We start from the raw sequence: 55695 nt of genomic DNA on the forward strand, positions 1-55695 counted from the left end.
CCAAGCCCAAGCCCAAGCCCAAGCCCAAGCCCCTCACCCCAACTCCAACCAAATAGGCGCATGATCCGAAGGCTTCTCCATCCCCCGCAACTCATAATCGACCCCAGCCGCCTTGAGCCGCGACACCAACCCCTGCGACGCCATGATCAAGTCGATGCGCAGCCCCCGCTTGGGCTCATCCTCGAACCCCCGGCTGCGATAGTCGAACCAACTGAACCGGTCATCCACCTCAGGATGCAAATGCCTGAAGCTGTCGATCAATCCCCAGCCCTTGAGCCGCTCCATCCATTCACGCTCCTCAGGCAGGAAACTGCATTTGCCCGTGCGCAGCCAGCGCTTGGCGTTGTCAGGCCCGATACCGATATCGCAGTCTTGGGGCGAAATGTTCATGTCGCCCATCACCAACAAGGGTTGCTCGCTGCTGAACTGGCTTTCGAGCAATGCCTGCAAGTCACCATAGAATCGTTGCTTGGCCGGAAACTTGGTGGGGTGATCTCGGCTTTCTCCCTGCGGGAAATAACCGTTCATGACAGTGATGGGGGTGCCCTGTGCATCGGCAAAGGTGCCCCAGATGAAACGCCGTTGCGCATCCTCCTCGTCGCTGGCAAAGCCTTTGAACAACGACAGAGGCTCCCGACGCGAGAGCAGGGCGACGCCGTAGTGGCCTTTCTGGCCGTGATAGTGCACGTGATAGCCCAGGGCCTGTACCTCGGCCAACGGGAACTGATCGTCGCTGACTTTGGTTTCCTGCAGGCCGATTACATCCGGCTGGTGCTTGTCGATCAGCGCCGCCAGTTGATGGGGGCGCGCGCGTAAACCATTGATGTTGAACGAGACGATCTTCATTGAAAGATAATCCTGATAAAAGCAGGGATGCTAGCTGACATCGGCGACCACCACCAGCATGGCACCCTATGGCCCTGGCTGCTAACGTGCCAAGGCAGCTGAAACGATACACTCAAGGCGTTTCCCGGCCCGTCCAAGTCCGTTCCAGGAGGATCACCTGCAATGCCCGACGTCACTGCTGCCTCGGCCCGTGTCTGTCTGCTCGATGATGGATACCACCGCGAGGTGCGCTCGCTCCTTTATCACGCTTATCGTCACGATCCCACGCTCGCCTATGTCTTCGAGGCCCAGCGCCCAGGGTATGAGCGGCGTCTTCGAATGATGCTGCGTGAATGGGTGCGACAGCACTTCTATCTTCAACTGCCAGCCATCGGCTTGCTGGTGGACGATCGTTTGGTCGGTCTGGCGCTGATCGCACCTTCGCTGCGGCGTCTGGGGGTGACTGACAGTTGGGCCTGGCGTCTGCGCATGATCCTCGGCACGGGCATACGCTGCACCCGGCGCTACCTGGATTACCAAGCGGCGCTGTCCAGTGCCTTGCCGCCGGGCAGGGTGCATGTGCTGTCGCTGGTGGGCGTGCATCCTCGGTACCAGAGGCAACGTTATGGTGAACAATTGTTACAAGCTGTTCATGACTGGTGCAGCGAAGACCCGCAGAGCCAAGGCGTGGTGCTCAATACTGGAAATGCTCATTTTCTGGCGTTCTACCAGCGTGTGGGCTATCAGGAGGTGGGTGAAATCGCGGTAGGGCCGATCCGTGAGCGCGTTTTCATGCGTCCCAACCCGATGTCCGTGGAGACTGCGATTGGGTAAGACGTTCGACAAGCGGCACCCTGAACGGGTCGCCTCTGGTAGCATTCGCCCCATGACGTATTCAGGAAGACTAACCTGGGGCCTGATTTTTTGGGCCGCCAGTACCGCAGCATGGGCCCAGAGCGAATTGAAGGTGCAGGTAAAACCGGCCAACAAAGCGCTCAAGAGCAATATCGAAAACTACATTGGCAGCCTCGGCAACCGTGACGAGGAAGCCTTGCTACGCTTCAGTCGTGGTGCTCAGGAGCAGGCGCGCAAGGCCGCTCAGGCTTTGGGCTACTACCAGGCGCAGATCGACACCGAGGTCAAGCCACCGAGCGACAAGGACCATCCCCCGCAACTGATCATCAGCATCGAGCCCGGCGAGCCTGTGCACTTGCGCAACGTCACCGTGCGTATCGAAGGCCCGGCCAGCGAGCTCAGGGCATTTCGCATTCCCGACAGCAAGGCGTTGCGCCCAGGCGAACCACTCAATCACGGGGTCTACGAAGACGCCAAGCGTCTGATTCAGAACCAGGCATCGCGTTATGGTTTCTTCAGCGGCCACTTCACCCGCCAGCGCCTGTCGGTCGACCCCCAGGCGGGCGTGGCCGATATCGAACTCATCTACCAAAGTGGTCCCCGCTACCGCATGGGGGCTGTCACGTTCGGCGGCGATACGCCCCTGGACAACGACCTGCTGCAGCGCATGGTCTCCTTCAAACCCGGCACACCCTATGATTCCGAGCTGATCGCCGAGCTCAACAACGACCTCCAATCGAGTGGCTATTTCGAAGGCGTACGCGTCGACGCGGCGCCGACCGCGGCGGTCAATGAGGAAATCCCGGTGGATGTCCACCTGCAAACCCGCAAGCCTCGTACCATGGGGCTGGGCCTGGGGTTCTCGACCGACGTCGGGCCACGCGGCAAGGCCAACTGGACCCGTCATTGGGTCAATGCCCAAGGGCACAGCTATGGCTGGGAAACCGAGCTGTCCGCGCCGCGGCAAAACGTCGGTCTGTGGTACGACGTGCCTCTAGACCCACCGCTGACGGACAAGCTGCGCTTTGCCGGCGGTTACCAAAACGAGGAAATCGCCGGAACCGACACCCTGAGTAAACTGCTGACCGTGGGCCCGGAGTGGCACAGCAAGCTGCCCAGCGGTTGGCAGCGGGTCGTCTCGCTCAAGTACCAGCGCGAAGAGTACCGCTTGGGTGATGATTCGGGGTTGAGCAACCTGTTGATGCCCGGGGTCAGTTTCTCCTACCTGCGTAGCGACAACCGCATCGATCCGCACAACGGCTACCGGCTGCAGTTCGACCTGCAAGGGGCAAAAGAAGGGCTGGTGTCCGACACCAACCTGCTGCACGGGAATGTGCTGCTCAAGGGCCTGACCACCCTCGGCCAGCGCCACCGCCTGCTTGGCCGTGTGCAGTTCGGCGGTAGCGCTACCAATGGCTACAAACAGAACATCCCGCCTTCGTTGCGCTTTTTCGCAGGCGGCGACCAGAGCGTGCGCGGCTACGACTACCAGAGCTTGTCTCCGAAAAACAGCGACGGCGACCGAATCGGCGGCCGCTACTTGGTGGCAGGCAGCGCCGAGTACCAATACTCAGTCGCTGAAAAGTGGCGTGTGGCGACGTTCATCGACCAAGGCAATTCATTCAATACGCTGGAACTGCCCAGCCTCAAGACAGGCGTCGGCATCGGCGTGCGCTGGGTTTCGCCGGTCGGGCCGTTGCGCCTGGACCTGGCCCGAGCGCTGGATGAGGACGGTGGTTTGCGCTTGCATTTCTCCATGGGGCCTGAGCTGTGACTCGTGTGTTCAAACCCATCCTTCTGACATTGCTGGCGTTGCTGCTGCTCATTGCCTTGGCCCTAGGCCTGCTGTTGGGCTCGGAGATGGGCAGCCGCTGGGCACTGGGGCGTGCGCCGGGTCTTGAGGTCACCGATTTCGAGGGGCGCCTGGGCAGCAACTGGCAGGCCAGCCGACTGGTCTGGGTCGATGGCGACAACCGGATCGAAGTGCAGGCGCCACGGTTGACGTGGTCGCCAGCCTGCCTGTTGCGCGCCACACTGTGCGTGGACCGCCTGCAGGCCGAGCGTATCGACATGGCGTTTGCGCCTGCAGAGGCAGCGGAAGACAGCGGGCCATTGCAACTGCCCGCCTTGCGTCTGCCGATCGCCATCGAGCTGGGTGAGGTCAAAGTCGGGCAATTGCGCCTGGATGGCAACGACCTGCTGGGTGACCTGCAACTGGCTGCGCACTGGACTGTCGGCGGCCTGCGCATCGACACCTTGCAACTGCAACGGGACGATTTGCACCTGAACCTGCAGGGCGATCTTCAGCCTGAAGGCGCTTGGCCGTTGCAAGTGGCTGGCACCGTACAGTTACCCGCCGTGGACGGTAAGCCCTGGCAGCTGGCGCTGACGGCCAAGGGTGAATTGCAGAAGACCTTGACGCTCGAAGCCATCAGCAGTGGCTACCTCGATGCCCGCCTGAGCGGCGAGTTGCAGGCATTGGCTGAACACCTACCGGCTACCCTGAGCCTTCGCGCCGATGGCTTCAAGCCTTCGGCATCATTGCCCGACACCCTTCAACTAAACCAACTGCGTCTCGACGCCTCGGGCGATCTGCTCAAGGGCTATCGCCTGGCAGGTTCCGCCAGCCTGCCTGCCGAACAAGGCCCCGTTGGCTTGGCACTGGGCGGGCAGGTGGATGCCAAGGGGGCTCGCCTGGATGCTCTGGACCTCAACGCCAGCGAGACCCAACGGGTCAAGCTGCAGGCCAGCGCCGACTGGCAAAAAGGGCTTGAGGCCGACGCCCGTATCGACTGGCAGGATTTTCCTTGGCTGCGCCTCTATCCCTTGGAGGAGCCACCTCAGGTCACCCTCAAACGCTTCAATGCCCAGGTGCAATACCGAGACGGCAATTACAAAGGTGACTTCAAGGGTGACCTCGACGGCCCCGCCGGGGCGTTCAACGTGGCCAGCCCCTTCGAGGGCGACCTGAGCCAGGTGCGCTTGCCACAGTTTGCCTTGACGGCCGGGCAGGGCAAGGCTGCTGGTAGTGTTGCCGTTCGTTTCGCCGACACACTGGCCTGGGATGTGGATGTGCAACTGTCAGCGCTGGACCCTGCGTTCTGGCTGGCGGAGATGCCAGGCTCCCTGGGCGGGCCCCTGCGCAGCAAAGGCGAGCTAAAGAACGAGCGCCTGCAGGTGCAGGCTCAGCTTGATCTCAAGGGGCGCTTGCGGGGTCAACCTGCCGTGCTCAAGGTGGAGGCCGACGGCGCGGACGAGCGCTGGACACTCGCAAGTCTTGCCGTGCAGTTGGGCGATAACCGCATCAATGGCAGTGGCAGCCTGCAACAGCGCTTGGCCGGTCGCATCGATCTCGATCTGCCACGCCTGGGCCAGCTCTGGCCGCACCTTCAAGGGCGGGTGAATGGCCGCCTGGATGTCGCCGGTACGTTACAAGCGCCGCAAGGGACCTTGACCCTCCAAGGGCAACAACTTGGCCAGGCGCAGAATCGGATCCAACGCCTGGACCTCGACGCCAAGCTAGACAGCGCGCAACGCGCCCTGGTTAGCTTGAAAGCTGGCAATATCCGCCTGGACGAAACGGCCTTGGGCAATCTGGACATCAACGGCAAAGGGGATATCCGCCAGCAAGCAGTCACCCTCGCGCTCGACGGGCCGCAGCTCAAGCTGAATCTGGCATTGGACGGTCAACTGGCCAAGGGTGACTGGCGCGGCCGTCTGGCAGAGGGGCGTATCCAGGCCGGTGGCCAGGATTGGCGCTTGCAGGCTCCGGCAAAACTGCAGCGCCTGGCCAGCGGTCAGCTTGATCTGGGCGCCCATTGCTGGCGCGCCGGGCAGGCGAGCCTGTGTGGCGAGGACCAGCGGTTGATGCCCGAGCCGCGGCTGCGCTATCACCTCAAGCAATTCCCGCTGGACAGCCTGGCCCAGTGGTTGCCGAAGGATTTCGCCTGGCAGGGCCTGCTCAATGCAGACATCAACCTGGACATTCCAGACGCCGGGCCCAAGGGCAACATCCGCGTCGATGCCAGTGGCGGCACCCTGCGGGTACGCGACCAGGACCGCTGGATCGACTTCCCGTACCAGGTGCTGCGTCTGGACAGTACCCTTGCTCCCCGTCGGGTCGACACCCGCCTGGATTTTCGCGGCGAGCGCCTGGGTGAGCTGAGCCTGAGCACCCGAATCGACCCGCTGGGCAAGCACAAGCCGCTGTCAGGGGATTTCCGCCTGACGGGCCTGGACTTGTCCGTAGCGCGTCCCTTCGTGCCGATGGTCGAGCGCCTCACCGGTCAGCTCAATGGCAGCGGTCGTTTGTCCGGCACGCTGTTGAGTCCACAGGTCAATGGCAACCTGGCGCTCAGTGGCGGCGAAGTCAGTGGTGCGCAGTTGCCGGTCAGCCTCAAGAACCTTTCGCTGCAGGCGCTGATCGCCGGTGAGCAGGTACAGCTGAACGGCAATTGGCAAAGCGGCGAGGCCGGCCGTGGCCAATTGGAGGGCAACCTGACCTGGGGCCAGGCCCTAGCCATGGATTTGCGTTTGAGGGGCCAACAATTGCCCGTCAACGTCGAGCCCTATGCGGCTCTTGAAGTTGCGCCAGACCTGACCATCCGGCTGGTCGATGACAAGCTGGCGATCGCTGGCAAGGTGAAGGTGCCCAAGGGCAAGATCACTGTGCGCGAATTGCCGCCATCGACCGTCAAGGTTTCGGATGACACGGTGATCGTCGGCGATCAGACCGAAGAAGGTGCGCCGCCCATGGCGATCGCCATGGACGTCGATGTGGACGTGGGGCAGGACAAACTGTCGTTCAAAGGCTTTGGTCTGACAGCCAACCTGCTCGGGCATGTGCACATCGGCAACAACATGGATACTCGCGGTGAACTCAGTCTGGCCGACGGTCGCTACCGCAAATATGGCCAGAACTTGATCATCCGTCGGGCGCGGCTGCTGTTCGCCGGTCCGATCGACCAGCCGTACCTGGATATCGAAGCGATCCGTCGGGTCGACGATGTCATCGCTGGCATTCGCCTCAGTGGCAATGCCGAGCAGCCGACCACCAAGGTGTTTTCCGAGCCCGCCATGAGCCAGGAACAGGCACTGTCCTACCTGGTACTGGGCCGGCCTCTGACTGCCACGGGCGAGGACAACAACATGCTGGCCCAGGCGGCCCTCGGGCTTGGCCTGCTGGGCGGGGAGGAATTGACAGGTGGCCTGGCCTCGAGTCTCGGCATCGAGGACTTCCAACTAGGGTCCGAAGGCTCGGGCAACAGCACCAGCGTGGTGGCCAGCGGTAACATCACCGAGCGGCTGAGCTTGCGCTACGGCGTCGGGGTGTTCGAGCCGGCCAATACCATCGCGTTGCGCTACAAACTGAGCAGAAAGGTTTTCCTGGAGGCGGCCAGCGGCTTGGCCAGTTCCTTGGATATCTTCTACAAGCGCGATTTTTGAACCCTTCACAGCTTTCAGCAAACGTGTCGAGTGCCTCATCCCTCAAGGGGTGGGGCGCTTGCTGTTGAGAGGCGCTCAAACAGCTGGGCCTCGTGCTGCTTTGGCATTTAGGCCAGCAGATCTCAGCTCGCGTGATCTTCCTGTCGGCGAATATTGCCGATCTGGCGCAAGCTCAAGCCGTACTTGTCCGCCAACAGACTGCGCGAAAGACCGTCAGCACTTTCCTGTTTGATTTGCAGGTTGCGCAGTTGGCGAATGAAGTGATCCGGCTTCGGGATTTCCAGGGCGACACCGGCAAAACGCTTGATCAGGCTTTGCAAGGCCTCGGGAGGCAATAGATCGGCAAGCTTGGTACGTTCCAGGTGCTTGGGGATGTATTTGGGGCGACCGCCATAAGCGCAAGTCAGTCGGTAGGCGTTTTCTATGCCGATGCATTCGATCAGCGATTGCAGGGAGTGAGGCAGTTGGGAAATATCGATGCGATTGAGGTCTGGCAGTTCCATTGGTGATTCCTCGGAGAAATAAGCAGGCGCAGGGCATGGTGGTCCATGTCGAAAGGCGGGCGGGCTTTGCCTCAATGGGCGAAGTCGTCGTCGGCCTGAGCTTGATTCTCCGGCAGCCACGAGTGGGGTCGCTAGGCGCCAAGCGGATCGGCGGGTGTAGCCTTCTGGCATGAGGTTGTGCAGGCAGCGAGGGTCGAACACGTAGGATGTGGCGTCAACAAAGCCCTGAAGGCCTTGATGACTCGTATTTGCAGTTTGCATTGCGCATCGGAGGGTGACCCTACCTTCACCCCATGACGCGAGTGCCGGGGAAGGGCTAGATGCAAAAGCGCCGCCTATGGGGGGGACGTTGTATCATGGCCTCGGCTCGTCGCGAGCCATATGTCCCTGATGTCGCAAGGAACCTTCGATGACACATGTGCAACGCTTGAAATACTCGATCCTGATCATCCTGGTGGTGCTGGGCATCATGCTGGGCCTGTCCTACCTGCAAAAGCAGGGGACCATTACCGAGCAGACCTTCCAGTACATCGCCATCGCCATTGCCGTAGTCGTGGTGGTGATCAACGCAATCCTGCGTCGCAAGGTCGGGCCCAAGCCTTGAAGCAGGCGGGCCGGCCAAGTGCGGCCGGCCATGGGGTCATCGGGCGGTGGCTTGCTCCAGCACGGCCCGAGCCTCGGGGTTGAGGCTGTAGCACTTGTCGTTGCCCAGGCTGATCACGCCTTCGGCGCACAGCCGCTTGAGCACCTCGCGCACGCTGAGAAACGACAGTGGGATGTCCAGCTGTTCCAACTGCGCATGGACGCCGCGCACCCCGATGCTGCGCCCGTCGCGATCGGCGGCGTGCAGGGCATCGATGACTTTGAGGCGGATCAGGCTGGTACGCAGGCCAAAGGTTCGCAGCAATTCGCGGATCTGCTCGTTACCGGCACGCACCTCGGCGCCAGCGACCGCTCGGACCGTGGCCAGGCGAGGGCCGCTCTGCAACGCAGGTTGTGGGTCGTACATGTGAATGCTCCTTTTCGTGGGCTGTCCCGAAAACATGAGTGCCTCACTTAATAGGACGAATGAGATGGGCAAAACTGCAGCCCTTGGCGAAAAAAAATCGCTGCTTTGTGTTGAAGACGTCGCGCTGGGTTGTCTTGCGTAAAATTTTCACCGGGCTGTTCGTCTGATCGGGATGACCCTTCCAATCCCAGGAGTGCCCGTGTCCATACTCCCGCGTCACCTGACCCACCTTGGGCTGGCAGCCGTTCTGCTCAGCTCAGGCCTTGCCGCGCAAGCCCTTGAAGCCACTGGCGAGGCATCGGCGCAGATCCGCCGGACCTCTTTTGGCGTCCCGCATATCCTGGCCAAGGACGAACGAAGCCTGGGGTATGGCATCGGTTATGCCTATGCCCAAGACAACCTTTGCTTGCTGGCCAACGAAGTGCTGACTGTCAATGGTGAGCGCGCGCGCTACTTCGGTGCCCGGGGCAAGACGATCGAGCAGCGTGAGAACCTCGACAGCGATACGTTCTTCGCCTGGCTCAATACCGACTCGGTGGTCAACGCCTTCCTCCAGGCCCAGCCAGACCCGGTGCGTCAGCGGCTGGAGGGGTATGCCGCGGGTTACAACCGCGCCCTTGCCGAGCGCAGGGGCCAGGGGCTGCCGATTGAATGCGGCAATGGCGACTGGGTGCGGCCGATCACCAGCCTGGACCTGGCCAAGCTCACCCGCCGGCTGTTGGCAGAGGGGGGCATCGGTCAATTCGTCGAGGCGCTGGTGGCGGCCTCACCGCCGCAAGCGGCCGAGCGAGGGGAGGGGCGGGACTTCAGCGCCGCCTTGGCGCGCCAGGCGCAGTTCGCCTCGGCCCGAGGCAGCAATGCGGTAGCGGTCGGCGCCGAGCGTTCATCCACCGGCGGCGGTCTGTTGCTGGCCAATCCACACTTCCCATGGGAGGGAGGCATGCGTTTTTATCAGATGCAGCTGACCATCCCGGGGCAGTTGGATGTCATGGGCGCCGCGTTGCCGGGATTGCCATTGATCAATATCGGCTTCAACCGCCACCTGGCCTGGACCCATACCGTCGATACGTCCAAGCACTTCACCTTGTACCGCCTGCAACTCGACCCGAAGGACCCCACTCGCTATCTGCTCGATGGCAAGTCCGTGCCACTGACCCGCCAGACCTTGAGCGTGACGGTCAAGGGTGAGGATGGCCAGCTGCAGCGAGTCCAGCGACATGTCTATACCTCGAGCTTCGGCCCGGTGGTGCAGTGGCCTGGCCGGCTGGACTGGGACCGGCAACACGCCTACAGCCTGCGCGATGCGAACCTGGAGAACACCCGGGTGTTGCAGCAGTGGGATGCGATCAACCGTGCCGACAGCCTGGACCGCCTCAAACAGGCGGTGGGGCAGATCCAAGGCGTTCCATGGGTCAACACCCTGGCTGTCGATGCCGAGGGGCGAGCTGCGTATCTGAATCAGTCGGTGGTGCCTTATGTGGACCAGGCGCTGCTGGCGCGCTGCGGAGATCCGGCGGCAATCGAGCCACTGGTGGTGCTGGATGGCTCGCGCAGCGTGTGCCAATGGAAAACCGATGCGCAAGCGGCTCAACCCGGCATCTTCCCGGCGCGGCTACTGCCAAGTCTGGAGCGCCGCGACTTCGTGCAGAACTCCAACGACCCGGCCTGGCTGGCCAACCCTGCGCAACCCTTGACTGGTTACTCACCGTTGGTCAGCCGCGAAGGTCAGCCGTTGGGCCTGCGCAGCCGCTTTGCCCTGCAGCGCCTGCAAGGGGCCGGCAAACTCGGGATGGCCGAGCTGCAACGCATGGTGCTGGATGATGAGGTGTATGCCGCTAATCTCGTGCTCCCGGACCTGCTGGCCTGGTGCCAGGCGGCGCCATCCGATGTGCAAGCGGTGTGCGCAAGTCTGGGCGCCTGGAATGGCAAGGCCGACCTGGACAGCGGCGTGGGCCTTCTGCACTTTGCCAACATCGTCGAGGCGATGGCAGAGCATCCTGAAAGCTGGCGTGTAGCCTTCGATCCGGTCGATCCGCAGCATACGCCGCGCGGCTTGGCGGTGGAGCAGGCGTCGGTGAGCAAGCGTGTACATGAAGCAGCGCTGGCTTCGTTGGCACGGTTGGATGAGGCGGGTGTGAGTCTCGATCGCCAATGGGGACAGATTCAGCAGTCCGCCGATGGCACACCTGTGCCGGGTGGGCCTCAGGAGCTTGGGGTGTACAACGCGATGCACAGTGTCCCTGCGGGAGCGGGCAAACAGCAGGTCGTCAGTGGCACCAGCTATCTGCAGCTGGTCAGCTTCACCCGGCAGGGGCCACAGGCGTTTGGGTTGCTGGCGTTTTCGCAGTCAAGCGAGGCCGCATCGCCCTATGCCAGTGACCAGACCCGTGCGTTCTCTGCAAAGCAACTGGCACCGATCCCGTTCACCGAGGCGCAGATCAAGGCTGATCCGCAGTATCGGCAGTATGTGATCCGCGAGGGGGACAAGGCGGTGGTGGCCGGCGCAGGTCATTGAGCCAAGAAGGGGCGCTTGGCGCCCCATCGCGACGGCCCCGAATCAAGGAAAGTCGAACGGGGCCAGCTGGAAGCCTTGATCATCGACCTGCAAGGCCCAGCCACGGCGGTCCCAGTCACCCAGCACGATGCGTCGAGCCGGCTGCCCTTCGACCACCAGCTTGTGAAGCGCTGGTCGGTGGGTATGGCCGTGTACCAGGGTGCGCACGCCATGGGCTGCCATCACCTTGGGAACTTCCTCGGGTGTGACGTCGACGATCTCGGTGGACTTCATGCGTGTCTGCGACCGGCTTTCGCTGCGCAGCTTACGCGCCAACTTCTGTCGGGTGGACAGCGGCAGGTGACGCAGGATCCACAGGCTCAGCGGGTTGCGCAGGTAGCGACGCAGCTTCATGTAGGCCAGGTCGCGGGTGCACAGGGTGTCGCCATGCATCAACAGCACCGGCTCGCCACCGAGTTGCACCACGCTGGGGTCAGCCAGCAGGGTACAGCCTGCCGCTTCGCAAAAGGCTTGGCCGATGAGGAAGTCGCGGTTGCCGTGCATCAGGTAGATCGCCGTGCCGCTGTCGCTTAGCCGACGCAGGGCCTGGCAGATCGACTGCTGGAAAGGCGTCATGGCATCGTCGCCGATCCAGGCTTCGAAGAAGTCGCCGAGGATGTATAGCGCCTTGGCATGCCGGGCACGGCCGTCGAGCAGATCAAGAAACGCCCGGGTTATGTCCGGGCGTTCTTCTTGCAGGTGCAGATCGGAGATCAGCAGAATCACTCAATGATCTCGGCTTTCTCGATGATCACGTCGTCCTTCGGCACGTCCTGATGGCCGGCCTTGGAACCGGTGGAGACGCCTTTGATCGCGTCGACCACGTCACGGCCTTCGATCACTTCGCCGAACACGGCGTAGCCCCAGCCCTGGACGTTCTTGCCGCTGTGATTGAGGAAATCGTTGTCGGCGACGTTGATGAAGAATTGCGCCGAGGCGGAGTGCGGTTCCATGGTGCGGGCCATGGCGATGCTGTACTTGGCGTTCTTCAGGCCGTTGTCGGCTTCGTTCTGGATCGGGGAACGGGTTGGCTTTTGCTTCATGCCCGCTTCGAAACCACCACCCTGGATCATGAAGTTGTTGATCACGCGGTGGAACACGGTGCCGTTGTAGTGACCGTCCTTGACGTACTGAACGAAGTTTTCGACGGTTTTCGGTGCCTTTTCGCCGTCCAGTTGCAGGACGATGTCGCCGTGGTTGGTGCTCAGTTTGACTTTGGACATGCTGAATTCGCTCTTTGAAAGGCATTCGGAAAATGGGCTGCGCAGGGCGCGTACTGTCACCTGACGCAGGATCGGGCGACCGCGACACAAGGCGCGCGTCGGCCATTTTGCATGGCTTGCGACAAATCGCGCCAGTTTGTCGGTGCCCGGCTGTCAGCAGCTTGACTGCTTCGGCTATGATAGGCCCTTTGATTCAATCGGCCTACCCAGGCCGGATACCAGCATTCAAGGATCCTATGAGCAAGCCCACTGCCGAAAACGCGCCCAACGCCGCTGCCAAAGGCGCCCCCGCCGTCCCTGCAAACTTCCTGCGGCCGATCGTCCAGGCCGATCTGGACTCGGGCAAGCACAGCAGCATCGTCACCCGTTTCCCGCCGGAGCCCAATGGTTACCTGCACATCGGCCACGCCAAGTCGATTTGCGTGAACTTCGGGCTGGCCCAGGAGTTCGGGGGCGTCTGCCACCTGCGTTTCGACGACACCAACCCGGCCAAGGAAGACCAGGAGTACATCGACTCCATTCAGCGTGACGTCAAATGGCTGGGCTTCGAGTGGGCAGGCCCGGTGCGCTACGCTTCGGACTACTTCGATCAATTGCACGACTGGGCCGTGGAGCTGATCAAATCGGGCGATGCCTATGTCTGCGACCTCACCCCTGAGCAAGCCAAGGAATACCGCGGCAGCCTGACCGAGCCAGGCCGCAACAGCCCGTTCCGCGACCGCAGCGTCGAGGAAAACCTCGACTTGTTCGCGCGCATGAAGGCCGGCGAGTTCAAGGATGGCGAGCGTGTGCTGCGCGCCAAGATCGACATGGCGTCGCCTAACATGAACCTGCGCGACCCGATCCTCTACCGCATCCGTCATGCCCACCATCACCAGACCGGCGACAAGTGGTGCATCTACCCCAACTACGACTTCACCCACGGTCAATCGGACGCCATCGAGGGCATCACCCATTCGATCTGCACCCTGGAGTTCGAAAGCCACCGTCCGTTGTACGACTGGTTCCTCGACAAACTGCCGGTGCCAGCGCGCCCGCGCCAGTACGAGTTCAGCCGTCTGAACCTCAACTACACCATCACTTCCAAGCGCAAGCTCAAGCAACTGGTTGACGAAAAGCACGTCGATGCCTGGGACGACCCGCGCATGTCGACCCTGTCGGGCTTCCGCCGCCGCGGCTACACGCCGGCCTCGATCCGCAACTTCTGCGAGATGATCGGCACCAACCGCTCCGACGGTGTGGTCGACATGTCCATGCTCGAGTTCAGCATCCGTGACGACCTCGACCGCACCGCGCCGCGCGCCATGTGCGTCCTGCGTCCGCTGAAGGTCGTCATCACCAATTACCCGGAAGGCAAGGTCGAGCAACTCGAACTGCCGCGCCATCCGAAAGAAGACATGGGCGTGCGCGTATTGCCGTTCTCCCGTGAGTTGTACATCGACCGTGACGACTTCATGGAAGAGCCGCCCAAAGGTTACAAGCGCCTGGAGCCTGCTGGTGAGGTGCGTCTGCGCGGCAGCTACGTGATCCGTGCCGACGAGGCCATCAAGGATGCCGACGGCAATATCGTCGAACTGCGCTGCTCGTATGATCCGGACACCCTGGGCAAGAACCCCGAGGGCCGCAAGGTCAAGGGCGTGATCCACTGGGTTCCGGCCGAAGGCAGCGTGGAGTGCGAGGTGCGCCTGTACGACCGCCTGTTCCGTTCGCCGAACCCGGAGAAGACCGAGGAGGGCGGCAGCTTCCTGGACAACATCAACCCGGATTCGCTGCAGGTGCTGACCGGCTGCCGCGCCGAGCCGTCGCTGGCCCAGGCCGCGCCTGAGGACCGCTTCCAGTTCGAGCGCGAAGGCTACTTCTGCGCCGACCTCAAGGACAGCCAGCCGGGCCGTCCGGTGTTCAACCGCACCGTCACCCTGCGTGACTCCTGGGGCAGCTAAGGAATCGCCGTGCTTACCATCTACAACACCCTGAGCAAGACCAAGGAAGCCTTCAAGCCCCTGGACGGCAACAAGGTGCGCATGTACGTGTGCGGCATGACCGTGTACGACTATTGCCACCTGGGCCACGGCCGCAGCATGGTCGCTTTCGACCTGATCACCCGTTGGCTGCGCAAGAGCGGCTACGAGCTGACCTACGTGCGCAACATCACCGACATCGACGACAAGATCATCAACCGCGCCAATGACAACGGCGAGCGCTTCGATGAGCTGACCGCGCGCATGATCGATGCCATGCACGAAGACGAGCGCCGTCTGAACATCCTGCCGCCGGATCAGGAGCCGCGCGCCACCGACCATATCCCCGGCATGCACGCGATGATCCAGACCCTGATCGACAAGGGCTATGCCTACGCACCGGGCAATGGCGACGTGTACTACCGGGTCGGCAAGTTCGTCGGCTACGGCAAGCTGTCGCGGCGCAAGATCGAAGACTTGCGCATCGGCGCGCGGATCGAAGTGGGCGAAGCCAAGCAGGACCCGCTGGACTTCGTCCTGTGGAAAGCCGCCAAGCCGGGCGAGCCGAGCTGGGAGTCGCCGTGGGGGCCGGGTCGTCCGGGCTGGCACATCGAGTGCTCGGTCATGTCCACTTGCTGCCTGGGCGAGAGCTTCGACATCCACGGTGGCGGCAGCGACCTGGAGTTCCCGCACCACGAGAACGAGATCGCCCAGAGCGAGGCGGCCACTGGCAAGCCTTACGCCAATGCCTGGATGCACTGCGGCATGATCCGTATCAACGGCGAGAAGATGTCCAAGTCGTTGAACAACTTCTTCACCATCCGTGATGTGCTCGACAAGTATCACCCTGAGGTGGTGCGCTACCTGCTGGTGGCCAGCCACTATCGCAGCGCCATCAACTACTCCGAGGACAGCCTGCGTGAGTCCAAGGGTGCCTTGGAGCGCTTCTACCACGCGCTGCGTGGTCTGCCGCGTGTCGAGGCCAAGGGAGGCGAGGAGTTCGTCGAGCGTTTCAGCGTGGCGATGAACGACGATTTCGGTACGCCGGAGGCCTGCGCCGTGCTGTTCGACCTGGTGCGCGAGATCAACCGCCTGCGTGACAGCGACCCTGAGGCCGCTGCCGGTCTTGCGGGCCGTCTGCGTGAGCTGGGTGATGTGCTGGGTGTACTGCAACTGGACGCCGATGACTTCCTGCGCGCCGGGGCTGAGGGCAAGGTCGACGCCGCTGAAGTGGAAGCGCTGATCCAGGCGCGCTTGCAGGCGCGTGCGGACAAGAACTGGGCCGAGTCCGACCGTATCCGTGACCAGCTGACCGCCATGGGCGTGGTCCTGGAAGACGGCAAGGGCGGTACCACCTGGCGCCTGGCTGACTGATCGATGCGTTGATTGGGGCTGCTTTTTGCAGCTTTTCGCGGGTCAACCCGCGAAGGGCCGCAAGGCGGCCCCAGTCATTACTTGGCTGGCCCCGCCAACGGGCAATGCAGCATCAGCTTCGCTCCGCCCAGCTCGCTGCTTCCCACCTCCAGCCGGAACCCATGCAGGTCGACGATCGCCGCGACGATCGACAGCCCCAGCCCGAACCCCGGGTGGCGATGGCCTTCCTCACTGCGATAGAAACGCTTCAACACTGCCGCGCGCTCTTGCTCCGGAATCCCCGGTCCACTGTCCTCGATGGCGATGTACAGGCCACTGGCGTACTCACGTGCCTGGATCCGTACCTGTCCACCTTCCGGTGTGAACTTGATGCCGTTACCCACCATATTGGCCAGCGCCTCGAACAGCAGTTCCCGGTCCCCGTGCAGCGCCGGCAACTGCGCGGGCTGCTCCAGGGTCAGGCGGATGCCACCATCTTCGGCCAGCGGCAGGTAGAAGTCGAAGAGCTCCAGCAGCAAGGCGTGGGGATCGAGTTCGACGAACCCGGCGCGGCGCTGACGGTCTTCCAGTTCGCTGATGCGTAACAGTCCGCGAAAGCGCGCCATCAGCGTGTCGGTCTCGGCAATTGCCTGCTCCAAGGCCTGGGCCTCGGGCGCGTTGTCACCGCCTTGCTGGCGGATCCGGTAAAGCTGCGCACGCAGGCGAGTGAGCGGCGTGCGCAGATCATGGGCGATGTTGTCACAAACACCCTTGACCTCGTGCATCAGCCGTTCGATGCGGTCGAGCATGGCATTGACGATGGCCGCTAGCATGTCCAGCTCGTCACGCCGCGCCGAAAGCGGTAGGCGATGGGTGAGGTCACCTGCGACGATCAGCTCGGCCTGGGCCTGGATCGCCCTGATACGTTTGAGCGGTCGCCTGCGCAGCAGGTACCAACCGGCGAAACCGGGGATCAAGGTCAGGGAGATGCCCCAGAGCAAGGCATGCAGGATGATCCGTGTGACCACGAACAGCGAGCCGTTGTCGCGGACCAGCACCAACCAGCGTCCATCCTTGATGCGGATCGCCACGGCGTCGCAGCTGTCGCGGGGCAGGTGTGGGTCGTCGGCATCCAGGCATCGCTTGAGTTCGTGGACTTCGCCATCGAGCCCGAGCTCCGGCGGGATGAAGCGCACACGCCCGCCAATGGGGTTGAGCTGGGCGTCGAACAGGCCGTAGGCGTCGAAACCGCGCTCCTCGAACGCCTGGCTTGCGATCAGCGCATCGTCGAGCTGCTTGCCACTCATGTGGGAGAACAGGTGCTGGCGTTGCAGCATGGAATGGCGGGTGAGCTTATTCAGGTAGCTTGAGACCTCGAAGTACAGCACTCCCATGAGGATGCTGCTCCAGGCCACGAACAGGAAGCTGTACAGTGCCAGCAGGCGGCTGGTGGATGAGCTCCAGCCCTTAGACGGGTTCGGCAATGGCATAGCCGGAGCCCCGCACGGTACGGATGAGCGGGTTCTGGCCAGGCGGGTCGATCTTCTTGCGCAGGCGACCGATGTGCACGTCGATCAGGTTGGTGCCAGGGTCGAAGTGGTAGCCCCAGACTTCTTCGAAAATCATCATCCGGGTGATGACCTGGCCGGCATGGCGCATCAGGTATTCCAGCAACTTGTATTCAGTCGGTAGCAGATTGAGGGTCTGCTCGCCACGGCGCGCTTCGTGGCTGATCAGGTCCAATTCGAGGTCGGCGACCTGCAGACGGGTCTGGGTCACGGGCACGCTGTTGCGGCGCAGCAGTACTTCGACCCGTGCGGCCATCTCGTCGGAGGCGAACGGCTTGGTCAGGTAGTCGTCGCCGCCGGCGCGCAAGCCGCGCACGCGCTCGTCGACATCGGAGAGGGCGCTGATCATCAGGATGGGGGTGGCGATCTTGAGGTTGCGCAGGGTGGTGACGATGGTCAATCCATCGACCTCGGGCAACATGCGATCCAAGGTGATCAGGTCGTAGCCTCCACCGATGGCCTTGGACAGGCCTTCACGGCCATTGTCAGCCCAGTCCACTTCCAGGCCATGGCTGGACAGTTCGGCGACGATCTCCTGGGCAGTGACGGCGTCGTCTTCGATGGTCAGTACGCGGGGCATGCTAGTACCTGGGCAGCGATTGGAGGCTTGATTGTGCCAAAGAATAGACACTGCGCGATTTAAGAAAAATTCATCTGCTGCATCAAGACCTGATCGGCCTGTGTCTGAGGGGCCGAGATCCCCTTTGACCTTCGGTGAACGGGCGCACCGCCAAAGGCGGGTATGGCCAATGAAAACGGGGCATGCCATTGCTGGCATGCCCCGTTTTCAAGGGGAGGACGGAGCCTCAGGCGACCTTGACGATCCAGCCGGCTGGCGCTTCGACGTCGCCGCTCTGGATGCCGGTCAGCTCGTTGTAGAGCTTCTGGGTGACCGGGCCGACTTTCTCCAGGTCGTGGAAGACGTGCAGCTTGCCGTTGTACTCGATCCCGCCGATCGGCGTGATGACTGCGGCGGTACCGCAGGCGCCGGCTTCGACGAAGCGATCGAGGTTGTTGATCTCGACATCGCCTTCGACCACTTTAAGGCCCAGGCGCGAGGCGGCCAGTTCCATCAGCGACAGACGGGTGATGCCCGGCAGGACGGAGGCCGATTTCGGGGTGACGAACTCGTTGTCCTTGGTGATGCCGAAGAAGTTGGCCGAACCGACTTCCTCGATCTTGCTGTGGGTCAGCGGGTCCAGGTAAATGGCATCGGCGAAGTTGTTCTTCTTCGCTTCGGCACCTGGCATCAGGCTGGCCGCATAGTTGCCACCGACCTTGGCGGCGCCGGTACCTTGCGGGGCGGCGCGGTCATAGCTGGAGATGGTGAAGTTGTGCGGTTTCATGCCGCCTTTGAAGTACGAGCCGACCGGGATGGCGAAGATCGAGAAGATGAACTCCGGCGCGGTGCGCACGCCGATGTTGTCGCCGGTGCCGATGACGAACGGACGCAGGTAAAGGGCGCCTTTGCCGTGCGGTGGTACGAAGCGCTCGTTGGCCTTGACCACTTGCTTGCAGGCCTCGATGAACACATCGGTCGGCACTTGCGGCATCAGCAGGCGGGCGCAGCTGCGCTGCATGCGGGCGGCGTTCTGGTCAGGGCGGAACAGATTGATCGAGCCGTCCTTGCAACGATAGGCCTTCAGGCCTTCGAAGCATTGCTGGCCATAGTGCAGGGCGGTGGAGCCTTCACTGATGTGCAGCACGTTGTCTTCGGTCAGGGTGCCTTTGTCCCACTCGCCGTTGCGCCATACGGACAGGTAGCGCTTGTCGGTCTTGATATAGTCGAAGCCCAGCTTGTCCCAGTTAATGCTCTCGTTACTCATGACACCCTCTTGTATTGCCTAGGGCCTGATCGCTCAGGCTGCTTTTATATGCGCACCTCGCCACGATAATACATCCGCCGCGGATCCGAAACGTCCAGTCATGAATTGGCCAGACGGGCGACGGGCTGGGTCAGCCCTTGCGAAGACGCGGTGCGCTGAACCTTTTCATTCAGCCTCAAGCGAAGAGTTGGCCCGTTACCTGCTATGTCCCTGCCAAAGAATTTGATCAAGTGGTCAGGCCTGCAGGCATCCAGCGCTGCCTCTGACCCGCTTCACGGCCGCAAGGCCGCGTGTTTTCGGGGGCTGGTGGATGTCGTTGGCGCAGCGCAAGGAACAACTCGAGCAGCAACCTGGCTGGAGCGCCTGTCTCCAACTGCGCTTCATCCAGTGCGAAGGGATGACCCGCCTTGGTGCGCGACGGCACTTCGGTCCTCTTTTGGTGCAGCGTCCGTTCCATCCCGAAGGAGCACCCTGTCATGTCTATGTCCTGCATCCGCCAGGTGGCATCGTCGCCGGTGACCGGCTGGAATTGGAGGTTCATCTAGAACCTGGCAGCCACGCACTGCTGACCATGCCGGGGGCGAGCAAGTTCTACCGCAGCATCGGGCCTACGGCACGGCTCACGCAGCGGTTCCACCTGGCGGCGGGCAGCACGCTGGAATGGCTGCCCCAGGACAGCATCTTCTTCAGTGGCGCGCGAGCCAGGCTCGACAGCCGCTTCACGCTCGAGCCCGGTGCACGGTTGCTGGCCTGGGAAACCCTGTGCCTGGGGCGACCGGTCATGGGCGAGCGCTTCGAGCAGGGCGCACTCGACAGCAGCCTGTGCATCGAACTGGCAGATGACCCTGGGCTCCAGGAGCGGCTGCGCATCGAGGCCGGGGGGGTGGACAAGCTTGGCGGCTACCCGCTGGTCGCTACGTTTTGCGCAGCACCCGCCAACCCAGCGCTGCTCGAGCGCGTGCGCCAGGCACTGGAGGGCTTGGGCAATCCTGCTGGCGCCACCTTGCTGGGGCCCTTGCTGGTGATCCGCCTGCTCGACCATGACAACCAACACCTGCAATCCACCCTGCAGCGCCTCTGGCACCTGCTGCGTCCGGCTGTCCTCGGCCTGGCGCCGTGCCCGCCGCGCATCTGGGCCACCTGAGAGAGAGGCCATGGAGCTGACCCCAAGAGAGAAAGACAAACTGCTGTTGTTCACCGCAGCGTTGCTGGCCGAGCGGCGCCTGGCCCGTGGCTTGAGGCTCAACTACCCGGAGGCGGTGGCGCTGATCAGCGCCGCTGTGCTCGAAGGCGCCCGTGATGGGCGCAGTGTCGCCGAGCTGATGAGCCTGGGCCGTGAGGTACTGGGGCGGGCGCAGGTAATGGAGGGCGTGGCCGAGATGCTCCACGACGTTCAGGTCGAGGCGACCTTTCCCGACGGCACCAAGCTGGTGACCGTGCATGACCCCATCGTCTGAGGAGCCGAGCATGATCCCCGGAGAAATCCAGGTCGCTGACGGCGACATCGAACTCAACAAGGGCCGCCCGACTGTCAGCGTCAGCGTGGCCAACCACGGCGATCGTCCGGTGCAGGTCGGATCGCACTATCACTTCTATGAGGTCAATGATTGCCTGGTCTTCGAGCGTGAGGTGGCCCGGGGCTATCGCCTGGATATTCCGGCCGGCACCGCCGTGCGTTTCGAGCCTGGGCAGGCCCGCACCGTGCAGTTGGTCGCCTACGCCGGCAAGCGGGAGGTGTACGGCTTCCAGGGCAAGGTCATGGGCGCACTGGAGGGCAGGTCATGAGTCGAATATCCCGGCAGGCCTATGCCGACATGTTCGGTCCGACGGTCGGCGACCGTGTGCGCCTGGCCGATACCGCCCTGTGGGTCGAGGTGGAAAAAGACTTCACGGTCTATGGCGAGGAGGTCAAGTTCGGTGGCGGCAAGGTCATCCGCGACGGCATGGGCCAAGGCCAGATGCTCGCCGCTGAGGCGATGGACCTGGTGCTGACCAACGCCTTGATCATCGATCACTGGGGCATCGTCAAGGCCGATATCGGCGTGCGTCATGGGCGTATCGCCGCGATCGGCAAGGCGGGCAATCCGGATATCCAGCCAGGGGTCACCGTCCCCGTCGGGCCGGGCACCGAAGTGATCGCTGCCGAGGGCAAGATCGTCACTGCCGGTGGCATCGACTCGCACATCCACTTCATCTGCCCGCAACAGGTAGAGGAAGCCTTGATCAGTGGCGTCACTACGTTCATTGGGGGCGGCACCGGGCCGGCCACCGGCACCAATGCCACCACCTGCACGCCCGGCCCCTGGTACTTGGCGCGCATGCTCCAGGCCGCTGACAGCCTGCCGATCAACATCGGCCTGTTGGGCAAAGGCAATGCTTCGCGGCCCGAAGCCTTGCAGGAGCAGATCGCCGCTGGAGCGGTGGGCCTGAAGCTGCACGAAGACTGGGGCTCCACGCCGGCTGCCATCGATTGCTGCCTGGGCGTGGCCGAGGCGCTGGACATCCAGGTGGCGATCCACACCGACACGCTCAATGAGTCCGGGTGTATCGAAGACACCCTGGCCGCCATCGGTGATCGCACCATCCACACCTTCCACACCGAAGGTGCCGGTGGCGGTCATGCGCCGGACATCATCCGCGCAGCCGGGCAGGCCAATGTATTGCCCTCTTCGACCAACCCGACGCTGCCCTATACCGTGAATACCGTCGACGAACACCTGGACATGCTCATGGTCTGCCATCACCTGGACCCGAGCATTGCCGAGGACGTGGCCTTCGCCGAGTCGCGCATACGCCGCGAGACCATTGCCGCCGAGGATATCCTCCATGACATGGGGGCTTTCGCGATGACCTCTTCAGACTCCCAGGCCATGGGCCGGGTGGGCGAGGTGGTGCTGCGCACCTGGCAAGTGGCGCACCAGATGAAGCTGCGCCGCGGGCCGTTGTCGCCTGACAGCGATTACAGCGACAACTTCCGGGTCAAGCGCTACATCGCCAAGTACACCCTCAACCCGGCCCTGACCCATGGCATCGCCCATGAGGTGGGATCGGTGGAGGTGGGCAAGCTTGCTGACTTGGTGCTCTGGTCGCCGGCCTTCTTCGCCGTCAAGCCGGCCTTGGTGCTCAAGGGCGGAATGATCGTCACGGCGCCGATGGGCGATATCAATGGCTCGATTCCCACGCCGCAACCTGTGCATTACCGGCCAATGTTCGGCGCACTCGGCGCGGCCCGGCAGGCCACGCGCATGACCTTCCTGCCGCAATTGGCCATGGACAGGGGCCTGGCCGAGACGCTTGGCCTGCGCAGTCTGATCGGTGTGGCCCGCGGCTGTCGGCGGGTACGCAAGGCCGACATGGTCCACAACAGCCTGCAACCGCATATCGAGGTAGATGCCCAGACCTATCAGGTGCGCGCCGACGGCGAGCTGCTGGTGTGCGAACCGGCCCGCGAACTCCCGTTGGCCCAGCGTTATTTTCTGTTCTGAGGAAAACCCATGATTGTCCTGACCCGTCGACTCAACGAAGCAGGCCCTGTGACCGGCACCGTTACCCTGGACGTGGATAGCCGCATCAAAAGCCGCCTGCGTATCACCCTGGACGACGGCCGTGAGGCAGGCCTGATGCTTGAGCGAGGTCACCTGCTGCGTGGCGGCGAGCTGCTCGGTGACGCCGAAGGTCGCCATGTGGTGCAAGTGCTTGCCGCGCCCGAGCAGGTGTCCACGGTGCGTTGCACCGACCCGCTGCTGCTGGCCCGCGCGGCCTACCACCTAGGCAACCGCCATGTGCCGTTGCAGATCGAACCTGGCCTGCTGCGTTTCCAGCACGATCATGTCCTGGACGAGATGCTGCGCGGCCTGGGCTTGAGCGTCGTGATCGAGCAGGCGCCTTTCGAACCTGAAGCCGGGGCCTACCAGAGCGCGCCCCATCATCACGGCCACGACCATCAGTTCGTGCGCTTGCCTGCCCATTGCTGAGCCATCCTGGGAGTTTTCAATGAAAAAGACGTTAGCCGTTGTCCTGCTACTGGCGGCCCTGCCGGCCTTCGCCCACCCTGGTCACGACACTAGCCCCTTGCGCGACGGCCTGTTGCATCCACTGACCGGTCTCGATCATCTGTTGATGTTGCTGGGCACCGGTGTGCTGGCGGCCTTGACGCGCCGAAGCCTGGGTCTACCGCTGGCCACCTTGGCGGCGATGGTCGGTGGGGCGGTGTGCGGGCATCTGTTTGGTGACGTGCTGGGTATGGAAGCGATGATCGCCGTGTCGGTATGGGTGATCGCAGGCGCCTTGTTGCTGCCCAGTCGGCAAAGGCTGCTGGCAGTGATCATGCCGATGTTCGCCCTGTTCCATGGCTGGGCTCATGGCGTGGAGGCTACCCCCAGCGCGTTCTGGCTGTTCGGTTCAGGTTTCGTTCTCGTCAGCACGCTGCTGCTGGCAGTGGGCTTTGCCGTCGGCTGCCTGTTGCGTCGTCACACGGGCCTGCAGAAGGCCGTTGGTGGGGGGATACTGGCGGGGGCGGCCTTGGTGCTGGCCGGTTGATGGACGTCGACCTCGCGCTGCTGCGCCTACTGCAACTGGCCAGTCCAGGCCTGCCGGTAGGCGGTTTCACCTACTCCCAGGGGTTGGAGTGGGCCGTGGAGGCCGGTTGGGTGCGCGACACGGCAACCTTCGCTGCCTGGCAACGCGAGCAATTGAACGACACCCTCGGCTACCTCGACTGGCCAGTGTTGGCGCGGCTCTATCACGCCTGCCAGGCAAATGATGCCGGCGCCTTCGCGCATTGGAGCCGCTTCGTGCTGGCCAACCGTGAGACTGCCGAGTTGCGGCTGGAAGAACAGCAGCGTGGCAGTGCGCTGGCGCGGCTGCTCGATGGCTGGCAACTGGGGCAGGCCCCGGACTGGCGGGCCAGTCTCGACCTGAGCCAACTGAGCGGCATGGCCTGGCTTGGCGTGCATTGGTCCATCCCGTTGCGTCAGTTGGCCTTGGGCCACGGCTTTGCCTGGCTCGAAAGCGCGGTGATGGCTGGGGTCAAGCTGGTGCCGTTCGGTCAGCAGGCGGCCCAGACGCTACTGCGCGACCTAGGGCAGGCGCTGCCTGCCGTGCTCGACCGCGCCCTGGCGCTGGACGATGACCAGCTCGGCGGCAGCCTGCCGCGGCTCGCCATTGCCTCTTCCTGTCATGAAATTCAATACACCCGTTTGTTCCGTTCTTGAGGAAGACCTTCATGCAAAGTCATCAAAACCCCCTGCGCGTCGGCGTCGGCGGACCGGTCGGCTCCGGCAAGACCGCATTGCTCGAAGCCCTGTGCAAAGCCATGCGTGACCACTACCAACTCGCGGTCGTGACCAACGACATCTACACCAAGGAGGATCAGCGCATCCTCACCGAGGCCGGTGCCCTGGAGCCTGAGCGTATTGTCGGGGTGGAGACCGGTGGTTGTCCGCATACGGCGATCCGCGAAGACGCCTCGATGAACCTGGCTGCCGTAGAGGCGCTGGCGCGTAAGTTTGGCAATCTCGATGTGATCTTCGTCGAAAGCGGAGGCGACAACCTCAGTGCGACATTCAGTCCGGAACTCGCTGACCTGACGATTTATGTCATCGATGTCGCCGAAGGCGAGAAGATTCCCCGCAAAGGAGGGCCAGGCATCACCAAGTCGGATTTCCTGGTGATCAACAAGACCGATCTGGCGCCTCATGTCGGTGCTTCGCTGGAGGTGATGGAGCGCGATACCCGACGCATGCGCCCCGAGCGACCGTGGACTTTCAGCAATCTGAAGAAGGGCGAGGGGTTGCAGGCGGTAATCGATTTCATCGTAGAGCGTGGGATGTTGGGAGGTGGCGCTCCTTGAGTGGGGCCCAATGGTCGAACGAGGCTGGCGGCCAGATCAGCGTTGTCAGGGTGAGGTTGAAGGTGCCTCGCCCCATCAGCGCAGTCTCTGGAATGCGAAAAGAGCTGAATGATGTCTTGAGGGCAGTCGTAGGACGGAGCTCGAACGCGACATCGATTCAGCGTAATGACCGAGTAGATTTCCCGGTGCTAGAGAGGGCGTTGCCAGACGACAGTGGGCGTGGGTGAAGGACGAGGTCCCTCACCGGTCGGCAGGCAGATCATGACGGTTCGCCTGCTTCATCGACGTCAGAAACATTCGAGAAAACGATATGAAAAAACGTGCCGTAATCACGCTGATGTTCACCGTTGGCCTGACCCAGTTTGCCCACAGCAGCGAGTCCGCTCCTGGGGCCGCTACGCCGTCTCCAATTGTCCAGACCGGCGCCATCGCCGGCGATGCCCTGCTCAGCTATTGGGATTTCGGGCCAGAGTGCCCGGAGGGCACGGGCTGGACCGAAGCCGGGCACTGCCAGCCTTACTGGGACTTCGATTGACCCGGAGGTCTCGAGCGGTTCAGAGGCCTTTGCGTGCGTCGCTCGGATGACCCTGCAATGAGCCTTCGAGCTTGAGCGTCGCGCCATCGACCAAGGTCAACACCAGGTCCTCGATGGTGCCGGCCAGTCGATCCACAAAGATCGGCTGGCCATCCGGGTCAACGTCGTCATAGTAGAACCGAGTACCCTCCAGCCAGCCGACGGCGGTGTTGAGGTCGGTGTCGAGATAGTACTTTCCATCGAGGAAGAAACCCGTGAATTGCCAGGTGCGCTCCTCGTTATCGACGGTGTAGCGTTCGCCTGGTTGCATGCCGGTTGCGGGATCGAGCATGGTGCAGCCCTCCTTGAGTGGATGTCGGGTAGAAAACGCAAACCTCGTAGAGGTTCCTTACACAAGACAGAAGTACGTCTGACTGCGATCGAATGGAATCGCTGGCAGCGTACGCAGTCCACCTGTCAGGTGGCGTGTTCTGCAGGTAAGACGTCCGTTGTTCCAAACCAAGGAGAGATCACATGAAAGCACTGGTAATGACCGCCTTGCTGGTCACCGCCGGCCTTGCTCAGGCCGACCAAAAGGTGGAATTGAAGCTTGCCGGCCCGGACGGCCCAGGCAGGTCGATCGGGACGGTCACCCTCGAGCAGACCCCGTACGGGGCATTGCTCACACCGGATCTTGCCGACCTGCCTCCGGGTGTGCACGGCTTTCACTTGCACCAGCGCCCTTCATGCGACGCGGCCGAGGAGAACGGCAAGCCCGTGCCGGCAGGCGCCGCCGGGGGCCACTGGGATCCGGCGGCGACCAACGCTCACAAAGGCCCGTACGACGCAGGCGGCCATCGCGGCGACTTGCCAGCGTTGTATGTCGGTGCCGACGGCAAGGCTACGACTCCAGTATTGGCACCTCGACTCAAGGTGGACGATTTCAAGGAGCATGCCCTGATGGTGCATGCCGGTGGCGACAACCACAGCGACCATCCTGAGAAACTGGGCGGTGGCGGAGCCCGGGTAGCGTGCGGGGTGGTGCAGTAAGCGCATCCCAGGTGTACGCGATGTGACGTCGCAACCGCCCTGAACAGCCAGGGCTTTTCGGAGGGGCCGCTCTGCGGCCCTTTTGCGTGTCACACGGCTTTCACAGGCACTGCGTTGAACCTCACGGCTGCGCTCGTGCCATGAAAAATATCTTCAACCCATAGGCAAATCCTTGCTCACCCACGCGCCTGTGGGCCCAGCGCTAAGGTAAGGTGGCAGGAAAAATCCGCTACGCCGCATGCGGCGTCAGAGAGGTGCCTGTGGCTTCCTATACCTTGCGTCAACTCAAGTATTTCGTCACCACCGTGGAGGCCGGCAGCGTCGCCGAGGCATCGCGCCAGCTGTACATCGCGCAGCCGTCGATCTCCACGGCCATCAAAAGCCTGGAAGAGAGCTTCGGCGTCCAGTTGTTCATCCGCCACCATGCCCAGGGCGTTTCGCTGACCCCCAGCGGTAAGCGCTTCTATGCCAAGACCAAGGCGCTGCTGCAGATGACCCACGAGTTCGAGCAGAACGCCTTGGCCGACAACGACACCGTGGCCGGGCAGATCGATATTGGCTGCTTCGAGACGGTGGCGCCGCTGTATCTGCCCAGGTTGATCGCAGGCTTTCGTGAGCGTTATCCGGGCGTGGACATCCGCCTGCGCGATGGCGAGCAGCAGGACCTGATCCAGGGCCTGACCGCCGGCACATTCGATCTGGCTTTTCTCTACGACCATGACCTGGACGGCACCATCGAAGCCGAGCCATTGATGCCGCCGCAAAAGCCCTACGTGCTGCTTCCTGAAAAGCACCGCTTCGCAGGTCAGGCTCAGGTGTCGCTGCGTGACTTGTGCCCGGAGCCGATGATCCTGCTCGACGTCGCGCCGAGCCGCACCTATTTCGTCAGCCTGTTCAACGAGATGGGCCTGACGCCGAACATTGTCTTCAGTTCGCCATCGATCGAGATGGTGCGGGGGATGGTTGGGCAGGGGTTCGGGTTTTCGTTGCTGGTGACCCGGCCACATTCCGAATACACATACGATGGACAGCGGCTGGTGACGCTGGACATCGCAGAGCCGGTGGCCCTGTCGGGGCTGGCGGCGGCGCGGTTGAAGCGGGTCCAACTCACCAAACCTGCGCAGTTGTTCGTCGAGTTCTGCCGGGAGGAGTTGGCCAAGCTTTGAACTTCCATGAGCCCTGAACGGGCAAGCCCGCTCCCCAAGGCCTTGTCGCCTAAGGGGAGCGGGCTTGCCCGTAAGGGGGCTGCAAAGCAACCCCGCAAACGCCAGGGTGTTACGCCTGGTCCGGCACCACGGCGATCACATCGATCTCCATCAGCCATTCAGCCTGGGCCAGGCCCGCCACCACCAGCCCGGTGGAGATCGGGAATACGCCCTTGAGCCATTTACCGACTTCCTGGTACACCGGCTCCCGGAAGCGGGGGTCGGTGATGTAGGTGGTGGTCTTGACGATGTGCGACATGTCCGAACCGGCTTCTTCAAGCAGTTGCTTGACGTTCTTCATTGCCTGCTCGGCTTGGGCACGAGGATCGCCCAGGCCTACGAGGCGACCTTCGAAGTCGGTACCGACCTGGCCGCGCACATAGATCGTGTTGCCGGCGCGTACTGCCTGGCAGAGGTCGTTGTCCAGCGACTGATTGGGGTAGGTCGCCTTGGTGTTGAACATGCGGATACGGGTATGGGTAGGCATCAGTGCGCTCCGAGGGTGCTGACTTTCTGGATCGAGGTTGGGGACTGCTCGGCCTCTGCTTCACGCTGTTCGCGATCGCGGTAGGCCAGGTATGTGCGTTGGGTGGCGATGTGGCCGGCCACATGCTTGGCGTCGTGCCAGACGCCCCAGATGAATGATGAGCCGCGGCGCGACAGCCAGGGCAGGCCGAGGAAGTACACACCCGGCTCGCGGGATACGCCGCGCTGGTGCAGCGGCTTGCCGTTGGCATCGAACGTGTCGACCTGCAGCCAGCTGAAATCCACGCCGTAGCCGGTGGCCCAGATGATGGTGTTGACGCCGGCCTTGGCCAGGTCGAGCTCGCGCAGCGGGTGGCTGACGCATTCAGGATCGGGCAGGCGCTTGCGGGCTTCTGGCTCCTGCGGCAGGTCCAGGCCGTTACGCTCGATGTAGGCATCGGCGGCATCCAGCAGGGCCAGGTAGTTCTCATCGCCACGGCGGATGTTGTCGGCAAGGTCGTCCTGGAAGCGCACCACGCCGTTCTCGAACGACTGGGTCAGGCCGACCAGGGTCATGCCTTGGTGGGCGAGGGCGCGGAAGTCCACGGTATGGCCACCGCGGGCACCACTGACGGCGATGGTCACGTGTTCGCGGCCCGGTTTGGCGATCTCGGCGTCCCATTCGCCCAGCACACCCAGCCACCAGCAGAAGTCGCGGTTGCGGTAGGACCGTGGCGGACGGTCATGGGCGCCGACCGAGAGGTACACCTGGCGCCCGGCGCGCATCAGCTCTTCGGCGATCTGCACGCCGGAGGAGCCAGCGCCCACCACCAGCACAGCGCCTTCGGGCAGTTGCTCGGGGTTGTAGTAGGCGGCCGAGTGGATCTGGTGCAGGCGCTCGTCCTTCGGGGCGATGGCCGGAATCACTGGGCGTTGGAAAGGACCGGTAGCGGCCACTACGCGGTTGGCACGGATCACGCCTTCGTTGGTTTCGATGGTGAAGCCTGGGCAGTCGGCGTTGCGTACCACCTTCTTCACTTCAATGCCGGTCCGTACGGGCAGGTTGTACTTGCGCACGTAGGTCTCGAAGTAGTCGGCGACCTGGTCCTTGCCGGCGAAGGCGTCCGGATCGAGGTCGAATTCCAGGCCCGGGAAGCGGTCGTGCCAGACCGGGCCGTTGGCCACCAACGAATCCCAGCGCCCGGTGCGCCAGGCCTCGGCGATGCGCTTGCGCTCCAGCACCAGGTGCGGCACGCCGAGTTTGCTCAGGTGTTCGCTCATGGCCACGCCAGCCTGGCCGGCGCCGACCACGAGAGTGTCGATTTCGATGTTGTTCAATGTCATGTCTGAGCCCTTCTTGGAAGGCGGTTTTATTCAGGTCGGTGGGGTACCGCCTTTGCCTGAGGCCAGACTAGGGATGTGCTTTGCAACGCGAAAATATTATTTAGCTAATGATTGCCTATAAATTACCGAAGGCTTTGATTGGCGCGGCGTTGAGCTATGTTTCCTGTTTATTTAAGTGCCATTTTTATTGATGTTTTATGGCCTTAGTTTTTTCCTTTCCTGGTCCTAGGAAAAAGTTGGTTTCGTGGGTCAACGGCTTCTGCCCAGAATGTTCCCATTCGCGCGAAAAGTTGTTTTCGCAAGCGCATTGGACAGACCTTCAGGAGCCACAGGACATGACCTTTTCTATCATCGGCCGTTGCCAGGAAACCGGCCAGCTCGGTATCGCCATCAGCTCATCGAGCATCGCAGTAGGCGCACGTTGCCCTTGGGTACGTGCAGGTGTCGGCGCGGTGGCCACGCAGAACATTACCTTGCCCGCGTTGGGTCCGCAGATACTCGATGCCCTTGAGCAAGGTCAACTGCCGGCGGCCGCGCTGGACCGGGTGCTCACGGCCAATGGCTGGAGCGAGTACCGGCAGGTGACGGTGATCGACAGCCAGGGCCAAGTGGCATTGTTTACCGGCAAGGAAGCGCTCGGCGTGCACAACGCAGTGGCTGGCGAGCAGTGCGCGGCAGCAGGCAATCTGTTGTCTTCGATCCAGGTGATCGAGGCCATGGTCGCGGCCTTCGAACAAACGGCCGGGCACTTGGCCGATCGTCTGTTGGCTGCGATGCACGCGGCCATGGCCGCTGGCGGCGAAGCGGGGCCGGTGCATTCGGCAGCGATGAAGATTGCCGGTGAGCTGACCTGGCCGCTGGTGGACCTGCGGGTGGACTGGGCGGACGAGGACCCTATCGGCACGCTGGACAAACTGTGGCAAGACTACCGCCCGCAGATGCAGGACTACGTGACCCGTGCGTTGAACCCAACCGCTGCGCCAAGCTATGGAGTGCCAGGCGATGAGTGAGTCGAGCAGTCGCGAACTGCTGGCCCGGCTGGTGGGATTTGCCACCGTCAGCCGCGAGTCCAACCTGGCGCTGATCGGTTTCGTTCGTGATTACCTGGCCGGGCTGGGTGTGGACTGCGAGCTGTTCCACAACGAAGAGGGCACCAAGGCCAATCTGTTCGCCACCATAGGTCCTAAGGACCGGGGTGGTGTGGTGTTGTCCGGGCACACCGATGTGGTGCCGGTCGATGGCCAGGCCTGGACCGTCGAGCCTTTCGCGTTGACCGAACGTGACGGGCGTCTGTACGGGCGCGGTACGGCGGACATGAAAGGCTTCATCGCTTCGGTGCTGGCGGCGGTGCCAGCGTTTCTCGCGCAGCCGTTGAAATGGCCGGTGCATCTGGCGTTTTCATACGATGAGGAGGTTGGCTGCCTAGGTGTGCGCTCCATGCTGGCTGCACTCGAGCGACGTCCTCACAAGCCGCGCCTGTGCCTGATCGGCGAGCCTACCGAGCTCAAGCCAGTGCTGGGCCACAAAGGCAAATTGGCCATGCGTTGTCAGGTGCATGGCGCCGCGTGTCATTCGGCGTACGCGCCCTATGGGGTCAATGCGATCGAATACGCCGCGCGCCTGATCGGCAAGCTCGGCGAGATCGGCGATGGCCTGGCGCGTCCCGAGCACCATGACGAGCGCTTCGATCCGCCGTTTTCCACGGTGCAGACCGGCATGATCAAAGGGGGGCGGGCGCTGAACATCGTCCCGGCCGAGTGCGAGTTCGACTTCGAGGTGCGCGCCTTGCCGGGCTTCGAGGCCCAGGCCGTGGCCGACCAGTTGCAGACCTACGCCGAGGCCGAACTGCTGCCGCGCATGCGTGCGGTCAGCGCAGACAGTGACATTCGCCTGAAGCCGCTCAGTGCTTACCCTGGCCTGGCGACCCCGGCCGACAGCGAGGCGGCGAAACTGGTCGCGCTGCTCAGCGGCTCCGAGGAGTTTGGCACCGTGGCCTTTGGTACCGAGGGTGGGCTGTTCGATCAGGCGGGCATTGCGACGGTGGTCTGCGGGCCTGGCAGCATGGATCAGGGGCACAAGCCCGATGAGTTCGTCAGTGTCGAGCAGTTGCAGGCCTGCGATGCCATGTTGCTTCGCCTGGTGGCGCACTTGAGCGAGACTCGATAGAGCCTGGGGGCGCATTGCGCCCCTTTTCGCGACACAAGTGTCTGCTGCGGGCCGAGGTGCAAGCGATCAGAAGCTCGCCTTGACCTGCATTCCCACCACCAACGCGTTGTCGATGCGTTGCCCGGAGAATGCGCCCGGCTCGATGATGTACTGCACATCCGGTCGCAGGTTCAGCCAGGGTGTGGCCTGGTAGCCGTAGCTCAGCTCGATCAGCTGTTCGGCGCTGTCCAGGTTGGGGAAGTCTTGGCCAGCGGCCTGGGCGGCGTCCTCGAGCACATCGCGGCTACGGGGGTTGGGCACGGCGCGACCGTAGCCCAGCGCCAGGGTATCGTGCGGGCGCCCTTCGAACGGCTTGTACAGCACGACGCCTGCGCCATACCACTTGGTAAACGGCGAGGCCGCTTTGCTTGAGGCCGAGTACTGGCCGAAGGCGTGCAAGCTTCGGCCCGGCAGGGCAGGGTCGTTCCACACCGCCTGATCGACCAGCAGGTAATGGCCGCCGCGCCCGGACACTTCGTCATTGCGGCCGATGCGTTTGGCGTCGGAGCTGTCGTAGTAGTAGCCGAGCTTGTACTCGCCAGGCAGTTGGCCTTGCAGCTTGTACACCAGCTCGACCGGGACCACGGTGCCGGTCGTGTGCTTGGGCCCCAGGTGCCAGGCGCGGCTGGCGTTGCCGTTGCTTTCGGGGTCGACGTTGAACGCTGCCACACGCACCTGCCAGGCTGGCGACAGGTCGTATTTGACCCTCACGCCCAGATGCGCGTTGGGGTAGTTGGTCCAGCCACTGCCGCCGGACATGTTCAGTGGGTGGCCGCAGAAACCGGCGTTCATGAAGTTGCACAGGATGCCGCTGTCGAGCCCGCCCAGGTCGTTGCCCATGGCCATGTAACCCAGTTTGACGTTGAGTGCCGGGGTGAACAGGGTGCGCTCGTAGCTGAGCTCGGTCAGGCGGGTGTAGAGGCCGCCGTAGTTTTCTTGGATCGGCAGGCGGTTGCCCACCAGGTCCTCGGAGGCGCTGTTGCCGCGGCGGTCGTTGACCGTCAGCTGGACCTTGCCAGCATTGTCCAGGCCGTACAGCTTCGAGAGGTCGAACTGTACGCCGAGCTTGAGGTTCTGCGAGTAGCGTGCCGAACGGTGCAGGCCGCCGTGGGCGTTGTAGGCCGTTTCGCCGCTGTAGTCGCCGGTGAACCTGATGCCATCTTCCTCGAGCTGCTGGCGCAAGCCGCCCCAGTCGCCGGTCAGGGTGTTGCGGGTCATCAGGTCGCCGTCGGCCATGGCGGTGGTGCTGGCCAGGGCCAGCGCAAGCGCGGGGGTGATGCGAATAACGCGGGGCATTACGGAGTCTCGGGTTGTCTGTGAGTGCCCGTTCGCCGGTCCCACAAAGGCTGCTCGGAGTCTTTGTGGGAACCGGCGAAGGGAGCGACGCGGTCTCGGTGGGGTAGGGTTTATCCGCGAAGAAGGCGGCGCGGTTTACGGCAGGGCATAGGCCATCACGTAGTCGCCACGGTCAGGGGATTGCCGCGCACCGCCGGCAGTGACCACTACATACTGCTTGCCGGTCTTGGGCGAGACGTAGGTCATCGGGCCGCCCTGGCTGCCGACGGGCAGGCGCGCCTTCCAGATCTCGTTGCCATTGCCGCTGTCGTAGGCGCGCAGGTAGAAGTCCTGGGTACCGGCGATGAACACCAGGCCGCCTTGGGTGGACAGCGTACCGCCGAGGGTCGGCAGGCCGATCTTGATCGGCAGGTGCATGCGGATACCGAGTGGGCCGGTGTCCTCGACAGTGCCGACCGGCACTTGCCAGGCGATCTGCTGGGTCTTCATGTCGATGGCGGTCAGGGTGCCGAAAGGCGGTGCCTGGCACGGAATGCCGGCCACGGACAGGAAGCGGTTCTTGTTCACAGCATAAGGCGTGCCCTTGAGGGGAACGGCGCCCATGCCCGTGTTCAGCGCCTCGCCACCGGAGGTGGCCTGGCCTTTGTTCTGCGAGGGGATCATCTGAATCCACAGGCCCAGACGCATGTCGTTGACGAAGATAAAGCCATGCACTGGGTCGGTGGAGATGCTGCCCCAGTTCATGCCACCGAGCGAACCTGGGAAGCTCAGCGACAGGTCGGTGCCTGGCGCGGTGTACAGGCCGTCATAGCGCATCTTCTTGAAGTCGATGCGGCACAGCAGTTGGTCATACGGGGTGGCGCCCCACATGTCCGATTCGGTCAGGGTCTGTGCACCGATTTGCGGCATGCCCACCGATTTAGGTTGGGTCGGGGAGTACGGCTCGTTAGGGATATTGCTCGGCTTGACCGGCACTTCGTCGACCTGGGTCAGCGGCTTGCCGGTAGCACGGTCGAGCACGTAGATCTGCCCGGCCTTGGTGCCGATCACCACCGCCGGAACGGTCTTGCCATCGTCCCGCGTGAAATCGATCAGGCTCGGCTGCATGGGCAGGTCGAAGTCCCACAGGTCGTTGTGCACGGTCTGGAACACCCACTTCTGGTTGCCGGTGGTGGCGTCCAAGGCCAGTACCGACGCGCCATAGGTGTGGTCCAGTTCGCTGCGCTCGACGCCGTAGAGGTCGGTGGAGGCACTGCCCATCGGCAGAAAGACCGTGTTCATCGCCGGGTCATAAGACATCGGCGCCCAGCTGTTGGGGGTGCTGCGCACGTAGGTGCTGTCGCCTTGCGGGGCGTTGCGGTCCTCTGGGTTGCCTGGGTCGAAGGCCCAGCGCATTTGCCCGGTGATCACGTCGAAGCCACGGATCACGCCGCCTGGCATGTCGGTCTGGACGTTGTCGGCCACCCGGCCGCCGACCACCACGGTGGTGCCGGCCATCAGTGGAGCGGAGGACAGCTGGTAGTAGGAATCCGGGACATCGCCCAGGCCGGCCTTGAGGTCGACCTGGCCGTTGTTGCCAAAGCCTTCGCAGAACGCGCCGGTGTCGGCATCGACAGCGATCAAGCGGCCATCGATGGTGTTGGTCAGCAGACGGCGCTGGCAGTTGGCGCCTGCGGGCAGTTTGACGGCGGCGATCGGCGAGCTGTTGGGCTGGGTCGGCTGGGCGATCTGGGCGGTGGCGTCGAAGTAGGCCATGCCGCGGCAACGCTGCCAGACCTTGGATTGGGCGTTGATCGCGTTCTTCCAGAGCTCCTTGCCGGTGTCCGCGTCCAGCGCGATGAGATTGTTGTGCGGGGTGCAGATGAACACCTTGTCGCCGACCTGCAGCGGGGTCAGCTGGTCTTCGGCACCGTTGCCGTCGCTCAGCGCCACATCGCCGGTGTGATAGGTCCAGGCGACCTTGAGCTTGTTCACGTTGTCACGATTGATCTGGTCCAGCGCGGCGAAGCGGCTGCCGCCTTCGGTATTGCCGTAGTGGGCCCAGTCTTTCTGTGCCTGGCCGGATTCGACCGGGGTCATGCCTGGGCCTTTGCCGGTAGGGGCGACGCTTGGGTGAGCGACGAACATGTTGCCAACGCCAATCGCCAAGGCGAGTGCCAGCACACCGGCCACGGCGTAGGCGCCACGACCGGTGCTGCCACCGCTGGCGCGCACCAGCATCGGATAGACCAGTGTCACCACCAGACCGATGGCCGAGAACATGAACAACCGCGAGAACAGCGGCCAGAACGTCAGGCCCGCATCGAGCACGGCCCAGATCGCCGTACCGACCAGGAAAGCGGCGAACAGCCAGGCACCGGCGGGCTTGCGGCGGGCGATGAGCCCGCCGGCCGTGGCCATGGCCAGGCCGCCGAGCAGGAAGTACCAAGAACCGCCAAGGATGGCCAGCTTGACGCCGCCGACGGCCAGAAGCAGGCCGAGCAGGGCGATGATCACGCCGAGCCCGACCAGGATGAAGGTTGAGGCGCCAGAGGCGCGAGGTGTTTGTGTCATTGCCAGGGATCTCGCAGGTGGGACTGCGCGCAGTTTAGGCCCTTAGCAAGCTAATTAACAAGTTAGTACATTATTTTTCAGGTCAGATTGTCGCAGGGCCGGAACTCTCCAATAACGCTTAAAAGCTTAGATCATGAACGAAAGATCGCTGAAATAGCGTCTACCCAGGCGCCTCGGATGATCACTGTGAAACCGTTGGTTCGGCGCGGCGAAGCCCTTCCATGAGGCATTTGAGGGCTGTCTTGACACGTTCTGCCGCCTTTTGTGGGTCGTCTTGGGCAATCACCCACATACCGCTGTCGCCCATGGCGCCGTTGATCAGGTGCGCCATGGCCACCGGGTCGAAGTCACGCAGCACCCCAGCGTGCTGCAGCTCCATCAATCCGGCGGCCATGGGGCCGATGTAGCTTTCTTCCTCGAGTTCGCGCAGGCGGGGGCCGAGTACGGCGGGAGCATCCTGCAGCAGGATGCGGCGCAGGGCGGGATCATGGAGCAGGTCGTAATAGTGCAGGCAGGTGTCCAGGTAGCCCTCCCAAGGATCGCTATGGGTGGCGAAACGCTCATCGAGCGCTTGGTTGATCTCGTCGAGCAGGTGCGTCACCACGGCGGTGAACAGCCCGGCCTTGCCGCCGAAATGGTGATGCAAGGCGCCTCGGGTCAGGTCAGCCTCGGCGCACAGTTCGTCCATCACCACGGCGGTGAAGCCTTTTTCCGCGAATTGACGGCGGGCGACAGCGATCAAGCGCTCGGTGGTTTCGGCGCTCATGGCGGCTCGGGTTCGGCGAGGGGCGGGCATCGGCAGCTCCTGGGGGATAACAGTGGACGCAAATTAGCATACGTTGCGTATGTCAATAAGGGGTATTAGCATACGCGGCGTATGCTAATTGGAGGTTTGTCCCATGTCCGCGTCCCTGCAGCACCCTCAACGTACATGGCTTGCCGAGCTGCCGGGCTTGCTGCGCCTGGCTTTGCCGCTGGTGCTGGGACTCTCGGCCAGTGAGCTGATCAGCCTGACCGACACCCTGATGCTGGCCTCGCTGGGGACGCTGGTGCTGGCCTGCGTGTCGCTCACGGCCAGTGCCGGGTTGATCTTCCATGCCGGGCTCTACGGGATGCTCGCCACCCTCAGTGTGCGGGTGGGCCATGCCTTCGGTGCCGGCGATGCCGAGGCCGTGGCGCGCACACTGCGTGCGGGGCTGGGTTACGGCCTGTTGGTCGGCACCCTTGGCTGCTCGGCAATGCTGGGCATCCTGCCGGTGCTGCAATGGGCCGGCGTGCCGTTGCCGGACATAGAGTTGCTGACACCGTACTGGCAGGCGATGGCGGTGTTCTTGATCCCGTTCTGTCTGGCCGTAGTGTTCAAGGACGTGCTGGAGGCCATCGGTCGCCCGTGGGCCGCGGTGTTGGTGGTGATGAGTGCGGTCGTGTTCAACGTGCCCTTGAGCTACGGCCTGATCCATGGCCATTTCGGCTTGCCGGCCCTAGGCTTGTTGGGCGCCGGTATCGCCAGCGTGCTGGCCGAGTCCTTGGCTGTGCTGCTGGCATTTGCCTATTGGCGTCTGGCGCCTTCGCTATCGGTCTACCGGCGAGCCTCCCTGGGCCCCCGGTTGGCCTGGCGCACGCTGATGGGAGAGGGCTGGCCGCTGGGGCTGGGCTACCTGGCCGAGGCTGGCGCCGTGGTGATCGCGGCCTGGATGCTCGGCTGGCTGGGCACGGCGGCGCTGGCCGCCAACCAGGTGGTGCAGTCGATCGGCTCGTTGCTGTACATGCTGCCGTTGGGCATGGCGGCGGCGGTGAGCATCCGCATCAGCCAGGCCCAGGGCCGTGGCCAGCGTGCGCGAATCGAGGCCATTGGCAGCGCCACCTTCATCAGTGTCAGTGCCTGGATGGTGGCCAGTACCTTGCTGCTGGTGGTGTTTGGCCGGGCGATCGCCGAGGCCATGAGTGACGACCCTCAGGTGATCGCCATTGCCGTGCCGATGTTCGTGGTGGTCGCGACCATGCAGATCGCCGATGGTTTGCAGTCCACAGCCCTGGGGGCCTTGCGCGGATTGCAGGATTATCGCTGGCCGGTGGGCGTGACCTTGGTCAGCTACTGGCTGTTGGCATTGCCGCTCAGCTACGGCCTGGCGTTCCACTCGCCGTTGGGGCCTGTCGGGGTCTGGGTCGGTTTTGCCTGCGGCCTGGCGGTGGCGGCGTTGCTGCTGCCTTGGCGCTTCTACCAGTTGCAGGGTGGCCCGACAGAGGGGGGGCAGCCTCAGTTGCCGTAGAACACTGCCAGCCAGACCGTCGCCACACCGGCCTCGGTCCACTCCACCCGGTGCCGGCAATGGGGCGGGATGTCCAGATGATCGCCGGGGCGAAGTACCCGCTCGTGGGGCTCATGCTCAAGCCTGAGCCCGGCGCTGCCGGTGAGCAGTAGTACCCATTCACCTTCGGCCTGGTCGTACCAGAAGCCAGGCGGGCTGGCCTGACCACTGGAGACGATGCGCTCGATGCGCAGGCCCGGCCGGTGCAGAAGCTCGTCGAATTGCTCGCTGGCCTGGGGGGCGAGCGGGGGAAGGGCGGTGAACAGGTTGTCGGGCATTGGGGGCCTCGCGTGCCAAGCCAGTGAGGCCCCTGAGTGTAGATCGGCTCAGCGCCCCAATGGCAGCGCCACGCCGATCAGCGCGAACAGCGTCCCGCAGCAGCGATTGAAACCACGCCCGCCCTTGGCCAGCCAAGGGCGCACGCGAAAGGCCAGGCGCGCCAGCAGGTATTCGACCACGAACTCCACGCTGGCAAAGGTCGCCGCCATGATCACGAACTGCATCGCCAGCCCGCGTTGAGGGTCGATGAACTGCGGCAAAAAGGCGCCATAGAACAACAACACCTTGGGGTTGGCCATGGCCGACAGAAAGCCCTGGCGGAACAGCCCGCGGTTGTCCAGACGCGTGGCGCCCTCAGCAAGCTCCAGGCGCATCGCCGGGCTACGCCAGAGCTGAATGCCCAGCCACAGGAGATAGGCCCCACCCACCCATTTGAGCACCTGCAGCAGTGAGGCTGAGGTATGCAGCAGGGCACTGAGGCCGAACATCGCCAAGGCAATCAGCGCGCTGAATCCGAACACGCCTCCCACGATGGTGTACAGGGTGCGACGGGCGCCATAGAGGGCGCCGTGGGTCAAGGCCAGCAGGCTGTTCGGACCTGGGGTCAGAGACAAGCCAATGCTGGCCAGCAGATAGATGAGCCAAGTATCCAGCGCCATGGAGAAAGCCTTTGGGTGTGAAGAGCGCCAGTCTAGGGTAAGCGTCGAGATTGCTAAGGTAATATCTGGACTTTCTGCGGTTATATTTGGACGTGCCCTGCATGACCCCTGACATTCGTCTGTTGATCCTTCCCCTGCCGGAATTCGCTTTGCTGCCATTCGGTGCCTTCCTCGACAAACTGCGCTTTAGCGCCGACGACGAGGACTACAGTCGCCAGCGCTACTGCAGTTGGACTTTGCTGGGCCTGACCGCCGATCCCGTGCCCTCGAGCAGCGGCGCGGTGGTTCAGGTGCAGACCACGGCGCAATCGGTGGACTTCAAAGGCCATGACTACCTGGTGCTGTTCGGCGGGCGCAACGCCGCGGCGACGGCGGCGCTGGCTCCGCGTTACCGGGCTTTGCTCAAGCGCGCTGTCCGGGCGGGGCTGAAGCTGGTAGGCGTCGACAATGCGGTGTTTCTGCTGGCGGCCTGTGGTTTGCTCGATGGCCACAAAGTGGTGGTGCACTGGCGCCACGAGGCGGAGTTTCGCGCCTCGTTCCCGTCCGTGCAGGTGCTGCGCGAGCAGCTGTATTGCTTCGATGGCGCACGGATCTCCTGTGCTGGGGGCACGGCGGCCATCGACCTGGCGGTGGAGCTGTTGTCGCGTGCCTGTGGCCGGGCGCGGGCACTCAAGGGCTTGGCCGACATGCTCGTGGACGAGACCCGCGACAGTCGCCATGCCTTGCGCTCCCTGGAGCAGGAGCCAGGGCAGGGGCGTGCGGTGCAGCGTGCTACCGCGTTGATGCGTCATCACCTGGGCTCGAACCTGACCCTTGAACAGCTGGCGGCAGAACTGGGCATCAGCCGGCGCCAGCTGGACCGCCAGTTCCAGGCCAGTCACGGCATGACGGCCAAGGCCTGGTGGCTCGAGATGCGCCTGCAGCAGGCGCGCTGGCGGTTGCTCAACTCGAGTCACGGCTTGGCGCAGATCGCCGATGAGGTGGGGTTGGGGGATGTCAGTTACCTGGGCAAGTGCGTACGCCGCAGGTTTGGCTGTACGGCGTTGACGCTGCGCGCCTCGGGAAGGCCAGGGGAGTGAGTCTCCCCCGGCGTTGCGAACACCTCCACGGCAATTATTGCGGCGACCCGAACAACCCGGTCCAGTAGATCCCCGCATCGCTCTTAGGGTCCACCGCATAGGCCGCGCCCAGCTCGGTGAAGTCGGGGTTCATCAGGGTGGCGCAATGGCCGGGGCTGGCCAGCCAGCCATCGACCACCTTGTTTGCCGTGTCACGACCGGCGGCGATGTTCTCGCCGATCTGCCGGTACAGGTAGCCGGCCAGCTCCGCCCGGTCGCCAGGGGTACGGCCGTCGCGGTCGATATGGTCGAAGAAGTTCTGGTTGGCCATGGCCCGGGTGTGGTTGGCGGCGACACCGGCCAAGGTGTTGTTCCAGTTCAGGGCAGGGGCAGCGGCGAAGGGTTGACCGCCGCATTGGCGCGGCGCTTTGCGTGCGGCGTTGATCGCCTGCAGCAGTTTCTGGCCTTCGGCCTGCCAGTCACCCAGGCGCCCGCTGAGCAGGGGGCGGGCCAAGACGATGCGCCAGTCACGGCCTTCCTGGCTGACACCGATGTCGACGAACTGTGGGTCAAGGACCACCTGGCAGAAGCTTTCCTCGATGGCATTCATCGCCGCCCGGGCATCGCGTGGGCCGGACAGGCTGATCGCCTGGACGTTGACCATGGGATAGGCGGCGCGGCTCATGGCCTGTTGCAGGTCGCGGGTGCCTTCCGGCGAAAGGGCAAGGCGGGTGTCGCTGTTGAGCGGCGGCAGTTCCAGCGAAGCCTCGCCGCCGCAGCGCTGGGCTTGGCTGCGATAGGCATTGATCGACTCGATCAGTTGACCTTCTTCACCGGTGAAGGCCAAGGCACCGGTGGAGGCGACAAGGCCCAGCGTCAGGGCGGCAAAGCGGGCAACGGATGACAGGACGCGCATGAAAATCTCCCTATGACTGGCAGCGCCTAGCTGCCCATCCTACACAAGCACACGGCGTTTGGCCCCGGTTTGTGCAGGGTGGGAAAAACGACCGGCAATCGATTGCGTACGGCAAAAGAGGGGGTAGACCCCTGGCTGCCCGAAAAGTGCGGTGTCGGTGCGACCCGCCGATTGCAACGCACTCATGAAGTTGGACAGGGAAAGATCTATGCTTGCTCCATGACCATCACCGAGCTTCCCCTTCGCCAACCCTGCCCACCGGGCCTCTGCGATTGCGGGCGCGAGCGGCTGCACGAAAGCCCACCCCAGGCCCAGCGGATCCTACTGTTGACCCGCCAGGAAGAAAAGCGCCTGCTAGAGCGCCTGGAGCACCTCAAGGACCTGGACGATCTGGAGCGTCTACAGGTGCGCCTGTACGAGCAACTGGGGATCCGCGTGCGCATCGCCCCTGGCTACAACGAAGTCCGCACCATGCGCGGTATCAGTATCGAACTGGAGGAACAGCCCGGGCTGTGCCGCAAGACCCGCCAGGCCATTCCGGCCGCCATCCGCCGAGGCCTCGAGCGCAACCCGCAGGTGGCCTTCCGTCTGCTCGATGCCCACGACCTGCTGCGCGATGCCTGATCCTTAGCGCATCGCCGCCAGCTTGATCCCGAACCCCACCAGGCAGGCGCCTGCCAGGCGCTCCAGCAGATTGGACATCCGTGGGTTGGCGCGCATGCGCTCGGCCAGGTGATGGGTCAACAGCACCGCGATCAGGCCATACAGGAAGGTCAGCGCGGCGACGGTCACCGCCATGAAGGCAAAAGTCACCACGCCCTGGTGGCGCACCGGGTCGACAAACAACGGGAAGAACGCCATGTAGAACATGATCGCCTTGGGGTTGAGCAGGGTGATCATCATCGTCTGGCGCAGATAGTGCCCGCTGGCCATGCGGCTCTCGCGCGGGGCGTCCCCCGGCTTGCTCAGCACCATGCGCAGGCCGAGCCAAGCCAGGTAGGCCGCCCCCGCCCACTGCACCACATGGAAGGCCGCAGGGTAGGCCGCCAGCAGCGTCGCGACGCCGGCCACCGCCAACCACATCAAGACCTGATCACCCAGGATCACGCCCAAGGTCGCGGCCAGCCCACCTTTGATGCCGCCCTTGCCGGTGGCGGTGATCAGCGCGAAGTTGCCAGGCCCGGGGATGGCCAAGAGGATGAGGAACGCAACAACGAAAGCACCGTAGTCGGTCACGCCTAGCATGGGGGAGTCTCCGAAATAGGCATCGCCAAAGGGGATCTGGATTTGTGCCACCCTGCGCGCTGCTTGCAAAGCACGTACAGCGACTAATTTTCGCCGTCGACCTTTCGTCTGTTGGATAGCCGCCCTGCGCACCGCGCAGCGGCCTTCATCATTCAAGGAGACAGGCAATGACGTCCGTATTCGACCGCGACGATATCGTGTTCCAGGTAGTGGTCAACCACGAAGAGCAATACTCCATCTGGCCTGACTACAAGGCGATCCCCAACGGCTGGCGTGCCGTGGGCAAGAGCGGCCTGAAAAAAGACTGCCTGGCCTACATCGATGAAGTCTGGACCGACATGCGGCCGCTGAGCCTGCGTCAGAAGATGGCCCAGGCCCAGGTTCAATGAGGCGTTGCCTGTGGATGCAGTGAATCTGCTGTGCCTGCCTTACTCCGGCGCCAGCGCCATGGTCTATCGCCGTTGGCGTCGCAAGGTGCCGGCCTGGCTGCAGGTGTGCCCGGTGGAACTGCCCGGTCGCGGCATGCGCCTGGGTGAGCCCTTGCAGACCGACATGCAGGCTCTGGCCCGGCAACTGGCTGCCGAACACCGAGCATCGGCCAGTGCCCCTTATGCCTTGTTGGGCCACAGCCTGGGTGCGCTGCTGGCCTTCGAGCTTGCCCATGCGTTGCAGGCCCTGGGTTGCCCGCCACCGCTCGCGTTGTTTGCCTGCGGTACCGCGGCGCCGAGCCGCCGTGAAGACTATGACGGCGTGCAATGGCGTGAACCTCGGCGCGACGACGAACTGATCGAAGAGTTGCGCAAGCTGCAGGGCACGCCCGAAGAGGTGCTGGCCAACCAGGAACTGATGAGCCTGACCTTGCCGATCTTGCGTGCGGATTTTCTGCTGTGTGGGCGCTATGTCTACCGTCAGCGTCCGCCCCTGGACTGCCCGCTGCATGTGCTCGGCGGCGAAGACGACCGGGCGAGCCAGGAGCAATTGCAGGCCTGGGGACAAGAGACTCAGGGTGCGTTCACCCTTGATATCTTCCCCGGTGGCCACTTCTTCATTCATCAGCACGAAGACCAGGTACTTGGCCTCTTGGCCGATGCCTTGGCGCCGCTTCGACACTGTGCCTGATTGACGTCGCCCTTTGCCTCGGCCAGCCTAGTGGGCTTTGCAGCCCACCCTGGGCTGCCCATTTTCACAGGCTAGGGCAGACAATGCTGATCGATCCTCGCAAGGCCACGCTGCTGGTCGTCGATATTCAGGAAAAACTCATCAACGCCATGAGCGACCCCGAAGGCACCCGCGCCCGGGCGCGCTGGCTGTTGGCGGCGACCGCCGAGCTGGAGCTGCCGACGGTGATTTCCGAACAGTACCCCAAAGGCCTTGGCCCGACCTTGGCCGAACTCAAGGCCGCATCGCCGGCGGCGCAGATCGTGGAAAAGCAGCATTTTTCTTGCGTGGCCGCCGAGTGCTTGCCGGCCAGCCTGATGGCGCGTGAGCAGGTGATCGTCTGTGGCATGGAAACCCATGTCTGTGTGTTGCAGACCGTGCTGGGCCTTTTGGGCCTGGGCAAGCAGGTGTTCGTGGTCGAGGATGCCTGCGACAGCCGCACCCCCGCCAGCAAGGCGGCGGGCCTGGCTCGCATGCGCGATGCCGGCGCGCAGGTGGTGACCCGCGAGATGGTGTTGTTCGAGTTGATGGGCAGCGCCGATCATCCGCTGTTCCGCCGCCTCAGCAAGACTTACCTGGTGGGCGAACAGCCTTGACTGCCAGGACGAGCGGCAGGCTGGCCGCACTGGGCTTGGTGGTCCTGGGGGTATTGCAGGGGTGTACGACCTCGCCTGAAGTTTCCGAGGCCGATCCGGCCCAGGTGCAGGCTCAGGTCAAGCGCCTACTACCGGCATCGATCAAGGACAGGGACGGCTGGGCCCGGGATATCCAGACCGCCTTCGCTGCCCAGCGCATTAATCCGAGCAAGAGCAACCTGTGCGCGGTGCTGGCGGTGACCGAGCAGGAGTCGACGTTCAATGCCGATCCTCAGGTGCCGAACCTTGGCCGCATCGCCCGAGAAGAAATCGATCGGCGTGCCGCACGGCTGCACATTCCCAAATTGCTGGTCGATGGGGCATTGAAAACCCCGTCGGGCAATGGCAAGACCTACCACCAGCGCTTGATGGCCGTGCGCAGCGAAAAGCAGTTGAGCGGCCTGTTCGATGACTTCATCGCCGGCCTGCCGCTGGGGCGTACGCTGCTGGGTGGTCTGAACCCGGTCCGTACCGGTGGGCCGATGCAGGTCAGCATCGAGTTCGCCGAGCGCCATGCCAAGGATTATCCCTACAGCTATGAGGGCACGATTCGCCAGGAAGTCTTCACCCGCCGTGGCGGCCTGTACTTCGGTATCGCCCACCTGCTGGGGTATCCCAGCCACTATCAACGCCAGTTGTATCGCTTCGCAGATTTCAACGCGGGCTGGTACGCCAGCCGCAACGCGGCGTTCCAGGCGGCGCTCAGCCGGGCGAGTGGTGTGACGCTGGCGCTCGATGGCGACCTGATTGCGCCAGGCTCGATCATGCCGGGCAGCACTGAACAGGCGGCGCGCAAGTTGCGCGTCAAGCTGGGGTTGCGCAACCCGCAGATCCGCAGCCAGCTGGAGAAGGGTGACAGCCTGGCATTCGAGGACACCGATCTGTACCAAGGCGTGTTCGCCCTGGCGGACGCCAAGGCGGGCAAACCGTTGCCGCGTGCGGTACTGCCCGGAATCGAACTCAAGAGCCCGAAGATCACTCGCAAGCTGACCACCGCATGGTTCGCAGGAAGGGTCGATGAGCGTTACCAGCGCTGCATGAAGCGTTGAGCCTGATGCCTTGGGGCCGCTGCGCGGCCTCATTGCTCAACGTCGTGGTTGCCCGTAGGCCTGGCTGATGCGGTCGATGACCATGGCCAGTGCGACGATCGCAAGCCCTGCCTCAACCCCTTGGCCAACATTGAGTGTCTGGATCCCGGACAGCACATCCTCGCCCAGGCCTCGGGCGCCGATCATCGAGGCTACCACCACCATCGACAGCGCCATCATCACCGACTGGTTGAGCCCGGCCATGATGCTCGGCAACGCCAGGGGCAGGGCGATGCGGCGCAGGCGTTGCCAGCGGTTGGCGCCCAGGCCGTGGGCCGCTTGCAGCAGTGATGGGTCGATCTGCGCCAGGCCCAGCTCAGTCAGGCGTACCAAGGGGGGCAGGGCGTAGACCAAGGTGGCGAACACGGCCGGGACCTTGCCCAGGCCGAACAGCATCAATACCGGGATCAGGTACACGAAGGCCGGCAAGGTCTGCATCACGTCGAGCACCGGCAGCACCAGGCGCCGTGCCAAGGGACGGGTCGCCAGGACGACCCCGAGGGGTACCCCGATCAGCACGCACAAGCCGGTACTGACCAGCACTAGCGCCAGGGTTTGTAGCAGCTTGTCCCATAACCCGATCATGCCGATCAGCGCCAGCAGGGCACTGAGCACCAGCGCGCGTGTCAGGCTGCGGCTGGCGTGCCAGGCCAGCAGGCCGACCAGCAGGAGCAGCAGCCACCAGGGCAGCAAGCGCAACAGGCTTTCCAGGCCCACCAGCAATTGCAGCAAATGGTCGGACAAGCTGCGCAGTTGATCGCCATAGCGCAGCACCAGCCAGTCGACCAGGCGGTTGACCCATTCGGCGAAGGAGAACTGCCAGGCATTGGGAAACCCTGCGCTCACAGCGCGCCCTCGACCTTGGCGGCGGCCTCGGCGGGCAGCCAGGCCTTCCAGACCGCTGGATGGTCGCGCAGGAACATCAAGGCAGCGTCACGTGGTGACTGGCGGGTTTCGCTCATGTGGGCCAGGGCTTTGTTCAGGCGGTCGATGGGCAGGTCCACTTTCTCGAACACCGCCACCAGGTCTGGGTAGTGCTCGCGAAAGGGCGCCGACACACCGATCGACAATTTGGCGGGCAGCGAACGGCTGCCTTTGGGGTGTGGGTTTTTCGCGTCGGTGAGGGTTGCCCAGGCTGCGGGGTCGAATGGCGGTTCCTCGAGTCGGACCAGGTCATAGCGGCCCATCAGCGGCGTAGGGCTCCAGTAATAGAACAGCACAGGTTGGCCGCGACGGATCGCCGAGCCGATTTCCGCATCCAGGGCGGCGCCGGAGCCACTGCGGAAATTGTTATAGAGGGTATCCAGGCCATAGGCCTTGAGCTTCTGGCTGTTGACTGTTTCGGAGGTCCAGCCGCTGGGGCTATTGAGAAAGCGGCCTTTTTCCGGTGTTTCCGGATCGCGAAACACCTGGGGGTAGCGTTTGAGGTCTTCGACACTACGCAGATCCGGCGCCAGCGCCTTCAGGTTGCGGGCCGGGTCGCCCTTGATCACATAGGCCGGCACCCACCAGCCTTCTTCGGCATTTTTCACCGTATCGCCCAGGGCGAATACCTGGCCGGCCTGTTCGGCCTTGACCCAGGCGGGGCTGCGTCCGGCCCATTCCTCGGCGATTACCTGCAGGTCGTTGCGCGCCAGGGCCACTTCCATGCTGACGGTGCTGCCGGGGAGGGTATCGGTGGGGTAGCCGAAGCCGTGTTCGACGATCAGGCGCAGGATCTCGGTGGTCAGGGCGCCGCTTTCCCAGCCGATGGCGCCGAAGTGAATCGGCGTGCGCTCCTCGGCGGCTGCGCTGTCGGTGCTGGCCAGGCCCACGGCAAGCAGCAGGCCGGCCAGCAGCGTTGGAATTCGTTTCATCAGAGCCTCGTCGGTTGCCGGTCCTTGGGTTGTGGCAAGTGTAGACGACGAGGTTGCAAGGGCCGCGCAGCGGCCCCGGCGATGCAGGATTCAGACGCGGAACTGGTCCATCAGTCGCTGCTGCTGGTTGGCCAGGTCATTGAGCGACTGGCTCACCCGCGCCGACTCGTTGGCCTGGCCGGACAGCGATTCGGTGACATCGCGAATGGTCGCGACATTGTTGTTGATCTCTTCGGCCACCGCGCTTTGCTCCTCGGCGGCCGAGGCGATCTGCAGGTTCATGTCGGTGATCACGGTCACGGCCTGCCCGATGCGCTGCAAGGCGGTGACTGCCTGGCCGACCTGTTCGACGCCGCCCTGGGCCTGGCGATGGCTGTTGTCCATGGCGCCGACGACCTCCTGGGTCCCGGCCTGCAGGGCTTCGATCACCTGGCGGGTTTCTTCCACCGACTCCTGGGTGCGGCGTGCCAGGTTGCGCACTTCGTCGGCGACCACGGCAAAGCCACGCCCGGCCTCGCCGGCACGGGCTGCCTCGATGGCGGCGTTGAGGGCCAGCAGGTTGGTCTGTTCGGCGATCGAGCGGATCACCTCCAGCACCGAGCCGATCTTCTCGCTGTTCTGCGCAAGGCCCTGGACCTGGGCCATGGCGCCGCTCATGTCGGCGGCCAAGGCATCGATGCTGGTGGTGGTGCGGTCGATCACCGCCAGGCCTTCGCGGGTCGCCTGGTCGGCCTCGCGCGCGGCCTGGGCCGCCTGGGCCGCGCTGCGGGCGACATCCTGGGCGGTGGCGCTCATTTCGTGGGAGGCAGTGGCCACCTGGTCGACCTGGCGGTACTGCTGTTCCATGCCGGAGCTGGTTTCGGCGGCGATGGCCGCGGACTGATCGGCGGTGCCACGGGCAGCCTGGACCGACGCTTTGACGTCGGCAATGGTCGGTTGCAGCTTGTCGAGGAAGCGGTTGAACCAGCCGGCCAGCTCGCCCAGTTCATCGCGTTTGTCGTAGGTCAGGCGACGGGTGAGGTCGCCTTCACCGCTGGCGATGTCCTTGAGCATGGCGGCCACGCCCAGGATCGGCCGGGTGACTCCGCGAGCCATCAGCCACACCAGCAACAGCCCGGCAATCGCCACCGCCAGGCCCAGGCCCAGCTCCAGCAGGGTGCCACTGGTGTTGAGGCTGTCGAGCTCCTGCTTGAGCGCCTCGGCCGGGCCTGTCAGGGCGCTTTCCGGCACATCGAGCAGCACGCCCCAAGGCTTGCCGCCAGGGATCGGTTCGAACGCGGCCAATACCTTCAGGCGCTGCTCGTTGCGCAGAATCTGCAGCTTGCCTTCTGGCAGCTTGCCCACGAGGCTGGCGCCTTGGGCGGTGTCGACCTGGTCGAAGCGGTGGGCCAGCTTGCTGGCATCGGCACTGTAGCCGGCCAGCAGGCCCGCAGGGCTCAGAATGCCGACCGTGGTGCGACCTTCATAGAGGTTGCGGCTGGCATCCTGGCTGAGGGCCTGCAGGCTGTTGAGGTTGATGTCGATGGACAAGGTGGCGATCACCTTGTTGGCGACGATCAGCGGGAACACGATGCTGGTCATCAGCACCTGCTGGCCTTCGATGGTGTAGAAGTACGGCTCGCTCACGCAGACCTTGCCGGTGCTGCGCGGGCAGACCCACCAGGTGTTGTTCGGCTCGCCGCTCGGGCCGATCTCGGTGTTGGCCATGTCCTGCTCGGGCAGGGCCATGGAGGTCAGCTGGCCGGCACGCGGTTGCGACCAGTAAAGGGCGAAGCGGCCGGTCTCGTTGCTGCCCAGTTCGGCCTGACCGGTAAACAGTTTGTCCTTGCCATCCAGCGCGTCAGGCTCGAACACCAGCGACAGGCCCAGCAGGTCGGGGTTGGCCTGAAGCGCAGCGCGCACCTGGCGGGTCATGTCTTCGCGCAGATCGTAGGCGTCCAGGAAGCGCTTTTCGGCCTGCTCGCGCAGGAACAGCACCTGACGGGCAAACCCTGCGCCGTACTGGTAGGCATCCATGAACTGGCGGCGGATGTTCAAGGCCTGGACCTCGCCTTGCGACTCGATGCGCGCCTGGGCCGACTCGGTGAGCATCTGCATGCTGCTGGCTTTGACCAGGTCGGAGCTATGGTCCATGCGGTAAAGCGAAAGGCCGATCAGTACCGTGACGATGGTGGCCAGGCAGAGCCCGGCCAGCAGGGTGATCTTCCACTGGATGGAGAGTTGTCGCAGAGGCATTTTCGGGCGAATCCCTTGTTATAAATCGGGGTCTGCCTTCTGTGTCGGCGCCTCCCTGGCTTTCTTTATTCAAGCGTTCAATAAAAAATTCGTATTGCCTGAGCCTGTTGCGTCAGGTCGCGACGTTGAGCGCTTTGACAAGCGACCGAGCGTGCTGCAGAGTGTGCGCCCTTCATAACAATATCCCCTGGCCCGGCCACTGCCTTGAGGCAGCCTGTCGCCGGCGCGTCCGCTTTTTGTCCGTCGTTACGAGGTAACCCACACAATGAATGCTGTCATTGCCGCGGTCGGCATCATGCTGATCCTGAGCCTGTCCCGCGTGCATGTGGTCATCGCCCTGATCATTGGCGCCCTGGCCGGTGGCCTGGTCGGAGGCCTGGGCACCGAAGGCACGCTCAAGGCTTTCAACAGCGGCCTGGGCGGTGGCGCCACGGTGGCGCTGTCTTACGCGCTGCTGGGGGCCTTCGCCGTCGCCATCGCCAAGTCCGGGCTGGCCCACGCCCTGGCCGATCGCGCCCTGGCGATGGTCGATCGCCAGGGGCATGGCAACGCTGGTGGGCTCAAGTGGCTGTTGATCGGCCTGATGCTGGTGGTGGCGATCTCGTCGCAGAACATACTGCCCATCCATATCGCCTTCATACCGCTGCTGGTGCCGCCGCTGCTCTATGTGCTGACCCGCTTGCGCATCGACCGCCGGTTGATCGCCTGTGTGATCACGTTTGGCCTGATCACTCCGTACATGTTCCTGCCGGTCGGCTTTGGCAACATCTTCCTCAACGAGATCCTGCTGGCCAACGTCAGCCGTGCAGGGGTGGACGTCAGTGGGGTGAATGTCACCCATGCCATGGCCATCCCGGCCGCCGGCATGCTGGCCGGATTGCTGCTGGCCGTGTTCTTCAGCTACCGCAAGAAGCGCGACTATGACCTGGATCGCATCGAACAGGTCGAGCAGGTCAGCGTCAGCTACAACCCCTTGACCTTGCTGGTGGCAGGCGCGGCCATCGCCGCGGCATTTATCATCCAGCTCTGGCTGGACTCGATGATCATCGGGGCGATGGTGGGCTTTTTGATTTTCTCGCTCTCGGGCATCGTGCGCTGGAAGGACACCGACGACCTGTTCACCGAAGGCATGAAGATGATGGCCATGATCGGCTTCATCATGATTGCCGCCTCGGGGTTTGCCGAGGTGATGAAGGCGACCGGTGAGGTGAAGAGCCTGGTGGAAACCTCGGCGCAGTGGATTGACCACAGCAAGGGCATCGGTGCCTTGCTCATGCTGTTGGTAGGGCTGCTGGTGACCATGGGCATCGGCTCGTCGTTTTCCACGGTGCCGATCCTGGCCGCGATCTTCGTGCCGCTGTGCGTGCAGCTGGGCTTCGACCCGGTCGCCACGGTGTGCATCGTCGGCACCGCCGGTGCGCTGGGCGATGCCGGTTCGCCCGCGTCGGACTCGACCCTGGGCCCGACCTCGGGCCTCAACGTGGATGGCCAGCATCACCATATCTGGGACACTGTGGTGCCGACCTTCATCCATTACAACCTGCCGTTGCTGGCCTTTGGCTGGCTGGCGGCGATGGTGCTTTGAAGAACCCGGGCTGCCCTGCAGCCCATCGCAGGTTCGGCCCGCACCTAGAGGGCTAGGCTGGTACGCTGCGGTGTCAGCCGCGTCCAGGTGGCGGGGAAATACGATTGAGGACGGTGCTGCCGTCCTTGCTGCGGGTCAGGTAGATCGGCAGTACCTTGGGCAGACTGTCCACCAATCGCTTGACCTCATGGATGCTGTAGACGCCACTGACGCGAATGGTGCCGGTGCTCTCGTCAGCCAGTTGCAGGGGGGTGTCCAGGTAGCGGTTTATCACCGGTAGGGCCTGGGCGAGGCTCAGGTTGTCGAGAATCAACTTGCCGCTGCGCCAGGCCAGGCTGTTGCCTGAGTCGTCGCTCTGGGCGAGCGCCGGTTCGAAGTCGCCGGCGCGGTAGCTGGCCTGCATGCCGGGGCCCAGTCGGTAGCCACCATCGTTGCCGTTGCTGCTGACCAGCACAGAGCCTTCCACCAAGGTCACCTTGACCTGATCTTCATACTTCCAGACGTTGAACTGGGTGCCGGTTACCCGTGTCTGGCCTGTACCCGCCCGAACGATGAATGGGTGGGTGCTGTCGTGCGTAACCTTGAAGAACGCCTCGCCCTGGACCAGGGTGACCTGGCGCTGATCCTTGTAATTGAGGTAGCGCAGTTCGCTGTGCAGGTTGAGCTCGACCACGCTGCCGTCGCTGAGCGTGACCTGGCGCATCTGGTCGGTGCTTTGAACGTGCTGGTAACGATTGGGCAGCCAGCCTTGTTCCCAGCCGACCCAACCCGCCAGGGGCAGTGCCAGCAAGGCGATCGCCGCCGCCGAGGCCAGAGGGCGCCAGTTACGCGCACGAGCCGGTTGGCGGGCGTTGGGGTTGAAGTCGACCACCGTGGTGGTGCGAGGCAACAATTCGGCGGTCTGCCAGATCTCCAGCATCGCCTCGTATTCCTCCAGGTGCCTTGGATCGGCCGCAAGCCACCGTTTGAACGCCTCGCGCTCGGCTGGCGTGCAATCTTCGGCATGCACGCGCATGCACCAGTGCGCGGCGGCATCGGCGAGGGCATCGTCTGGGTTGAGGCGGTCTTGGTTCATCGTGGCTCCCGGTTTTGCGGCATTCTACCCTCCACAGGGGGGTGGCGAGAACCGAGATAATGGCGAATGACTATCAGTTGTGGGGTTTTTTGTCGGCATCAGCCGACTTCTCGCGCCGATAAGCAGGGGCGCGGGGCGCCCCTTGTCGGATCAGAACTGCTCAGGGGTCATGCCGTACAGACTCCCGCTGCCAGCCTTGATGCTGACTTCCAGGGCCAGGCTGCGCGGCAGCAGGCGTTGGAAGAAGAACTGCGCACAGGACAGCTTGGCCCCATAAAAGGTAGGGTCTTGTTCGAGGTTGCGCAGGGACACGGCGGCCATACGTGCCCACATGTAGGCGTAGGCGGTAAGACCAAAGAGGTGCAGGTATTCCACGGCAGTGGCACTGACCAGATTGGCATCATTGGATGCTTGCTCGCGTAGCCAGTGGCTGGTGTACTCCAGGCGATCCAGGGCGTCCTGCAAGGCCTCCCGGTGCGCCGGTGCGTCGGCACAGAAGGTGCGCACTTCTGCCAGGAAACCGGCCAGCGCCTGGCCAGCGTCAGCCAGCACCTTGCGCCCGAGCAGATCCAGTGCCTGGATGCCATTGGTACCTTCGTAAATTTGCGCGATCCGCACATCTCGCACGCGCTGTTCCTGGCCCCATTCGCGGATATAGCCATGGCCACCGAATACCTGCTGGCCCAGCACGCAGCTCTCCAGGCCGTTGTCGGTGAAGAACGCCTTGGCCACCGGCGTCAGCAGCGCCACCAGACGCACGGCCTGCTCCCGTTCGCCCGCGTTCTCGGCATAGCGGGCCAAGTCCAGTTGCTGGCCTACGTAGGTGGCGAAGGCCCGTCCACCTTCGGTCAAGGCGCGCATGGTCAGCAACATGCGCCGTACGTCGCCGTGATGAATGATCGGGTCGGCGATCTTGTCCTTGGCCTGCGGGCCAGTGGCGGCCCGACTTTGCAGGCGGTCCTTGGCATAGCGCGCAGCGCTTTGGTACGAGGCTTCGGCGCAACCGATACCTTGGAGACCGATGGACAGGCGCTCATAGTTCATCATCGTGAACATCGCCGCCAGGCCTTTGTTCGGCTCGCCGACCAGGTAGCCGGTGGCGCCGTCGAAGTTCATCACGCAGGTCGCCGAAGCCTTGATGCCCATCTTGTGTTCGATCGAGCCGCACTGCACGGCGTTGCGCGCACCGAGCGAGCCGTCCGGGTTGACCAGGAACTTGGGCACCAGCAACAGCGAAATCCCCTTTGGACCGGCCGGCGCATCCGGCAGCCTGGCCAGTACCAGGTGGATGATGTTCTCGGTCAGGTCCTGTTCGCCACCGGTGATGAAGATCTTGCTGCCGCTGACCTGGTAGGTGCCGTCGGCCTGGGGTTCGGCGCGGGTGCGGATCAGCCCCAGATCAGTTCCGGCGTGTGGCTCGGTCAGGCACATGCTGCCCGTCCACTGGCCGCTGTAAAGCGGTGGCAGGTAGATAGCCTTGAGGTCGTCACTGGCATGGGCATCGATCGCCAGGCAACTGCCGGCGCTCAGCGCCGAGTACAGGCTGAAGCTGCAGTCGGCGGCGTAGAGCATCTCTTCGAACAGCACGGCGAGCATCTTCGGCATGCCCATGCCGCCATGTTCAGGGTTGCCACCCAGACCGACCCAGCCGCCTTCGCGGTAGGTCTGCCAGGCCTGGCGGAAGCCGTCAGGGGTGATCACCTGGCCGTCGTCGAAGCGTACGCCTTGTTCATCGCCGTTACGGCTGAGCGGGGCGATCAATTGGCCTGTGATCTTTGCCGCCTCTTCGAGGATGGCATCGGCGGTGTCGGCGTCGACCCGCTCGGCCAGAGCGGGCAAGCGTGCCCACAGGGCCGGAGCGTCGAAGACTTCGTGCAGGACGAAACGCATGTCGCGCAGAGGCGCGTTGTAATCAGTCATGTCGGGGCTCGCGTGGATAGTCAGAGGGCCTTGGCCCGGTCGCGCAGGACGTATTTCTGGATCTTGCCCGTGGAGGTCTTGGGCAGCTCGCCGAACACCACGGTCTTGGGCACCTTGAAACCGGCCAGGTGCTCGCGGCACCACTGGATGATGTCTGCCTCCCGGGTGCTGGCTTGTCCTGCCTTGAGGGCGACGAACGCGCAGGGTGTTTCGCCCCACTTTTCATCCGGGCGGGCCACCACGGCGGCTTCGAGCACTGCCGGATGCTTATAGAGGGTGTCTTCGACTTCGATGGTGGAGATATTCTCGCCGCCGGAGATGATGATGTCCTTGAGCCGATCCTTGATCTCGACATAGCCATCGGCATGCCAGACGGCCAGGTCGCCGGTATGGAACCAGCCGCCACGGAAGGCCTCGGCGGTGGCCTCGGGGTTCTTCAGATAGCCCTTCATCACCGTGTTGCCGCGCATGAAGATCTCGCCCAGGGTCGTGCCGTCCTGCGGCACCGGTTGCAGGGTCTGTGGATCGGCCACCATCAGCCCATCCAGGGTCGGATAACGCACACCTTGGAGGGATTTGATCCGAGCCCGCTGCTCCAGCGGCTGTTCATCCCACTCCTCGTGCCAGGCGCAGACGGTGACCGGGCCGTAGACCTCGGTCAGGCCATAAGTGTGGGTGACGCGGATGCCCATCTGCTCGACCGCACCGATCACCTTGGCTGGTGGCGCAGCGCCCGCGACCATTGCCTGCACCGGGTGGCCGATGGCGGCTTTGTCGGCATCGGGCACGTTCACCAGGGCGTTCAGCACGATGGGCGCGCCACACAGGTGACTGACCCGGTGCTCGCGGATCAGGTTGAGGATCTTCTGTGGATCGACCCGGCGCAGGAACACGTGGGTGCCGGCCAGGGCGGTGACGGTCCAGGGGTAGCACCAGCCGTTGCAGTGGAACATCGGCAGTGTCCACAGGTACACCGGATGCTGGCCCATGGACCAGGTCATCTGGTTGCCCAGGGCGTTGAGGTAGGCGCCGCGATGGTGATACACCACGCCTTTGGGATTGCCGGTGGTGCCGGAGGTGTAGTTCAGGGAAATCGCCTGCCATTCGTCATCGGGCCATTCCCAGGCGAACGCCGGATCGCCTTCGGCCAGCAGCGCCTCGTAATCCAGATCGCTGACGGCGCGGCCTTCACCGTACTCTGGATCGTCCACATCGACCACCAGGGGAGGGTGTTCGAGCAGGGCCAGGGCGCCTTCGATCACGCTGTGGAACTCGCGGTCGGTGATCAGTACCTTGGCTTCGCCGTGCTGCAGCATGAAGGCGATGGCCTCGGCGTCCAGACGCACGTTGAGGGTGTTGAGCACCGCGCCGATCATCGGCACGGCAAAGTGCGCTTCGAGCATTGCCGGAATGTTCGGCAACATCACTGCGACGGTGTCGCCCCGGCCAATACCACGCCCGGCCAAGGCACTGGCCAGGCGTCGGCAACGGGCGTAGGTCTGGGCCCAGTCACGACGGATGGCGCCGTGGATCACCGCCGGATAGCGGCCATACACCGCGGCGGTTCGCTCGATGAAGCTCAAGGGGGTGAGGGCGACATGATTGACAGCAGTGGGCATCAGGCCCTGGGAATAGATCGACATGCGGTGGTCCTGTAAGGAGGCAGACGCAGCCTGTGCGCATGGCCCCCGGTGGCTGATTGTTAGCTCTGATCAGGGAAAGGGAGCAGGCCGATGGCTTCTGCCCCTGTCGCATTTTTACGCGAACCGCTATGGTAGCTGGAAGATCGACTATAGCAATATAGTAAAACTACTATAAAAAGAGCCTTCTACGGTGAATACGACCCTATCGCCCTTGCTGGCCAATGACCCGCAACCGAGCCTCTTGCTGGCCCCCGACGCACGCCCGTTGGCGTTCAACTCCGCATTCCAGACGCTGTTCGGCGAGAACACGCAGGCATTGCCCACCAATACCGCCGCGCTGGTAAAGGCATGTCTGCGTCAACGCCGTGCCATCGTCGAAGTGGAGGCCGAGGTTGGGGAGCGCATCCTGCTTTGGACGTTCATTCCCGATGA

General features: G+C 63.5%; 51 protein-coding genes and 3 pseudogenes (1 of these 54 only partly in view). 29 read left to right on the forward strand and 25 right to left on the reverse strand.

What is annotated here, in order from left to right; all coding sequences use genetic code 11:
• Positions 1-33 precede the first annotated feature (33 nt).
• On the reverse strand, positions 34-846 hold the full coding sequence (xthA, locus tag HMPREF3173_RS16395; RefSeq protein ID WP_070574570.1) for an exodeoxyribonuclease III: 813 nt from the start codon (positions 844-846) through the stop codon (positions 34-36).
• Positions 847-1008: 162 nt separating this feature from the next.
• On the opposite strand from xthA, the gene HMPREF3173_RS16400 reads away from it, so the two are divergent.
• Genes HMPREF3173_RS16400 through HMPREF3173_RS16410 form a run of 3 tightly spaced genes read left to right on the forward strand, consistent with a single transcriptional unit; the run spans position 1009 to position 7125 of the window.
• Entirely contained in the window at positions 1009-1659 is a 651-nt protein-coding gene (locus HMPREF3173_RS16400; RefSeq protein ID WP_070574573.1) for a GNAT family N-acetyltransferase, read from the forward strand.
• A 52-nt stretch (positions 1660-1711) separates the two neighbouring features.
• Positions 1712-3454: an autotransporter assembly complex protein TamA gene (locus HMPREF3173_RS16405; RefSeq protein WP_070574575.1), complete on the forward strand. Its 1743-nt coding sequence runs from the start codon at positions 1712-1714 to the stop codon at positions 3452-3454.
• Positions 3451-7125, forward strand: a complete 3675-nt coding sequence (locus tag HMPREF3173_RS16410; RefSeq protein WP_070574577.1) for a translocation/assembly module TamB domain-containing protein — start codon at positions 3451-3453, stop codon at positions 7123-7125. Before HMPREF3173_RS16405 ends, HMPREF3173_RS16410 begins: the two co-directional genes overlap by 4 nt.
• 122 nt (positions 7126-7247) lie before the next feature.
• Here HMPREF3173_RS16410 and HMPREF3173_RS16415 read toward each other — a convergent pair whose 3' ends face one another.
• Positions 7248-7628: a Mor transcription activator family protein gene (locus tag HMPREF3173_RS16415; RefSeq protein WP_070574579.1), complete on the reverse strand. Its 381-nt coding sequence runs from the start codon at positions 7626-7628 to the stop codon at positions 7248-7250.
• Positions 7629-8037: 409 nt separating this feature from the next.
• On the opposite strand from HMPREF3173_RS16415, the gene HMPREF3173_RS16420 reads away from it, so the two are divergent.
• The gene (locus HMPREF3173_RS16420; protein WP_043215515.1) at positions 8038-8232 is read left to right on the forward strand and encodes a hypothetical protein; all 195 of its coding nucleotides are present in this window, start codon (positions 8038-8040) and stop codon (positions 8230-8232) included.
• A gap of 36 nt (positions 8233-8268) precedes the next feature.
• Here the strand turns inward: HMPREF3173_RS16420 and HMPREF3173_RS16425 are convergent, their stop codons facing one another.
• Positions 8269-8637, reverse strand: coding sequence for a fe2+ zn2+ uptake regulation protein (locus tag HMPREF3173_RS16425; protein WP_070574581.1), 369 nt, complete (start codon positions 8635-8637; stop codon positions 8269-8271).
• 199 nt (positions 8638-8836) lie between these two features.
• On the opposite strand from HMPREF3173_RS16425, the gene HMPREF3173_RS16430 reads away from it, so the two are divergent.
• Complete coding sequence (locus tag HMPREF3173_RS16430; RefSeq protein ID WP_256544520.1) at positions 8837-11152, forward strand: bifunctional acylase PvdQ; 2316 nt, start codon at positions 8837-8839, stop codon at positions 11150-11152.
• Between the two features lie 42 nt (positions 11153-11194).
• Here HMPREF3173_RS16430 and HMPREF3173_RS16435 read toward each other — a convergent pair whose 3' ends face one another.
• Together HMPREF3173_RS16435 and HMPREF3173_RS16440 are read right to left on the reverse strand one after the other, a co-directional pair.
• Positions 11195-11917, reverse strand: coding sequence for a UDP-2,3-diacylglucosamine diphosphatase (locus HMPREF3173_RS16435; RefSeq protein ID WP_043215510.1), 723 nt, complete (start codon positions 11915-11917; stop codon positions 11195-11197).
• The gene (locus HMPREF3173_RS16440; RefSeq protein ID WP_070574583.1) at positions 11914-12414 is read right to left on the reverse strand and encodes a peptidylprolyl isomerase; all 501 of its coding nucleotides are present in this window, start codon (positions 12412-12414) and stop codon (positions 11914-11916) included. The genes HMPREF3173_RS16435 and HMPREF3173_RS16440 overlap by 4 nt, the downstream gene beginning before the upstream one ends.
• A gap of 236 nt (positions 12415-12650) precedes the next feature.
• Between HMPREF3173_RS16440 and HMPREF3173_RS16445 the strand changes: the two genes are divergently transcribed.
• Together HMPREF3173_RS16445 and cysS are read left to right on the forward strand one after the other, a co-directional pair.
• On the forward strand, positions 12651-14354 hold the full coding sequence (locus HMPREF3173_RS16445) for a glutamine--tRNA ligase/YqeY domain fusion protein (protein WP_070574585.1): 1704 nt from the start codon (positions 12651-12653) through the stop codon (positions 14352-14354).
• 9 nt (positions 14355-14363) lie between these two features.
• A complete protein-coding gene (gene cysS, locus HMPREF3173_RS16450; RefSeq protein ID WP_043211339.1) occupies positions 14364-15746 on the forward strand; it encodes a cysteine--tRNA ligase in 1383 nt (460 codons plus the stop codon).
• Between the two features lie 77 nt (positions 15747-15823).
• On the opposite strand, the gene HMPREF3173_RS16455 is transcribed toward cysS, so the two are convergent.
• The 3 genes from HMPREF3173_RS16455 to HMPREF3173_RS16465 form a co-directional block, all read right to left on the reverse strand.
• A complete protein-coding gene (locus HMPREF3173_RS16455; RefSeq protein WP_070574587.1) occupies positions 15824-17215 on the reverse strand; it encodes a sensor histidine kinase in 1392 nt (463 codons plus the stop codon).
• Positions 17193-17873, reverse strand: coding sequence for a response regulator transcription factor (locus HMPREF3173_RS16460; protein WP_043211335.1), 681 nt, complete (start codon positions 17871-17873; stop codon positions 17193-17195). The genes HMPREF3173_RS16455 and HMPREF3173_RS16460 overlap by 23 nt, the downstream gene beginning before the upstream one ends.
• Before the next feature lie 226 nt (positions 17874-18099).
• Positions 18100-19119 carry a branched-chain amino acid aminotransferase gene (locus HMPREF3173_RS16465; protein WP_070574590.1) on the reverse strand — a complete coding sequence of 340 codons (1020 nt, stop codon included), beginning with the start codon at positions 19117-19119 and terminating at the stop codon, positions 18100-18102.
• 310 nt (positions 19120-19429) lie between these two features.
• Between HMPREF3173_RS16465 and HMPREF3173_RS16470 the strand changes: the two genes are divergently transcribed.
• From HMPREF3173_RS16470 to HMPREF3173_RS16510, 9 genes are all read left to right on the forward strand, one after another.
• Positions 19430-20263: an urease accessory protein UreD gene (locus tag HMPREF3173_RS16470; protein ID WP_070574591.1), complete on the forward strand. Its 834-nt coding sequence runs from the start codon at positions 19430-19432 to the stop codon at positions 20261-20263.
• A gap of 10 nt (positions 20264-20273) precedes the next feature.
• The gene (locus HMPREF3173_RS16475) at positions 20274-20576 is read left to right on the forward strand and encodes an urease subunit gamma (RefSeq protein WP_043211330.1); all 303 of its coding nucleotides are present in this window, start codon (positions 20274-20276) and stop codon (positions 20574-20576) included.
• 10 nt (positions 20577-20586) lie between these two features.
• Positions 20587-20904, forward strand: a complete 318-nt coding sequence (locus tag HMPREF3173_RS16480) for an urease subunit beta (protein ID WP_070574594.1) — start codon at positions 20587-20589, stop codon at positions 20902-20904.
• The gene (ureC, locus tag HMPREF3173_RS16485) at positions 20901-22604 is read left to right on the forward strand and encodes an urease subunit alpha (RefSeq protein WP_070574596.1); all 1704 of its coding nucleotides are present in this window, start codon (positions 20901-20903) and stop codon (positions 22602-22604) included. Before HMPREF3173_RS16480 ends, ureC begins: the two co-directional genes overlap by 4 nt.
• 9 nt (positions 22605-22613) lie before the next feature.
• Entirely contained in the window at positions 22614-23093 is a 480-nt protein-coding gene (gene ureE / locus HMPREF3173_RS16490) for an urease accessory protein UreE (RefSeq protein WP_070574598.1), read from the forward strand.
• 19 nt (positions 23094-23112) lie between these two features.
• The gene (locus HMPREF3173_RS16495; RefSeq protein ID WP_070574601.1) at positions 23113-23658 is read left to right on the forward strand and encodes a HupE/UreJ family protein; all 546 of its coding nucleotides are present in this window, start codon (positions 23113-23115) and stop codon (positions 23656-23658) included.
• Positions 23658-24332 (forward strand): urease accessory protein UreF, encoded by a 675-nt coding sequence (locus tag HMPREF3173_RS16500; protein WP_070574603.1) that lies wholly within the window; start codon positions 23658-23660, stop codon positions 24330-24332. Before HMPREF3173_RS16495 ends, HMPREF3173_RS16500 begins: the two co-directional genes overlap by 1 nt.
• A gap of 11 nt (positions 24333-24343) precedes the next feature.
• Entirely contained in the window at positions 24344-24970 is a 627-nt protein-coding gene (ureG, locus tag HMPREF3173_RS16505; protein ID WP_070574605.1) for an urease accessory protein UreG, read from the forward strand.
• A gap of 310 nt (positions 24971-25280) precedes the next feature.
• A complete protein-coding gene (locus HMPREF3173_RS16510) occupies positions 25281-25505 on the forward strand; it encodes a hypothetical protein (RefSeq protein ID WP_070574607.1) in 225 nt (74 codons plus the stop codon).
• Between the two features lie 67 nt (positions 25506-25572).
• Here HMPREF3173_RS16510 and HMPREF3173_RS16515 read toward each other — a convergent pair.
• Positions 25573-25836 (reverse strand): annotated as a pseudogene (locus tag HMPREF3173_RS16515) (short chain dehydrogenase); the annotation flags it as partial.
• A gap of 182 nt (positions 25837-26018) precedes the next feature.
• Between HMPREF3173_RS16515 and sodC the strand changes: the two are divergent.
• Together sodC and HMPREF3173_RS16525 are read left to right on the forward strand one after the other, a co-directional pair.
• Positions 26019-26534 carry a superoxide dismutase family protein gene (sodC, locus tag HMPREF3173_RS16520; protein ID WP_070574611.1) on the forward strand — a complete coding sequence of 172 codons (516 nt, stop codon included), beginning with the start codon at positions 26019-26021 and terminating at the stop codon, positions 26532-26534.
• A gap of 260 nt (positions 26535-26794) precedes the next feature.
• Entirely contained in the window at positions 26795-27700 is a 906-nt protein-coding gene (locus tag HMPREF3173_RS16525; protein WP_043211318.1) for a LysR family transcriptional regulator, read from the forward strand.
• A gap of 109 nt (positions 27701-27809) precedes the next feature.
• On the opposite strand, the gene HMPREF3173_RS16530 is transcribed toward HMPREF3173_RS16525, so the two are convergent.
• Together HMPREF3173_RS16530 and HMPREF3173_RS16535 are read right to left on the reverse strand one after the other, a co-directional pair.
• The gene (locus HMPREF3173_RS16530) at positions 27810-28226 is read right to left on the reverse strand and encodes a RidA family protein (RefSeq protein WP_043211317.1); all 417 of its coding nucleotides are present in this window, start codon (positions 28224-28226) and stop codon (positions 27810-27812) included.
• Positions 28226-29582: pseudogene (locus HMPREF3173_RS16535) on the reverse strand (flavin-containing monooxygenase). Before HMPREF3173_RS16535 ends, HMPREF3173_RS16530 begins: the two are co-directional and overlap by 1 nt.
• A 301-nt stretch (positions 29583-29883) precedes the next feature.
• On the opposite strand from HMPREF3173_RS16535, the gene HMPREF3173_RS16540 reads away from it, so the two are divergent.
• Together HMPREF3173_RS16540 and argE are read left to right on the forward strand one after the other, a co-directional pair.
• Positions 29884-30558, forward strand: a complete 675-nt coding sequence (locus HMPREF3173_RS16540) for a DUF1028 domain-containing protein (RefSeq protein ID WP_070574615.1) — start codon at positions 29884-29886, stop codon at positions 30556-30558.
• The gene (gene argE, locus HMPREF3173_RS16545) at positions 30551-31714 is read left to right on the forward strand and encodes an acetylornithine deacetylase (RefSeq protein WP_070574617.1); all 1164 of its coding nucleotides are present in this window, start codon (positions 30551-30553) and stop codon (positions 31712-31714) included. Before HMPREF3173_RS16540 ends, argE begins: the two co-directional genes overlap by 8 nt.
• Before the next feature lie 66 nt (positions 31715-31780).
• Here argE and HMPREF3173_RS16550 read toward each other — a convergent pair whose 3' ends face one another.
• The 3 genes from HMPREF3173_RS16550 to HMPREF3173_RS16560 all read right to left on the reverse strand — a co-directional run bounded on the left by HMPREF3173_RS16550 (position 31781) and on the right by HMPREF3173_RS16560 (position 36398).
• Positions 31781-33049 (reverse strand): carbohydrate porin, encoded by a 1269-nt coding sequence (locus HMPREF3173_RS16550; RefSeq protein ID WP_070574618.1) that lies wholly within the window; start codon positions 33047-33049, stop codon positions 31781-31783.
• Between the two features lie 135 nt (positions 33050-33184).
• A complete protein-coding gene (locus tag HMPREF3173_RS16555; protein ID WP_070574620.1) occupies positions 33185-35602 on the reverse strand; it encodes a glucose/quinate/shikimate family membrane-bound PQQ-dependent dehydrogenase in 2418 nt (805 codons plus the stop codon).
• Positions 35603-35783: 181 nt separating this feature from the next.
• The gene (locus HMPREF3173_RS16560; protein ID WP_070574622.1) at positions 35784-36398 is read right to left on the reverse strand and encodes a TetR/AcrR family transcriptional regulator; all 615 of its coding nucleotides are present in this window, start codon (positions 36396-36398) and stop codon (positions 35784-35786) included.
• A 103-nt stretch (positions 36399-36501) separates the two neighbouring features.
• Here HMPREF3173_RS16560 and HMPREF3173_RS16565 point away from each other — a divergent pair, with 103 nt between their 5' ends.
• Positions 36502-37872: an MATE family efflux transporter gene (locus tag HMPREF3173_RS16565; protein WP_070574624.1), complete on the forward strand. Its 1371-nt coding sequence runs from the start codon at positions 36502-36504 to the stop codon at positions 37870-37872.
• Here HMPREF3173_RS16565 and HMPREF3173_RS16570 read toward each other — a convergent pair.
• The gene (locus HMPREF3173_RS16570; RefSeq protein ID WP_070574626.1) at positions 37860-38189 is read right to left on the reverse strand and encodes a cupin domain-containing protein; all 330 of its coding nucleotides are present in this window, start codon (positions 38187-38189) and stop codon (positions 37860-37862) included. The two genes, HMPREF3173_RS16565 and HMPREF3173_RS16570, sit on opposite strands and share 13 nt — an antisense overlap.
• A gap of 48 nt (positions 38190-38237) precedes the next feature.
• Positions 38238-38849 (reverse strand): LysE family translocator, encoded by a 612-nt coding sequence (locus tag HMPREF3173_RS16575; RefSeq protein WP_070574628.1) that lies wholly within the window; start codon positions 38847-38849, stop codon positions 38238-38240.
• 101 nt (positions 38850-38950) lie between these two features.
• Here HMPREF3173_RS16575 and HMPREF3173_RS16580 point away from each other — a divergent pair, with 101 nt between their 5' ends.
• Positions 38951-39928 (forward strand): GlxA family transcriptional regulator, encoded by a 978-nt coding sequence (locus HMPREF3173_RS16580; RefSeq protein WP_070574630.1) that lies wholly within the window; start codon positions 38951-38953, stop codon positions 39926-39928.
• A gap of 34 nt (positions 39929-39962) precedes the next feature.
• Here HMPREF3173_RS16580 and HMPREF3173_RS16585 read toward each other — a convergent pair whose 3' ends face one another.
• On the reverse strand, positions 39963-40823 hold the full coding sequence (locus tag HMPREF3173_RS16585) for a CAP domain-containing protein (RefSeq protein ID WP_043211300.1): 861 nt from the start codon (positions 40821-40823) through the stop codon (positions 39963-39965).
• Positions 40824-41042: 219 nt separating this feature from the next.
• Here HMPREF3173_RS16585 and HMPREF3173_RS16590 point away from each other — a divergent pair, with 219 nt between their 5' ends.
• Complete coding sequence (locus HMPREF3173_RS16590; RefSeq protein ID WP_070574632.1) at positions 41043-41447, forward strand: hypothetical protein; 405 nt, start codon at positions 41043-41045, stop codon at positions 41445-41447.
• 3 nt (positions 41448-41450) lie between these two features.
• Here HMPREF3173_RS16590 and HMPREF3173_RS16595 read toward each other — a convergent pair whose 3' ends face one another.
• Positions 41451-42068, reverse strand: coding sequence for a LysE family transporter (locus HMPREF3173_RS16595; protein ID WP_070574634.1), 618 nt, complete (start codon positions 42066-42068; stop codon positions 41451-41453).
• Between the two features lie 167 nt (positions 42069-42235).
• On the opposite strand from HMPREF3173_RS16595, the gene HMPREF3173_RS16600 reads away from it, so the two are divergent.
• The 4 genes from HMPREF3173_RS16600 to HMPREF3173_RS16615 all read left to right on the forward strand — a co-directional run bounded on the left by HMPREF3173_RS16600 (position 42236) and on the right by HMPREF3173_RS16615 (position 44910).
• Positions 42236-42457: an MbtH family protein gene (locus tag HMPREF3173_RS16600; RefSeq protein WP_043211294.1), complete on the forward strand. Its 222-nt coding sequence runs from the start codon at positions 42236-42238 to the stop codon at positions 42455-42457.
• 10 nt (positions 42458-42467) lie between these two features.
• Complete coding sequence (locus HMPREF3173_RS16605) at positions 42468-43187, forward strand: thioesterase II family protein (RefSeq protein ID WP_083300083.1); 720 nt, start codon at positions 42468-42470, stop codon at positions 43185-43187.
• An 83-nt stretch (positions 43188-43270) separates the two neighbouring features.
• A complete protein-coding gene (locus tag HMPREF3173_RS16610) occupies positions 43271-43822 on the forward strand; it encodes a hydrolase (protein ID WP_070574636.1) in 552 nt (183 codons plus the stop codon).
• On the forward strand, positions 43819-44910 hold the full coding sequence (locus HMPREF3173_RS16615; protein ID WP_371906682.1) for a DUF1615 domain-containing protein: 1092 nt from the start codon (positions 43819-43821) through the stop codon (positions 44908-44910). The genes HMPREF3173_RS16610 and HMPREF3173_RS16615 overlap by 4 nt, the downstream gene beginning before the upstream one ends.
• Positions 44911-44946: 36 nt before the next feature.
• On the opposite strand, the gene HMPREF3173_RS16620 is transcribed toward HMPREF3173_RS16615, so the two are convergent.
• The 4 genes and pseudogenes from HMPREF3173_RS16620 to HMPREF3173_RS25365 form a co-directional block, all read right to left on the reverse strand.
• Positions 44947-45795 carry an ABC transporter permease gene (locus HMPREF3173_RS16620; RefSeq protein WP_070574638.1) on the reverse strand — a complete coding sequence of 283 codons (849 nt, stop codon included), beginning with the start codon at positions 45793-45795 and terminating at the stop codon, positions 44947-44949.
• Positions 45792-46805, reverse strand: a complete 1014-nt coding sequence (locus HMPREF3173_RS16625) for an ABC transporter substrate-binding protein (protein WP_070574640.1) — start codon at positions 46803-46805, stop codon at positions 45792-45794. Before HMPREF3173_RS16625 ends, HMPREF3173_RS16620 begins: the two co-directional genes overlap by 4 nt.
• A 90-nt stretch (positions 46806-46895) precedes the next feature.
• Positions 46896-47651 carry a methyl-accepting chemotaxis protein gene (locus tag HMPREF3173_RS25360; RefSeq protein ID WP_371906685.1) on the reverse strand — a complete coding sequence of 252 codons (756 nt, stop codon included), beginning with the start codon at positions 47649-47651 and terminating at the stop codon, positions 46896-46898.
• Positions 47652-47753: 102 nt separating this feature from the next.
• Positions 47754-49040: pseudogene (locus tag HMPREF3173_RS25365) on the reverse strand (HAMP domain-containing protein); the annotation flags it as partial.
• Positions 49041-49305: 265 nt separating this feature from the next.
• Here HMPREF3173_RS25365 and HMPREF3173_RS16635 point away from each other — a divergent pair.
• The gene (locus tag HMPREF3173_RS16635) at positions 49306-50625 is read left to right on the forward strand and encodes a Na+/H+ antiporter family protein (RefSeq protein ID WP_070574645.1); all 1320 of its coding nucleotides are present in this window, start codon (positions 49306-49308) and stop codon (positions 50623-50625) included.
• 73 nt (positions 50626-50698) lie between these two features.
• On the opposite strand, the gene HMPREF3173_RS16640 is transcribed toward HMPREF3173_RS16635, so the two are convergent.
• From HMPREF3173_RS16640 to HMPREF3173_RS16650, 3 genes are all read right to left on the reverse strand, one after another.
• Positions 50699-51700 carry a FecR family protein gene (locus HMPREF3173_RS16640; protein ID WP_070574647.1) on the reverse strand — a complete coding sequence of 334 codons (1002 nt, stop codon included), beginning with the start codon at positions 51698-51700 and terminating at the stop codon, positions 50699-50701.
• 150 nt (positions 51701-51850) lie between these two features.
• Positions 51851-53620, reverse strand: coding sequence for an acyl-CoA dehydrogenase C-terminal domain-containing protein (locus HMPREF3173_RS16645; RefSeq protein ID WP_070574649.1), 1770 nt, complete (start codon positions 53618-53620; stop codon positions 51851-51853).
• Positions 53621-53640: 20 nt separating this feature from the next.
• The gene (locus HMPREF3173_RS16650) at positions 53641-55263 is read right to left on the reverse strand and encodes an acyl-CoA synthetase (RefSeq protein ID WP_070574652.1); all 1623 of its coding nucleotides are present in this window, start codon (positions 55261-55263) and stop codon (positions 53641-53643) included.
• A gap of 190 nt (positions 55264-55453) precedes the next feature.
• Here HMPREF3173_RS16650 and HMPREF3173_RS16655 point away from each other — a divergent pair, with 190 nt between their 5' ends.
• Positions 55454-55695 carry the 5' end (the start) of a sensor histidine kinase gene (locus tag HMPREF3173_RS16655; RefSeq protein ID WP_070574655.1) on the forward strand. 1156 nt of this gene lie beyond the right edge of the window, so the window shows 242 of its 1398 coding nt (coding positions 1-242); its start codon is at positions 55454-55456; its stop codon lies beyond the right edge, outside the window.

Origin of the sequence: Pseudomonas sp. HMSC08G10 (assembly GCF_001808425.1) — a bacterium.
In the GTDB taxonomy this organism is placed as follows: Bacteria; Pseudomonadota; Gammaproteobacteria; order Pseudomonadales; family Pseudomonadaceae; genus Aquipseudomonas; species Aquipseudomonas guariconensis.

Excerpts from the sequence above, each read along its gene's own strand:
- HMPREF3173_RS16495 (WP_070574601.1), top strand. The coding sequence starts at position 23,113 with ATGAAAAAGACGTTAGCCGTTGTCCTGCTACTGGCGGCCCTGCCGGCC.
- HMPREF3173_RS16400 (WP_070574573.1), top strand. The coding sequence starts at position 1,009 with ATGCCCGACGTCACTGCTGCCTCGGCCCGTGTCTGTCTGCTCGATGAT.
- HMPREF3173_RS16465 (WP_070574590.1), bottom strand. The coding sequence starts at position 19,119 with ATGAGTAACGAGAGCATTAACTGGGACAAGCTGGGCTTCGACTATATC.
- HMPREF3173_RS16565 (WP_070574624.1), top strand. The coding sequence starts at position 36,502 with ATGTCCGCGTCCCTGCAGCACCCTCAACGTACATGGCTTGCCGAGCTG.
- HMPREF3173_RS16445 (WP_070574585.1), top strand. The coding sequence starts at position 12,651 with ATGAGCAAGCCCACTGCCGAAAACGCGCCCAACGCCGCTGCCAAAGGC.
- HMPREF3173_RS16440 (WP_070574583.1), bottom strand. The coding sequence starts at position 12,414 with ATGTCCAAAGTCAAACTGAGCACCAACCACGGCGACATCGTCCTGCAA.
- HMPREF3173_RS16570 (WP_070574626.1), bottom strand. The coding sequence starts at position 38,189 with ATGCCCGACAACCTGTTCACCGCCCTTCCCCCGCTCGCCCCCCAGGCC.
- HMPREF3173_RS16425 (WP_070574581.1), bottom strand. The coding sequence starts at position 8,637 with ATGTACGACCCACAACCTGCGTTGCAGAGCGGCCCTCGCCTGGCCACG.
- HMPREF3173_RS16475 (WP_043211330.1), top strand. The coding sequence starts at position 20,274 with ATGGAGCTGACCCCAAGAGAGAAAGACAAACTGCTGTTGTTCACCGCA.
- HMPREF3173_RS16540 (WP_070574615.1), top strand. The coding sequence starts at position 29,884 with ATGACCTTTTCTATCATCGGCCGTTGCCAGGAAACCGGCCAGCTCGGT.
- HMPREF3173_RS16625 (WP_070574640.1), bottom strand. The coding sequence starts at position 46,805 with ATGAAACGAATTCCAACGCTGCTGGCCGGCCTGCTGCTTGCCGTGGGC.
- HMPREF3173_RS16610 (WP_070574636.1), top strand. The coding sequence starts at position 43,271 with ATGCTGATCGATCCTCGCAAGGCCACGCTGCTGGTCGTCGATATTCAG.
- HMPREF3173_RS16585 (WP_043211300.1), bottom strand. The coding sequence starts at position 40,823 with ATGCGCGTCCTGTCATCCGTTGCCCGCTTTGCCGCCCTGACGCTGGGC.
- HMPREF3173_RS16635 (WP_070574645.1), top strand. The coding sequence starts at position 49,306 with ATGAATGCTGTCATTGCCGCGGTCGGCATCATGCTGATCCTGAGCCTG.
- HMPREF3173_RS16595 (WP_070574634.1), bottom strand. The coding sequence starts at position 42,068 with ATGCTAGGCGTGACCGACTACGGTGCTTTCGTTGTTGCGTTCCTCATC.
- HMPREF3173_RS16550 (WP_070574618.1), bottom strand. The coding sequence starts at position 33,049 with ATGCCCCGCGTTATTCGCATCACCCCCGCGCTTGCGCTGGCCCTGGCC.
- argE (WP_070574617.1), top strand. The coding sequence starts at position 30,551 with ATGAGTGAGTCGAGCAGTCGCGAACTGCTGGCCCGGCTGGTGGGATTT.
- HMPREF3173_RS16510 (WP_070574607.1), top strand. The coding sequence starts at position 25,281 with ATGAAAAAACGTGCCGTAATCACGCTGATGTTCACCGTTGGCCTGACC.
- HMPREF3173_RS16575 (WP_070574628.1), bottom strand. The coding sequence starts at position 38,849 with ATGGCGCTGGATACTTGGCTCATCTATCTGCTGGCCAGCATTGGCTTG.
- HMPREF3173_RS16640 (WP_070574647.1), bottom strand. The coding sequence starts at position 51,700 with ATGAACCAAGACCGCCTCAACCCAGACGATGCCCTCGCCGATGCCGCC.
- HMPREF3173_RS16560 (WP_070574622.1), bottom strand. The coding sequence starts at position 36,398 with ATGCCCGCCCCTCGCCGAACCCGAGCCGCCATGAGCGCCGAAACCACC.
- ureE (WP_070574598.1), top strand. The coding sequence starts at position 22,614 with ATGATTGTCCTGACCCGTCGACTCAACGAAGCAGGCCCTGTGACCGGC.
- HMPREF3173_RS16500 (WP_070574603.1), top strand. The coding sequence starts at position 23,658 with ATGGACGTCGACCTCGCGCTGCTGCGCCTACTGCAACTGGCCAGTCCA.
- HMPREF3173_RS16460 (WP_043211335.1), bottom strand. The coding sequence starts at position 17,873 with ATGCCCCGCGTACTGACCATCGAAGACGACGCCGTCACTGCCCAGGAG.
- HMPREF3173_RS16555 (WP_070574620.1), bottom strand. The coding sequence starts at position 35,602 with ATGACACAAACACCTCGCGCCTCTGGCGCCTCAACCTTCATCCTGGTC.
- HMPREF3173_RS16470 (WP_070574591.1), top strand. The coding sequence starts at position 19,430 with ATGTCGTTGGCGCAGCGCAAGGAACAACTCGAGCAGCAACCTGGCTGG.
- HMPREF3173_RS16590 (WP_070574632.1), top strand. The coding sequence starts at position 41,043 with ATGACCATCACCGAGCTTCCCCTTCGCCAACCCTGCCCACCGGGCCTC.
- HMPREF3173_RS16420 (WP_043215515.1), top strand. The coding sequence starts at position 8,038 with ATGACACATGTGCAACGCTTGAAATACTCGATCCTGATCATCCTGGTG.
- HMPREF3173_RS25360 (WP_371906685.1), bottom strand. The coding sequence starts at position 47,651 with ATGGAACAGCAGTACCGCCAGGTCGACCAGGTGGCCACTGCCTCCCAC.
- HMPREF3173_RS16415 (WP_070574579.1), bottom strand. The coding sequence starts at position 7,628 with ATGGAACTGCCAGACCTCAATCGCATCGATATTTCCCAACTGCCTCAC.
- HMPREF3173_RS16645 (WP_070574649.1), bottom strand. The coding sequence starts at position 53,620 with ATGACTGATTACAACGCGCCTCTGCGCGACATGCGTTTCGTCCTGCAC.
- HMPREF3173_RS16580 (WP_070574630.1), top strand. The coding sequence starts at position 38,951 with ATGACCCCTGACATTCGTCTGTTGATCCTTCCCCTGCCGGAATTCGCT.
- ureG (WP_070574605.1), top strand. The coding sequence starts at position 24,344 with ATGCAAAGTCATCAAAACCCCCTGCGCGTCGGCGTCGGCGGACCGGTC.
- HMPREF3173_RS16600 (WP_043211294.1), top strand. The coding sequence starts at position 42,236 with ATGACGTCCGTATTCGACCGCGACGATATCGTGTTCCAGGTAGTGGTC.
- HMPREF3173_RS16405 (WP_070574575.1), top strand. The coding sequence starts at position 1,712 with ATGACGTATTCAGGAAGACTAACCTGGGGCCTGATTTTTTGGGCCGCC.
- HMPREF3173_RS16650 (WP_070574652.1), bottom strand. The coding sequence starts at position 55,263 with ATGTCGATCTATTCCCAGGGCCTGATGCCCACTGCTGTCAATCATGTC.
- sodC (WP_070574611.1), top strand. The coding sequence starts at position 26,019 with ATGAAAGCACTGGTAATGACCGCCTTGCTGGTCACCGCCGGCCTTGCT.
- HMPREF3173_RS16480 (WP_070574594.1), top strand. The coding sequence starts at position 20,587 with ATGATCCCCGGAGAAATCCAGGTCGCTGACGGCGACATCGAACTCAAC.
- HMPREF3173_RS16455 (WP_070574587.1), bottom strand. The coding sequence starts at position 17,215 with ATGCCATTGCCGAACCCGTCTAAGGGCTGGAGCTCATCCACCAGCCGC.
- HMPREF3173_RS16530 (WP_043211317.1), bottom strand. The coding sequence starts at position 28,226 with ATGCCTACCCATACCCGTATCCGCATGTTCAACACCAAGGCGACCTAC.
- ureC (WP_070574596.1), top strand. The coding sequence starts at position 20,901 with ATGAGTCGAATATCCCGGCAGGCCTATGCCGACATGTTCGGTCCGACG.
- xthA (WP_070574570.1), bottom strand. The coding sequence starts at position 846 with ATGAAGATCGTCTCGTTCAACATCAATGGTTTACGCGCGCGCCCCCAT.